The sequence below is a fragment of the Salinibacterium sp. dk2585 genome, assembly GCF_008001035.1.
GTDB lineage: Bacteria > Actinomycetota > Actinomycetes > Actinomycetales > Microbacteriaceae > Homoserinimonas.
This window is the reverse complement of record NZ_CP042856.1, coordinates 2,214,216-2,271,149: the sequence shown is the minus strand read 5'-3', so window position 1 is coordinate 2,271,149 and position 56,934 is coordinate 2,214,216. Positions and strand designations below refer to the sequence as shown.

Sequence of the window (56,934 nt, the reverse complement as noted above, 5' to 3'; positions counted from 1 at the left end):
GAGCAGCGTGAACAGCATGAGCGCGTTGTCGAGCAGCGCCGTGCGCGACATGACGATCGCGTGCCCGTCGACCGCCATGAGCCCGCCCGCGATCGTCGCGAGCAGCGGCGAACGGAACAGGATGCGCGCCACCAGCCACAGCACCGCGACTGCCAGGACGCCGACGACCGCCATGCCGATGCGCCACCCAAACGGGTCCTCGGCTCCGAAGGCACTGAGGCCGAGTGCGATGATCCACTTGCCGAGCGGCGGATGCACGACAAACGAGGCCTCATCGCTGTAGGTATCCACGTTCCCCGCCACGAAGCCCTCGTCGGCGCCCTCCGGCCAGCTGCCCTCGTAGCCGAGGTGGAGGAGCGTCCAGGCGTCCTTGACGTAGTAGGTCTCGTCGAAGACGAGCGCTCGCGGGTGGCCGAGATTCCACAGGCGCAGCACCGCGGCGAGCATCGTGACGGCCAGCAGCCACAGCCACTCGGGCAGGCGGGCGAGGCGGCGGGTCACCCGCCCACCCTATTCAACCCCGCCGAGCCTGCGAGGATGGAGCCCATGATCATCCTCGCGGCGACGCCCATCGGCAACCTCGGCGACGCCTCGCAGCGGCTGCGCGATGCCCTCGCGAGTGCCGAGGTGATCGCCGCCGAGGACACCCGCACGACCGTGCACCTTATGCGCGCGCTCGGCATCGAGAACCGGCCGCGTCTCATCCCCCTCCACGAACACAACGAGGTCGCGAAGGCTGCAGAGATCGTTGAGCTGGCCCGGGAGTCCGACGTGCTCGTGCTCTCTGACGCCGGCATGCCCGCGATCTCCGACCCCGGTTTCCCGCTCGTCGCCGCGGCAACCGCTGCGGGAGTCACCGTCACGGCGCTGCCCGGCCCCTCCGCCGTGCTGACGGCGCTCGCCGTCTCCGGTCTCCCCACCGACCGCTTCTGCTTTGAGGGCTTCCTGCCGCGCAAGGGCGGCGACCGCCGCAAGGCCTTCACGGCGCTCGCGCGCGAGGCCCGCACGATGGTGTTCTTCGAGTCGCCCAAGCGACTGGCCGACGCGCTGGCGGATGTCGCGGCCATCCTCGGCCCGGACCGCCGGGTCGTCGTCGCCCGCGAGCTCACCAAGATGTTCGAGGAGGTCAAGCGTGGCACGGCCTCCGAGCTCGCGGACTGGGCGGCCGACGGCGTCAAGGGGGAGATCGTCGTCGTCATCGAGGGCGCCGCGCCGACGGTCGCGTCGATCGATGATGGCGTCGCGCAGGTGCTTGAGCTCGTGGCATCCGGAACGAGGCTCAAGGATGCCGCGGCCGAGGTCGCCGATGCGACAGGCCTGAGCAAGCGCGAACTCTACGAAGGCGCGCTCGCCGCACGGTGACGGGTGCCGCTTAGGATTGAGGCCATGTCCTCCGGCAAGTCCTTCTACATCGCCACGCCCATCTTCTACGTCAACGACGTTCCCCACATCGGGCACGCCTACACGGAGGTGGCGGCGGATGTGCTCGCCCGCTGGCACCGCCAGAGCGGCGACGACACCTGGCTGTTGACGGGCACCGACGAGCACGGGCAGAAGATCCTGCGCACGGCCGTCGCCAACAACGTGACGCCGCGCGAGTGGGCCGACCGGCTCGTCGAGACGGCATGGAAGCCGCTGCTCGAGACGATCAACATCTCCAACGACGACTTCATCCGCACGACCGACGAGCGGCACGAGAATGGCGTGCGTATCTTCCTCGAGAAGCTCTACGACGACGGCTTCATCTACCAGGGCGAATTCGAGGGTCACTACTGCGTCGGGTGCGAGGAGTACAAGCAGCCAAGCGACCTCGTGCCGGGCACAGGTGAGTTCGAGGGGCAGCAGGTTTGCGCGATCCACACGCGCCCGGTCGAGGTGCTCAAGGAGACCAACTACTTCTTCCGCATGAGCGACTTCGAGCAGCCGCTGCTGAAGCTCTACCGCGACAACCCCGACTTCATCCAGCCGGAGAGTGTGCGCAACGAGATCATCCAGTTCGTGCAGCAGGGCCTGCGCGACCTCTCGATCTCGCGCTCGAGCTTCGACTGGGGTGTCAAGCTGCCCTGGGACGACTCGCACGTGCTCTACGTGTGGTTTGACGCGCTTCTCAACTACATCACCGCGATCGGCTACGGTGCCGACCAGGAGAACTTCGAACGGCGTTGGCCGGCCGTGCAGCTGGTCGGCAAAGACATCGCCCGCTTCCACGCCGTCATCTGGCCGGCGATGCTCATGGCGGCGGGCCTTCCCGTCTCGAAGAGGGTCTTCGGCCACGGCTGGCTCCTCGTTGGCGGCGAGAAGATGTCGAAGTCGAAGCTCACGGGCATCGCACCGAGCGACATCACCGACACCTTCGGTGCCGATGCGTTCCGCTACTACTTCATGAGCGCGATCAACTTCGGCCAGGACGGTTCCTTCTCGTGGGAGGACCTCTCCGCCCGTTACCAGGCCGAGCTCGCCAATGGTTTCGGCAACCTCGCCTCCCGCGTGATCGCGATGATCAACCGCTACTACGACGGCAGCGTGCCGCAGCCGGGCGAGTACTCGGATGCTGACCTCGCCATCCAGAAGACGCTCGCCTCGGCCGTGACCAAGGCGGATGCCGCGATGGAGCGCTTGGCGATCCACGAGGCGATCGAGGCGATCTGGAAGCTGGTCGACGATCTCAACGGCTACATCACGATCAACGAGCCGTGGGTGCTCGCCAAGAACGAGGAGACCCGCGAGCGGCTCGGCACCGTGCTCTACACGACTGCCGAGGGACTGCGCGCGCTCGCCGTGCTGCTGTCCCCAGTCATCCCGGAGGCGACCGCGAAGCTTTGGGCGGCACTCGGCTTCACGACGCCCCTCACGGAGCAGCTCATCACCGAGGCGGGCAACTGGGGCGTGCTGCAGCCGGGCGCGACCGTCGACACGCTTCCGCCGCTCTTCCCGCGCGTCGAACAGGAGCAGACATGACCTACCCCCCGCTGCCCGAGGCGCTCACGGTGGGCGTCTACGACAACCACACGCACCTCGAACACGGGGCATGGCAGCCCTCGGGGGAGCCGGAGCTGCTCGACTACCGCGAGGCGCTCGATCTCGCATCGAGCGTCGGTGTCAAGGGCGTCGTGCAGGTGGGCACGGATGTCGCGAGCTCCCGTTGGTCGGCCCAGATGGCCGCGCGGGAACCCCGGATGCTCGCCGCCGTCGCCATCCACCCGAACGACGTCCCCGAGCTCGACCGTGCGGGCACACTGGATGTGTCGCTCGCCGAGATCGAGGAACTCGCCCAGCGGCCCCGCGTGCGCGCGGTGGGGGAGACGGGACTCGACTTCTACCGCACCGACGAGGTGGGTCGCCCGGCCCAGTTCTACTCCTTCGAGGCGCACATCGAGATCGCCAAGAAGCACGACCTGGCGCTCCAGATCCATGACCGTGACGCGCATGACGAGGTCATCTCCACCCTCCTGCGCGTGGGCGCTCCCGAGCGCACGGTGTTCCACTGCTTCTCCGGTGACGCCACGATGGCGCGACTCTGTGCCGAGGAGGGCTGGTACCTCTCCTTCGCGGGCACCGTCACCTTCAAGAATGCGGCGAACCTGCGCGAGGCCCTCGAGGTCGTGCCGCGTGATCACATCCTGATCGAGACGGACTCTCCCTACCTGACGCCGACGCCGCATCGCGGGCAGACGAACGCCTCGTACATGATCCCGACGACGCTGCGCTTCATGGCCGATCACCTCGGCGTGCCAGACTCGCTGCTCGCCGCGGTCATCGCCTCCAACACGGAAGCCGTCTACGGCTCGTGGGACGACGAGCCGCTCGTGCTGGATGCCCCGAGCGAGTTCGCGCCGCACCCTCTCGCATGAGCGCCCTCCCTTTCCCAACTCAGGAGTTCTCGCTCCCAACTCAGGAGTTCTCGCTCCCAACTCAGGAGTTCTCGCCTCAGGAAGGCAGGTCCTGAATCATGAAAGCACTCCTGGGGCCGGCCGAGATCCGCGACCTCGCTGAACTCCTCGACCTGCAGCCCACCAAGAAGCTGGGCCAGAACTTCGTCATCGACGGCAACACCGTCCGCCGCATCGTTGCGGCCGCGGGGGTCACCGGTGACTCCCCGGTCGTCGAGATCGGCCCGGGCCTCGGATCGCTCACACTCGGACTCCTCGAGACGGGCGCCCCCGTCGTCGCGGTCGAGATCGATCCGCGCCTCGCCGGGCAACTGCCCAAGACGGTCGAGACGATGCAGCCGGGCGCCGATGTCACGGTCGTGCTGCACGATGCCATGACGATCATGGAGCTGCCGCGGCATCCAAAGACCCTGGTCGCGAACCTGCCGTACAACGTCTCAGTGCCCGTGCTGCTGCACTTCCTCGAGCATTTCAGGTACATCACCTCTGGACTCGTGATGGTGCAGGCCGAGGTCGGCCAGCGCCTCGCCGCAGAGCCCGGCAGCAAGGTCTACGGCAGCCCGAGCGTCAAGGCGGCCTGGTATGGCCACTGGCGCACGGCGGGCCTCGTCAGCCGCCAGGTCTTCTGGCCGGTGCCCAACGTCGACTCGATCCTCGTCGGCTTTACGGTGCGCGAGGAACCGCTCGGCACGGAGGAGGAGCGCCTCGCGACCTTCGAACTCGTCGACGCCGCATTCGGCCAGCGCCGCAAGATGCTGCGCCAGTCGCTCGCGGGCGTGCTGGGGGGCTCTGCCGCGGCATCCGCTCGTCTTGAAGCTGCCGGCATCAAGCCGACCGAGCGCGGCGAACAGCTGACGGTGCACGACTTCCTCGCAATCACACGCGCCTGACGAGTCAGGCCTTTCACGCGCGCGCAGAGCGTCGTATCGTGGCGGCATGGTTCCCATAGCGCCAAGCAGGGCCTCGGACGTCAAGATGCGCGCCGCTACGGGCAAGACGCGCAACGAATGGTTCGCGCTGCTCGATGCTGAGAACGCGGCCACCTGGTCGCACGCTGAGATCGCCGACTGGTTGCACCGCGAGCACGGCGTCGGCCAGTGGTGGACGCAGGGTGTCACGGTCGCCTACGAACAGGCACGCGGCATCCGAATCCCCGGCCAGCAATCAGACGGAACGTTCGCGGCCGGCTCGAGCAAGACCGTGGAGGGCGAATTGCGGGCCACGCTCAACCGCACCATCGCCCTCCTGAGCGACCACTACGGCCTCGCCCCGAGTGCCGTGAGCCACGAGACGGAACACCCCACCGCTCGGTGGAAACTGGGAGACGGCACCGAGGTCCTGGCGACGCTCAGTCGAGGTCCGCTCGGCTCTGTGGGGCGGTGCCGCGTGGCATTGACCCGGCTCAGGCTCGCGCCGGAACAGCTCGACGCCGAGACGCAGGAGCTCGCGGGCATCCTGTCACGGCTCGAAGGCTAGTGCGGCGAGACCGGCACGCGGGCGGCAGGGTGCAGACAGCGCGGTCCACTAGGTTGGTTGCATGAGCAGGCTGGCCCGGTCCGAGAAGGTTCACGTCCGCGCCCCCGGCAAGCTCAACGTCTACCTTCGCGTTGGCTGCCTCCTCGACGACGGCTACCACGACGTCGCGACCGCCTACCAGGCCGTCTCACTCTACGAAGACGTCAGGGCATATCCGGCGGACGACTTCTCCGTCACCTTCGGCGGCAGCATCGACACCTCTGCACTCGCGACCGACGGAAGCAACCTCGCAATCCGCGCCGCCCGCCTCCTCGCGCGCGTCGCCGACTACCGTGGGGGAGTGCGGCTCGAGATCGAGAAGAACGTGCCAGTCGCGGGTGGAATGGGCGGAGGGTCAGCGGATGCCGCGGCCACCCTCATTGCGTGCGACGCCCTCTGGGGAACCGACCTCGGCCGGGAGGAATTGCACTCGCTCGCGGCGCAACTGGGTGCCGACGTCCCCTTCGCCCTCACGGGCGGCACGGCCGTCGGCACGGGACGCGGTGACGAGCTCAGCCCGGCCCTCGCGAAGGGCCAGTTCCACTGGGTGTTCGCGCTCGCCGATTTCGGCATGAGCACCCCCGAGGTCTACCGAGAACTCGACCTGCACCGGGAGCGCCACGCCCTCGACATCTCGCCCGCATCCCCGCAGCCGACGGTTGACACGGCCGTGCTGCAGGCGCTGCGCGCGGGCGACTCAGCGATGCTCGCCGATGCCATGCACAACGACCTCCAGGCCCCCGCTCTTCACCTGGAACCGCGACTCGCGCGGGTGCTCGAGCTGGGTGAGGAGAACGGCGCCCTCGCTGGCATCGTCTCGGGCTCGGGGCCGACGATCGCGTTCCTCGCAGCCGACGTCGATTCGGCCCTCGAACTGCAGGTCGCGCTCAGCGCGGCGCGCCTCGCCGCCGTGCGGGCAACGGGTCCGGTGCACGGCGCCAGGGTGATCGCCGACTGAGCTACTGCACGGGGGTTCCTTCGAGCGAGAACTTCTGGCGGCAGAAGTCCGCGAGCGCGCGGAACTTCGGCGTCACAGGTGCATCGCGGGGCCGCGCGATCACGACGGGGTTCTCGGGGATGTCGCCCTGAATGCGGCGGTACACGAGGGGAAGCCCGTCGTAGGTGCGGTCGCCGACCGGGCGACCCATGACCAGCGCGTAGCCGAGTCCCCGGGCCACCATCGAGCGGATCGTCTCGGTGTTGGAACTCCGCCAGCGAACGTTGGGCATGAAGCCCGCCACCCGGAGTACGTCCTCAAGGTAGTGGGTGGCGGCGGGCTGTGCGAGGGCGATCGCGGTCTCCGGCTGCAGTGCGGCGAGCGGAACCTCGTCGAAGGCGGCGAGCGGATGATCAGCCGCGAGCACAACCTGCACGCGGGCTGGCGCGACCAGTTCTGCTTCGACGCCAGGCGCGAGGGCGTTGCGATACATGATGACGGCGTCGAGCTTTCCTGCCAGCAGGTGCGCCTGGAGATATGTGGAGTCGTCCTCGGTGAGCTGCACGTCGATCGCGGGATGCTCCTGGGCGAAGAACTCAATAACGCGGGGAACCATCCAGGGGGAGAGGGTCGGGAAACAGCCGATCCGGAGTTCGCCGATGAGGGCGCCCTCGTCCGTCTGGGACAGTCCCTCGATGCTCTCGGCATTCGCAAGCAGCCGTTTGGCGTGCTGGTAGGCAGCGGCCCCGGTCGGGGTCACCGTCGTGCCGTAGCCGGGTCGGCGGTACAACAGCTGCGCTTTGACGGCCCGCTCGAGCTCGCGCAGTGAAAGGGAGACAGCGCCGGCCGACGCATTCGTGTGCTTTGCGGCGGCCGACACCGATCCGGTTTCGGCCACCGCGACGAAGAACTCCAGTTGTCGGAGTGTGAAGGCTGGCATATTCAGCTCCCCTAAATAACCCGTTCGGAAGAACCCGCTTGCTTCAGTTGTACCGCAGGTTTGACGATGTCTAGAGCAGTTCACCTTCCTTCGAATGGAACATCCTTATGACTCAGAACATCGACGTTCAGACCACGCCGGCATCGTCTGCGCCGGGGCTCAGGTCGCCGCAGATGCGGCGCATCCTCGCATCGAGCTTCATCGGGAGCACGATCGAGTTCTACGACTTCCTGATCTACGTCACCGCGTCGGCCGTCGTCTTCTCACGCCTCTTCTTCACCGATCTCAACCCTGTCACCGCGACGATCGCGTCGTTCGGCACCCTTGCCGTCGGTTACCTGGCGCGGCCCATCGGCGGCATCATCTTCGGCCACCTCGGCGACCGCATCGGCCGCAAGAAGGTGCTCATCGCATCCATGCTGCTCATGGGTGGCGCGACGGTGCTCATCGGCGTCTTGCCCACGACCGACCAGGTGGGCCAGATGGCGGTCGTCATGCTCGTGGCGCTCCGGATCATCCAGGGCATCGCCGTGGGTGGCGAGTGGGGTGGTGCCGTGCTGATCGCCCTCGAAACGGCGCACCCAGACCGGCGCGGCTTCGCGGGTGCCTTCGCGAACTTCGGCGCGCCTCTGGGCTCGGTGCTGGCCGCCGGCGCCTTCTCGATCGTCTCCCTCCTGCCGGACGAACAGTTCTTCTCGTGGGGCTGGCGGCTGCCATTCCTCCTCAGTGCCGTGCTCGTGATCGTCGCCCTCTTCATCCGTCTGCGGGTGGCAGAGACGCCGCTCTTCAAGGAGCTCAAGTCGCGCGCTGCCGCACCCCGCGTGCCCCTCCTTGAGATTCTCCGCCGCCACCGCCTCGCGGTGCTCATCGGCCTCGCGGCCGTCGTCAGCCACCACACGATCTCCGGTCTCGCGAACGCGTGGGCCGTCAGTCATTCCGTATCTCTCGGCGTTGAGCAGGCGTCGATTCTCGGGGCCAAGTCGGCCACGTCGATCGGCATGCTGCTCGCGGCTATCGTCACGGCGTTTCTCTGCGACAGGATCGGCCGCAAGCCGATCATCATCGGGGGGATCCTCGCCGCCATGCTGTGGGCCGTCCCCATGATGATGCTGGTCGACACGGGCACGCTCGGTGGTTTCGTCGCCGGGGTCGGCGTCGCCGAGGTCATCCAGGGCGCCATCCTCGGGCCGCTCGCGGCGTACACCTCGGAGCTGTTCCCGACGGCCGTGCGCTACACGGGAGCGTCACTGTGCTTCCAGCTCAGCTCCACAATCGGGGCGGGGCTCTTCCCTCTCGCGGTCACCTCGTTCCTTGCCGCGACGGGCGGCAACATCTACATCGTCGGGGCCGCTTGGGTCGCGTTCCTCCTCCTGTGCCTCCTCGCCGTCATGTCTGCGAAAGACGGCCGCGGGCGTGACCTCAACCACATCGATCCGGCGCTGCACGGTTGAGCACGAACCGCACAGCGTCGACAACGCAAGCGAAAGGAACAGCAGGATGCTGACAACACGAGCCGCAGTCATCACCGACTCAGGGGCGCAATGGGAACTCATCGACCTCCAACTCGACCCGCCCGGCCCGGGGGAACTGCTGGTCGAATTCGTCGCCTCCGGGCTGTGCCAGTCGGACGAGAGCATGCGCAAGGGCACGCTCGGCGGGCAGGTGCGATACCCAATCGTCGGCGGCCACGAGGGCGCAGGCATCGTGCGCGAGGTCGGCGTCGGAGTCCAGGACATCGCGGTCGGGGACCACATCGTGTGTTCGTTCCGGCCGTCCTGCGGTCGCTGCGACTTCTGCGCCGTCGGCAAGAGCTACGTGTGCGCGCTCAGCCGCCGCACCATGCTTGGGGCGCTGCCGAGCGGAGAGTTCCGGTTCCACCGCGACGGCGTGCGGTACGGGGCATCCGCGATGCTCGGCACGTTCTCGAAGTACGCCGTTATCTCGCAGTCATCGTGTCTCGTCGTGCAGAAGGACATCCCGCTGCACACGCTCGCGGTGCTCGGCTGCGCCGTGCCCACGGGCTGGGGCGCGGCTGTGAATACGGCGCAGGTGCGCCCGGGCGATGTCGTCGTTGTCGTCGGAGCGGGCGGCGTCGGCATGAACGCGTGCCAGGGGGCCCAGATCGCGGGGGCGAGCGAAGTCATCGTGATCGACCCCGTGCAGGCGAAGCTTGAGGCGGCGGCCGCGTTCGGCGCCACCGCGGGCTACGCGAGTCTCGCGGAAGCGAGCGACGTACTGCTCTCGACGCGGCGGGGCGGTGCCGACGCGATCATCCTCACGGCGGCGGTGCCGAGCATTCCCGCCGAGGCCATCGCCCTGCTCGTGCCGGGCGGAAACCTGACGATCGCGGCCCTTGGCGACCCCGCGACCTTCCGGCTCGATGTGCCGATCGCGCCCATGGCGCTGCGGAACCTGTCGATTCGCGGCTCAGCGATTGGCTCCTCCAACTTCCGCGACACGATCCCGCGCCTGATTGAGCTCTACCGCGACGGCAAGCTCAAACTCGACGAACTCGTGACCAAGCACTACACGCTCGACGAGATCGAGCCCGGCTTTGACGATCTCGCCGCCGGTCGAAACCTCCGAGGGGTGATGCTGCACTCATGACTGACGCACTGCTGAACGCGGCCGCTTTGGGTGACCCGCTCGTCATCGAGGAGTCGCTCTGGATCGACAACACCGCCCAGAAAGCCGGCGGCGACAGCCATTCGCCCGTCGACGACTCCGGTACGGGCCGGGTGTTCGCGCTCGTGCGCGACTGCGACGGCGACGACGTGGATCGAGCGTATGCCTCGGCCGCTCGGGCGCAGGCGGACTGGGCTCGAGTGCCGGTGGAGGAACGCGTCCGCGTTGTGCGTGACGCCGTCGAGATTCTCGCGCGCAGCCCACACCTCGCGGAGACGATCACGCGCGAGGTCGGCACTGTCTGCCGGTCCGCCTCCGCGATCCAGGTAGAACTGGGCCTCGACGCCATGCGGTTCACGGCGGACTGGGCGGAGTCCACCGTGAATCACACCATGACGATCGGTGACTCGATGGTCATCCGCGAGCCGGCCGGCGTCGCGGGAGCGATCACGCCCTGGAATTACCCCATCTTCCAGGTTGCGCTCAAGGTGACACCGGCGATCGTCGCGGGCTGCTCCGTCGTGCTCAAGCCGCCGAGCGTCGCACCGCTCACGGCGTTCAGCATTGTGAGCGCCTTTGCCGAAGCGGGGCTCCCCGCCGGCGTGCTCAACCTCGTGACGGGTCCGGGCTCCCGCGTCGGGGCGCTCGTGGCGGGACATCCGACCGCTGACATCGTCTCGTTCACTGGCTCAAACGCGACGGGGCGCGCCGTCGCTATGGGGGCCGCCGCTGCGGGCACCCGAACGACAATGGAGCTCGGCGGCAAGAGTGCCGCGGTCGTGCTCGACGCCGCGCTGGCCGAGGAGGCAGCCGTCCACGCCCTCTCGAGCACCCTGTCGAACAACGGGCAGACGTGCGCCGCGCTCACGCGGCTCATCGTGCCGCGAAGCACGCTCATCCAGGTCGAGGCCAGGCTCGCCTCGGTGATCGGCTCGCAAATCGTCGCAGACCCGGGGGACCAAGCATCCACCGTTGGCCCCCTTGCCAGCCGCGCCCAGCAGCAGTCGGTGCTTCGCGCGCTCGCCGAGGCGCGGACGCAACGCGGGGTGACGGTCGTCGCGAGCGTCGATGCGCCGCTCCCCGAGCACGGTTGGTATGTGCCGCCAACGGTCCTGCGCGCCGAGCGTGAGGACCTCGGGGTCGTGCAGGAAGAACTGTTCGGTCCAGTGCTGACCGTGCAGCCCTATGACGACGGCGACATCGATGGGGCGCTCGCGCTCGCGAACGGAACCGAGTTCGGTCTGTTGGCGCGGGTATGGACGGACGACCCCGGGCTCTTCAGCTCGGCGGCTCGGGCGATACGGGCCGGTGGGGTGATTCAGAACGGAAGGCCCGCGACCTGGGACGCGCCATTCGGTGGGGTAAAGAACTCCGGGCATGGCAGAGAGCGGGGCCCCTTTGGCATCGAGGAGTACCTCGTGCCGAAATCGCTGCAGCCGCTCGCCTAGGCGACTGTCTTCCGCTGTGGCACTACCGGGCCGCCGCCCAGGCCGGGCCCGGTAGTGTCGACCCACGTGGCACATCTCTTGGGGGCAGAGTCCCTCCACCTCGAATATCCAACGCGCGTCATCTTTGACTCGGTGACGATCGGCCTCAACGAGGGCGACCGCATCGGCGTGGTTGGCCGCAATGGCGACGGCAAGTCGACCCTCATGCGCCTGCTCGCGGGCCGCATCGAGCCCGACAGTGGCCGCGTGACGGTGCGCAAGGGCACGACGATCGGCATGCTCGACCAGGCCGACGAGCTCGACGACTCGATCGTCGTGAGCGAGTCGATCGTGGGCGACAAGCAGGAGTACGAGTGGGCCTCGGATGCGCGCATCCGCGATGTCATTGACGGCCTGCTTGGCGGCATCCCGTGGGATGCGACGCTGGGCCAGCTCTCCGGTGGCCAACGCCGCCGGGTCGGCCTCGCCAAGCTGCTGGTCGGCGACTGGGACGTCGTGTTCCTCGATGAGCCCACCAACCACCTCGATGTCGAGGGCATCGCGTGGCTGGCCGAGCACCTCAAGCGCCGCTGGCCGGCGGGCCAGGGCGGCCTCATCGTCGTCACCCACGACCGGTGGTTCCTCGACGAGGTGTGTAACACCACGTGGGAGGTGCACGACCGCATCATCGAGCCCTTCGAGGGCGGTTACGCGGCGTACATCCTGCAGCGCGTCGAGCGCGACCGCATGGCATCCGTCACGGAGGCGAAGCGCCAGAACCTCATGAAGAAGGAGCTTGCCTGGCTGCGGCGCGGCGCCCCGGCCCGCACGGCGAAGCCGAAGTTCCGCATCGACGCCGCGAACGAGTTGATCGCGAACGAGCCGCCCGTGCGCGACAAGGTGAGCCTGCAGTCGATGGCGATGCAGCGACTCGGCAAGGACGTCGTCGACCTGCTCGATGTTGGGGTGCAGTTCGGCGAGAAGACCGTGCTGCGCGACATCGAGTGGCGCATTGCGCCGGGCGAGCGCACGGGCATCCTGGGCGTCAATGGTGCAGGCAAGTCGACACTGCTCGGCCTCATCGCGGGCTCGGTCGAACCGACGAGTGGACGCGTCAAGCGGGGCAAGACCGTCAAGATTTCCATCCTCGACCAGCAACTCGCGGAGCTGGCCGAAGTGCAGAACGAACCCGTGCGCACCGTCATCGGGCGCCAGAAGTCGTCCTACGTCGCGGGCGGCAAGGAGGTTACGCCGGGCCAGCTGCTTGAGCGCCTCGGATTCGACAGCGCCCAACTCAGCACCCCCATCAAAGACCTGTCGGGTGGCCAGAAGCGTCGCCTGCAGCTGCTGCTCATCCTCCTCGACGAGCCCAACGTGCTCATCCTCGACGAGCCCACCAACGACCTCGACACCGACATGCTCGCCGCCATGGAGGACCTGCTCGACTCCTTCCCCGGCACGCTGCTCGTCGTGAGCCACGACCGTTACCTCCTCGAGCGTGTGACCGACCAGCAGTACGCCGTGCTCGGCGGACACCTGCGTCACCTGCCGGGCGGCGTCGAGGAGTACCTGAAGATCCGCACGGCGGCGGATGCGGCATCCGACGCTCCCTCGGCCACCAAGGCGGCGACGGCGCCGGCGAAGAAGGCGCCCGGCCTCTCGGGCGCCGAGCTCCGCAATGCGCAGAAGGAGCTCGCCTCGGTCGAGCGCAAGCTCGAGAAGTCGGGCCAGAAGGTAGACGCAGTGCACGCCCAGATGGCGGCCCACGACCAGAACGATTACGAGGGTCTCGGCGCGCTCTCGGCGCAACTGTCGAAGCTTGAAACGGATGCCGCGGCGCTCGAGACCCGCTGGCTCGAACTCACCGAGCTCCTCGAGGGCTGATGGCGCGGTCGGCTGTCACAGTTCGTCACCTGATTCGGCGATGCTCCGCACACGGATGACACTGGATATCCCCGCTCCACTGAAAGGCACCACCCATGTCCCTCGTCAAGAAGCTCGCTGCCGTCGCTACCGCGACCGCGCTCCTCACCGGCCTCGCCGCCTGCGCCTCGTCTGATTCCGACGCGGAGCTCGGCTCCGAGTCCAACCCGGTCAAGCTTGGCGTCGTCGGCGCGAGCGACCCCTACTGGGACGCCTACCTCGAGGCGACCGAGGAGGAGGGCATCCACGTCGAGATCATCGATTTCGCTGACTACAACCAGCCGAATCCCGCCCTTTCTGCGGGTGAGCTCGACCTGAACCAGTTCCAGCACGTCATCTTCCTCGCGCAGCACAACGTGGCATCCGGCGATGACCTCGTGCCGATCGGCGCGACCGCGATCTACCCGCTCGGGCTTTACTCGCAGAAGTACGACTCGGTCGACGACATCAAGGACGGTGAGCAGGTCATCGTGCCGAACGACACGAGCAACCAGGCCCGCGCTCTCCTCGTGTTGCAGTCCGCCGGCCTCATCGACCTCAAGGACGGCGGCAGCATCTTCTCGACCCTCGCCGACATCGAGGACTCGTCTCGCGTCGAGGTCAAGGCAGCGGATGCCTCGTTCACGGCGACCTCGCTCGCCGACGTCGCGGCGGCCGTCGTCAACAACGACTTCGTGACCAAGGCGGGCATCGACCCGCTCAGCGCGATCGCGGTCGACGACCCCAGCGACCCCGCCGCGCAGGCCTACATCAACATTTTCGCGGCCCGCGCCGACGATAAGGACAACGAGCTCTTCCAGCGCCTCGTCGAGATCTACCAGTCGACGCAGGCCGTGCAGGACGGCGTGCTTGAGGTCTCGGGCGGCACGGCCATCCTCGTCGACACTCCGGCGTCCGAGCTCGAGGATGCCCTCGCCAAGGTCGAGGCCGACGTCGAGGCCAACGAGTAGCCTTTATGCAGTAGCCGGCGGCGGATGCTTCTCGGAGCATCCGCCGCCGTACTGATTCCCCGTATGACGAAAGCAGCCCCCATGCCGATCGTGAGACTCAGCGAGGTCTCAAAGTCGTACCCGGCTTCCAAGCGCGGTGCGGCGCCGCTCCTCGCGGTCGACAACGTCAGCCTCGACATCGAGGCGGGCGACATCTTCGGCATCATCGGCTACTCGGGCGCGGGCAAGAGCACGCTTGTGCGGCTCATCAACGCGCTCGAGCCGGTTACGAGCGGCACGGTCGAGGTCGACGGCCGGGTGATCAGCGGGCTGCGCGAGCGCCAGCTGCACGATGTGCGTCGCGGCATCGGCATGATCTTCCAGCAGTTCAACCTCTTCAACTCGCGCACGGTCGCCGGCAACGTCGAATACCCGCTCCAGGTGGCCGGGATGCCCGCCGCTGAGCGCAAGGCACGGGTCACCGAGATGCTCGAGTTCGTCGGGCTCGCCGACAAGGCACGCAGCTACCCCGACCAGCTCTCGGGCGGCCAGAAGCAGCGCGTCGGCATCGCGCGCGCCTTGGCGACGAGCCCCAAGATCCTTCTCGCCGACGAAGCGACGAGCGCGCTCGACCCCGAGACGACAACTGAGGTGCTCGCGCTCCTCAAGAAGGTCAATCGGGAGCTCGGCATCACCATCGTGCTCATCACGCACGAAATGGAGGTCATCAAGGCGGTGGCCAATCGTGTCGCCGTCATGGACTCCGGCCGCGTCATCGAGCAGGGCAGCGTCTTCGACGTCTTCTCCGACCCGCAGACGGATGCCGCCAAGCGCTTCGTCTCGACCGTCATCCGCGCGGTCCCAGAGCGGGAGGCGCTCGAGCAGCTGCGGCTCAAGCATCCGGGTCGCATCGTGACGGTGTCTTTCGCGGACGGCGGGGTGAGCCAGTCGGAGGTGTTCCTCGAGTTCGCGAACCATGGCGTGACCTTCGAGCTCGTCTACGGCGGGGTCAACGAGATCCAGGGTCGCACCTTCGGGCACCTGACGCTCGCGCTCAAGGGTGACCGCATTGACGCGGCGCTTGCGGCGATCGAGCAGACCGTCACCGTGACGGAGGTGCGCTGATGGATGCGCTGATCAACCTGCTCCCAGAATTGCTCGACGCGACCTTCGAGACGCTCTACATCGTCGCCCTGTGCATGCTCTTCGGCGGTCTGGGGGGTCTCATCGTCGGGCTCGGCCTCTACGTGACCCGCGCCGGCGGTCTCCTGCCGAACCGCGTCGTCAACACGGTGCTGAACGTGCTCGTCAACACCTTCCGCCCGATCCCGTTCATCATCTTCCTCGCGGCCGTGCAGCCGCTCGCCCGCGCGGTCGTTGGCACTGGAATCGGCGACCCCGCCATCATTTTCTCGATTGCCCTCGCCGCTGTCTTCGGCATCAGCCGCATCGTCGAGCAGAACCTGCTGACGGTGCAGCCGGGCGTGATCGAGGCGGCGCGTTCGGTCGGCGCGGGGCCGTGGCGGATCATCCGCACCCTCCTGCTGCCCGAGGCGCTCGGGCCGCTCATCCTGGGCTACGCCTTCGTCTTCGTCGCGATCGTCGACATGACGGCCGTCGCCGGCTTCATCGGCGGCGGTGGGCTGGGCAACTTCGCGATCCTCTACGGCTACCGCCAGTTCGAGCCGGTTGTCACCTGGGCGGCAGTGATTGTCATCATCCTGATCGTGCAGCTCGTGCAGTTCTTCGCCAACTGGCTCGCCCGTCGCGTGCTGCGCCGCTGACGCCGGCCCCGCGCCCACACCGCCGAGGCCGTTTGGTGCCAAGCAAGTGGCGTCAGGGCATACTCGGGACATGACACCCAGGTTCACGGATGCGCGGCTCGAGCAGTTTCGCGAGCAGTTGCTTGCCGAGCGCGAGTCCACCCTGCGCCTCATGGCGGGACTCGGCGAAGACATCCGCCGCATCGTTGACGCCCGTCAGGACTCCAATGTCGACGACGAGCACGACCCTGAGGGCTCGACGATCGCGTTCGAGCGCTCCCAGTCCGACGCGTTGCTGCGGCAGTCGCGGTCTCGCCTTGCGGAGACGGATGCCGCGCTCCTCCGCCTGGGTGCCCCTGGCTTCGGCGTGTGCGAGTCGTGCGGCCGTGACATCCCGGAGGCCCGCCTCGAGGCGCGCCCGTGGGCGACGCTCTGCGTGGACTGCGCCTCGCGCGCCTGACGTTCACCTACGCCCGAGCCTCCTTAACCTCAGAGCTCAGCCGGATCCCTGTGAGTGGCCAAACTTTCACCTTCATCGCTCCGGTAAGCCGAAACTTTGGCCACTGGGCCGAGAGATGAGAGATGAGAGATGAGAGATGAGAGATGAGAGATGAGAGGCGTAGGGCGGCCTGACTGTTCAGTCGAAGTCGAGGCTGAGCACCCGCAGCAGGTCGGCGAGTCGTTCGTGTTCGGCATCCGGCAGCGCGGCGAGGAGGGCCCGCTCCGATTCGAGGAGTTGCGTGATCGCCGTGTCAACGCGGGCGCGGCCTTCCCCGGTCATGGTGACGAGCACGCTGCGGCGGTCGCGCGGGTCGGCGTTGCGGGTGACGAGTCCGCGCTCGACGAGGCGGTCGATGCGGTTGGTCATGGTGCCAGAGGAGACGAGGGTCTGCTGCAGGAGCGACTTGGGGCTGAGCTGGTAGGGCTCACCTTCGCGCCGAAGGGCGGAGAGCACGTCGAATTCCCATGATTCGAGGCCGGATGCCGCGAAGGCCGTGCGGCGGGCGCGGTCGAGGTGGCGGGCGAGGCGGCCGACCCGGCTGAGCACTTGGAGCGGGGCGAAGTCGAGGTCTGGCCGTTCCCGTTGCCAGGCGTCGACGATGCGATCAACTTCGTCGAGCCGGTCGGGGTTGTCGCGTGCGGGCATGGTCCCCATTATCCCGAGCGGTGGATCTCGGCGGCTTCCTTTGGTTCTCTTCTGGCAGACTTGTCTCTCGTGTCCGCCCCTGCGTTGTGGGGTGGCACGGTCCGCCCTGGTGTAACGGCAGCACGGCAGTCTTTGGAACTGTTAGGACCAGGTTCGAATCCTGGGGGCGGAGCCAGTTGAAATCGCGGAGCGATTTCAACCGGCTCCGTGCGCGGAGCGCATCCGCCGCAGGCGGATCAGTTTTCAGCCCGGAAGGACACTCGAATACCCGAGTGCCGCAAAAGGAGCACCATGACCGACCAGTCTCTCGCCGTCATCATCCTGGCGGCCGGCCAGGGCACCCGCATGAAGTCGGCGAAGGCGAAGGTGCTGCATACCCTCGCGGGTGTGCCGCTCGTGGGCCACGTGTTGTCGACGGCGGAGGAGTTGGGCGCGGCGCACATCCTGACGGTCGTGCGCCATGAGCGGGACGCGGTCGCTGGCGAGGTGCTGCGCCGGTCCCCGAACGCGATCATCGTCGACCAGGACGAGGTGCCGGGCACCGGTCGCGCGGTTGAGGTGGCACTGGAGGCACTGCCGGCCGACTTCGAGGGTCGTGTCGTGGTGCTGAGCGCCGATGTTCCGCTCCTGGATGCAGCAACCCTGCGCTCGCTCGTGTCGGCGCACCAGCATGAGGGCAACGCGCTCACGATGCTGTCGGCGATCCTCGATGACCCCTCCGGTTTCGGCCGCATCGTCCGTTCGGCGGATGGCCTCTTCGAGGAGATCGTGGAGCACAAGGACGCCTCGTCTGAGCAGCTCGCGGTGCGCGAGGTCAACGCGGGGGTCTATGTGTTCTCGGCGGGTCCCCTGCGGGAGGCCCTCCGCCAGGTGGGCACGCAGAACGCGCAGCGCGAGAAGTACCTGACGGATGCCGCGGCCGTGATCCGGCAGTCGGGTGGCCGCATCGAGGCGGTCTCGGTGCGCGACCCGTGGCTCGTCGCTGGCATCAACGACCGGGTGCAGTTGGCGGCGGCGGCGCGGGAGCTGAATGCCCGCATCATCCGTCGCTGGCAGGTGGCTGGTGTGACGATCCTCGACCCGGCCTCGGTGTGGATCGACGCGGATGCCACGCTGGCTGAGGATGTCGAGCTGTTGCCGGGCACACAGATCCGCGGCACCACGACGATCGAGCGCGGTGCGGTTGTCGGCCCTGACACGACGCTCGTGGACTGCGAGGTCGGCGAGAACGCCGTCGTCAAGCGCACGGATGCCACGCTGGCGGTCATCGGCGCGGGCGCGAGTGTCGGCCCCTTCGCTTACCTGCGGCCGGGCACCGTCCTCGGCGCTGACGGCAAGATCGGCACCTTCGTCGAGACGAAGAACGCGAAGATCGGCGATGGCAGCAAGGTGCCGCACCTCAGCTACATTGGCGACACCGAGGTGGGTGTCGGTTCGAACGTGGGTGCCGGCACGATCACGGCCAACTACGACGGCGTCAACAAGCACCGCACGATCGTGGGTTCGCATGTGCGCACTGGTTCGCACAACGTCTTCGTCGCGCCCGTTAGGATTGGTGACGGAGCCTACACAGGCGCTGGCACGGTGGTCCGCAAGGACATTCCGGCGGGCGCGCTGGCGATCAGCGTGGCTCCGCAGCGCAACATGGCAGGTTGGGTCGGCGCCAACAGGCCGGGTTCCGAGGCGGCTGAGGCGGCCGAGGCATCCGGTGAGGCAGTCGACGAGGCCTGAGAACCACGGTCCCGTTGGGGCCACACCGGCAGAGAGCGAGCGGCATTGTCCGAGATCACCGTCAACGGACAGAAGAAGCTCGTGCTTGTCACGGGCCGCGCACACCCACAGTTGGCGGAGGACATCGCCCGCGAGCTCGACACGGAGCTCCTGCACGCCGAGACGCGCACCTTTGCGAATGGTGAGATCTACGCGCGCTACAGCGAGAGCGTGCGCGGATGCGACGCCTTCGTCATCCAGTCGCACACGACCCCGATCAATGAGTGGCTCATGGAGCAGCTCATCATGGTCGACGCGCTCAAGCGTGCCTCGGCCAAGCGCATCACGGTCGTCGCTCCCTTCTACCCTTACGCTCGCCAAGACAAGAAGGGCCGTGGCCGCGAGCCCATCTCGGCCCGTCTCGTCGCCGACCTCTTCAAGGCCGCTGGCGCCGACCGGATCATGAGCGTCGACCTGCACGCCGCACAGATCCAGGGCTTCTTCGATGGCCCCGTCGACCACCTCTTCGCGATGCCGGTGCTGCTCAAGTACTTCAAGGAGAAGCTCGACAAGGAGACGCTCACGGTCGTCTCACCCGACATGGGCCGCGTTCGCGTTGCTGACATCTGGAGCGACAAGCTGGATGCCCCCCTTGCGATCATCCACAAGCGTCGCGACCCGCGGGTCGCCAACGAGGTGTCGGTGCACGAGATCGTCGGTGAGGTCGCTGGGCGCACCTGCCTGCTCGTCGACGACCTGATCGACACGGGCGGCACGATTGCCAAGGCCGCGGAGGCGCTCAAGAAGGCCGGTGCCAAGAATGTCGTGGTGGCGGCGACGCACGCGGTGTTCTCGCACCCCGCGGCGGAGCGCCTACAGGCCGACTTCATCGACGAGGTCGTCGTGACCGACACCCTGCCGCTGACGGCCGACAAGATCTTCCCGAAGCTGACGGTCCTCCCGATCGCCCCGCTCATCGCGGGCGCCATCAATGAGGTCTTCAGCGACGGTTCGGTGACGTCGATGTTCGACGGCGCCGCATAACGTCACGCACGAGAGGGGGCGGGTCGCCGGTGGGCACCGGGCCAGTTGAGGGGCACGAGTCGGTGCCGTTCGCCGCGGAGTTCTGGGCGGCCCTGGGAGGGGCGGATGCTCTCCTTCCCGGCCTGCGGGTGACCGGCATCGGCGATCTTCCTTCAGCGTTCCGGGTTTCCGCCTTGGCCGCGGCATCCATCGGCGTTGCCGGGCTCGCTGCGACGGAACTCGCGGCACTCGTGGGGGGCGCGGAACCGAAGGTCAGCGTCAACCGCCTGCTCGCATCCGCGTGGTTCGGTTCGGCTGTGCGGCCGGCCGGGTGGTCGGTGCCGCCCGTCTGGGACCCCTTCACGCGCAACTACCGCGCGGCCCGCGGGGGCTGGGTGCGCCTGCACACCAATGCGGCGCAGCATCGCGCGGCCGCCCTCCGTGTGCTGGGTGCCGACGAGTCGAGTGATCCGGCCGACGTGCGACGTCTCGTGGGGCGGTGGGACGCCTTCGAGCTTGAGGAGGCGGTCGTTGAGGCGGGCGGAGTGTCCGCTGCAATGCGCACGCGCGAGGAGTGGCGTGCCCATCCCCAGGGCGCGGCGGTCGCGAGTGAGCCCCTCCTGCACCGCGAGGCGGGTTCAGCTGGTGCCGTCGGCGAGCACTGGCGGCCACGCGTCGAGCGACCGCTCGCGGGCCTGCGCGTGCTCGACCTCACGCGCGTGCTGGCGGGCCCCGTTGCGACCCGTTTCCTCGCGGGCCTCGGTGCCGACGTGCTGCGGGTCGACCCGCCCGACTGGGACGAGCCAGCGATCGTGCCCAACATGACGCTCGGCAAGCGCACGGCGCGGCTTGACGCCCGCACGCCGGAGGGCCTCGAGCGGCTCAAGTCCCTGCTCGCCGAGGCGGACGTGCTCGTGCACGGCTACCGTGACGGCGCCCTCGACGGACTCGGGCTCGACGCCGAGACCCGACAGCGACTTCGGCCCGGCCTCGTGGAGGCATCCCTCACGGCCTTTGGCTTCTCGGGCCCGTGGCGCCAGCGCCGCGGTTTCGACAGTGTCGTGCAGATGGCGAGCGGCATCTCGCACCGCGGCATGGTCGCCACGTGGGAGGAGCGTCCCCAGCAGCTGCCCGTGCAGGCGCTCGACCATGCCACCGGCTACCTGCTCGCGGCATCCGTGCTTCGCGGTGTCGTCGAGCTCGTGCGGAATGGTGCCGGCTCGTCGAGCCGCACCTCGCTCGCGCGGGTGGCGGAGGCGCTCGCCTCCGGCGGCGACCAGCCGACTGACGGCGTCTTCGACCAGTGGAACGGGCCCTGCACCATGATCGGCACGCAGTGGGGTGCCGCCGAACTGCTGCCCCCACCGGCCCGCTTCGACGAGATCAACTTCGGCTTCGAGCGCATCCCGCGGCCACTGGGCTCGGATGCCGCGGAGTGGGGTTCTCCGGCCTGACACGCCTCGCGCCGGTGAGTGGCCAAAGTTTCGCCCAAAGCTCGACGGGAAGCCGAGAGTTTGGCCACTCACGGAGATGGCCGAGCCCGCGGCCTAGGTATCGCGTGTGTCGACGGGCGCGACCGCGGGGCCGGGCGCGACGGGGATGAGCCCCATCGAGTCGACGTGCAGGCTGTCGCCGTTGCGGTCGGTCGCGTAGCACTCCCAGCCGATGCCGCCTGCGCCGAAGAGTTCCCAGCGTGCCTCGTAGCGCGCGGCGCCCGGCAGCATGATGGCGCCGCGGTAGGAGCAGGCACGCTCGGCGTTGTTCGCGCCGAGGCTCACGGTCGTGATGATGCCGGGGAGCACAAGCCCGAGCACCGCGAGCAGCACGACGACGCGGAGCAGCAGCATCCGTCGCCTGCTGCGGAGGGGGCGCTCCTCGTGCGGTTCGTAGCCCGCCAGTTCGGGGTGCTCGTCGTCGACCATGGGCCTACTGCGCCCGCAGCGCGTCGCCGCTGAGGCGGAATGTCGTCCACTCGTCCATGGGCTCGGCGCCGAGGTTCTTGTAGAAGCCGATGGCGGGCTCATTCCAGTCGAGCACCTGCCACTCGAGCCGGGCGTAGCCACGCTCGACGCACACGGCCGCGAGGGTCGCGAGGAGCTGCCGGCCGTAGCCGCGGCTACGGAACTCCTCGCGCACGTAGAGGTCCTCGAGGTGGATGCCGTTGACCCCCTCCCACGTGGAGAAGGTCAGGAACCAGATCGCCATGCCGGCGAGGCGTTCCTCGTCGCCGTCGACCACGTGGGCGAAGACCGTCGGATGCTCGCCGAAGAGCGCCCGACGCAGGTCATCCTCGCTCGTCTTGACGGCATCCGGCTCGCGCTCATATTCGGCGAGCTCCTGGATGAGCGCGAGCATCTCGGGGATGTCGCGCTCGAGGGCCGGGCGGGGGATGTGCGACAGCGACATGCCTAGTGGGTGTCCTCGGCCTCGATCTCGCTGCGGTCACCGCTCCACTGCGTGTGGAAGGTGCCCTCAGCGTCGATGCGCTTGTAGGTGTGGGCGCCGAAGAAGTCGCGCTGGCCCTGGATGAGGGCGGCGGGCAGGCGCTCTGCGCGCAGTCCGTCGTAGTAGGCGAGCGAGGAGGAGAACGCGGGGGACGGGATGCCGGCGTGGGCTGCGGCGATCACGACGCGGCGCCAGGAATTCTGGGCGCGGCCGATCGCCTCCGTGAAGTACGGGGCGGTGAGGAGCGAGCCGAGCCGAGGGTCCTCCAGGTAGGCCTCCGTGATGCGGCCGAGGAACTGGGCGCGGATGATGCAGCCGGCCTTCCAGATGCGCGCGATCTCGCCGAGGTCGATATCCCAGTCGTATTGGCGGGCTCCGGCGACGATCTCGTCGAACCCCTGGCTGTAGGCGACGATCTTGGAGGCGAAGAGCGCGAGGCGCACATCCTCGATGAAGGCAGCCTCGTCACTCACCTCGAAGGACTCGTCCGGCCCTGGCAGGTCGACGGCCGCGTCGCGGCTGGCGCGGCTCGAAGAGAGCGAGCGCGCGAACACGGCCTCGGCGATGCCGGAAACGGGGACGCCGAGGTCGAGCGCGGTCTGCACGGTCCAGGCACCGGTGCCCTTGGCGCCGGCCTCGTCCTTGATGACGTCGACGAGGGGCTCGCCCGTGCGAGCGTCGACCTGGCGGAGCACCTCGGCGGTGATCTCGATGAGGTAGCTCTCGAGCTCGCCTTGGTTCCACTCCTCAAAGATCTCCGCGATTTCGGAGGGCGACTTGCCCGTGCCACGGCGGATGAGGTCGTAGGCCTCGGCGATGAGCTGCATGTCCGCGTACTCGATGCCGTTGTGCACCATCTTGACGAAGTGTCCCGCGCCATCCGTGCCGACGTGCGTCACACAGGGCTCGCCGTCGGCGACCGCGGCAATGGACTTGAGGATGGGGCCGAGAGTCTCCCATGCCTCGGCGCTGCCGCCCGGCATGATCGAGGGGCCGTTGAGGGCACCCTCCTCGCCGCCTGAGATGCCGGCGCCGACGAAGTTGATGCCCGTCTCGCGCACGGTGCGCTCGCGACGGATGGTGTCGGTGAAGAGGGCGTTGCCACCGTCGACGATGATGTCACCCGGCTCGAAGACCTCGGTCAGTTCGGTGATGACGGCATCCGTCGCCGCTCCCGCCTTGACCATGATGATTGCGGTGCGCGGCTTCTGCAGCGCGGCCGCGAATTCCTTGTAGTCCACCGCGGGCACGAAGCCGGCCTCGGGGTGCTCCGTCAGCACCGCCTCCGTCTTCTCATAGGAGCGGTTGTAGATCGCCACTGTGTTTCCCTCACGGCTGGCGAGGTTGCGGGCGAGGTTCGACCCCATCACCGCCATCCCGACCACGCCGATGTTTGCCTTTGCTGCGGTGGGTTCGGCCACGCTGGTGCTCCTCAAAGTCGAGAAAGGGAATGGCTCAAGGCTACTGCGTGGCCTCACACGGGAACTAGCGTGAGAGGCGTGCCCGCGTGCAGCGCGCACTCCGCACCGGTGAAGGGAACGCAATGCAGCCACCACTCGTCGTCGTCATGGGTGTGAGCGGGTCAGGCAAGTCGGTCGTGGGGATGGGCCTCGCAGAGACGCTCGGCCTGCGGTTCCTCGACGGCGATGACCTGCACCCGCCGGCGAATGTCGAGAAGATGGCGCGCGGCATCCCCCTCGATGACGACGACCGGATGCCCTGGCTGAGGCTTGTGGGCGAGGCGCTCGCCGAGGCGGCTGAGGCAGGGCAGGGCATCGTGATGGCGTGCTCGGCACTCCGCCGCTCGTACCGCGACGGTCTCAGGGCGGCTGCGCCGCGGACGGTCTTCGTGCACCTCGACGGCTCGCGTGAACTGCTCGAGTCCCGCCTGCGCACGCGCGCCGGCCACTTCATGCCTGTCGGGCTGCTCGAGTCGCAGTTGGGCGCGCTCGAGCCACTTGCGATGGACGAGCCGGGCGCGAGGGTGTCGATCGAACCGGCTGTCGACGAGGTTGTTGCGGCCGCGGCATCCGCCGTGCGCGAGCTGCAGGACTGACTCAGACCACGCGGTTGCGCAAGGGGTCGCCCTCCAGGAGTGCCCGCACGTTGTGTTCGACGAGCGCGGCCGAGCCGAGCGGGCGACCGCCCGCGGCGTGGGGCGTGATGATGACGTTTGGTTCGTCCCACAGGGGTGACTCTGGGGGCAGCGGCTCCGTGTCGAAGACATCGAGGGCAGCACCGCCGAGCCGGCCCGCGCGGAGGGCGCGCACGAGGGCATGCTCATCGACCGTGGCGCCCCGGCCGACGTTGACGAGCCAGGCGTGATGGGGGAGCTGCCCCAGCACCTCGGCGTCGACGAGGTGCCGGGTCGCGGGGGTCGCCGGCAGGATGTCGATGAGCACGTCTGTGTGTGGCAACTCGGTGCCGAGGTCTTCCGCCGCGATGACGCGAATGCCGTCGACCGTGCGCGCCGAGCGGGCCACGCCCGTCACGCTCGCGCCGAGTGCCAAGAGATGGGGTGCCAAGGTGCGGGCGATACCGCCGAAGCCCCACAGGAGCACGCGCGCGCCCCGCAGCGTCGTGAAGCGGCCGGGGCTCGGTTCCTGCTGCATCCCGCCGATCTCGCCGGCCCAGCGCTGCTCCGCCTTGGCCTGGGCGGCGACATGCAGGCTGCGGGCCGCGGCAAGCACGAGCGCGAGCGTGTGCTCCGCCACCGGGCGGTCGTGCAGTCCCGCCGCCGAGCAGATCACCACTCCCGGCGCGAACCCTGCGGTTTCGACCACATCCGTGCCCGCAGAGAGCGCCTGCACGAGCCGGAGTCGCGGCATCCGCCCGGCCGCGTCGCGGATGTGCTCGCTCGGGTTGCCCCAGACGACGAGCACGTCGGCGTCTTCGCGGGTGATCGGCGCTGCCGCGGCGTAGCGCAGGAACTCCGCACCGGGCACGACGGGCGCCGGCTCCTGCATGGTGTCCGGCACCAGCACCAGCAGGGGGCTTGCAGTCATGCGTCTTACGCTAGACTCTCCCATTGAACTTCGGCGAGGGACCGATGGCATCTGAGTTTCGGATGCCGCGGCATCCGTTATCGACGCGGCGAGCAGGGCTTCGGTCTTTCCTCACGCAGCACTACCCGTTTCGGGTTGTGCCGATGCGTTCGAGTTGAATCCACACACGACAGCGGGCCCAGCCCGCAAGAAGGAGAATCACCATGGGTGAGAAGACCAGCCGCGCAGGACGCCCGTCCGTCGCGAGCACGACCGAGCTCTCGAACCACATCGTCGCCGAGGTGCGCGACAGCTTCGGCAAGGGCTACGCGCGCCGCCTGCGCGCCGCCGGCCAGATCCCCGCCGTGCTCTACGGCCACGGCACCAAGCCGCAGCACCTTGCTCTTCCGGGTCACGAGACCGCGCTCCTCCTGCGCAAGGCCAACGCCATTCTCGAACTCGAGATCGACGGCAAGACCCAGACCGGCCTCGTCAAGGATGTGCAGAAGGACCCGGTGCGCCAGATCATCGAGCACGTCGACCTCATCGTCATCCGCAAGGGTGAGAAGGTCGAGGTGGATGTCGCCGTCCACGTCGTCGGCGAGTCCGCTCCCGGCACCTCGGTCGACGTTGACGCGCACTCGCTGCTCGTGGAGGCTCCCGCCGTCAGCATCCCCGCCAACATCGAGGTCAGTGTCGAGGGCCTCGAAGACGGAGCCAGCATCTACGCCAAGGACGTCACGCTGCCCGAGGGCGTCACCCTCGTGGTCGACCCCGAGACCCTCGTGCTCGCGGTCAAGGGCGAGACCGAGCAGGACCTGGGCGACGAGTCCGACCAGGAGGCCGCAGCTGAGGCCTCCGCCGCAGAGTAAGGCGTGCTGACATAGCAGGCCTCTTTTCCCGCGCGACGCCGCTGGACGCCGACCCCGAGGGGGTAGGCGTCCAGCGGGGTGGCGCGTCCTGGCTTGTCGTCGGCCTCGGTAACCCGGGTGCTGACTACGCGGGAAACCGTCATAATGTGGGCCAAATGGTGTTGGCGGAGCTCGCCGATCGCCGCTCCGCGAGCTTCCGCTCCCACAAGGCCAATGCCATGGTCGCGGAGGCCCGCACGGGCATCGAGGGTCCGCGGCTCATCCTCGCCAAGCCCAACAGTTTCATGAACGTGTCGGGCGGCCCGGTCGCAGCCCTCATGCGATTCTTCAAGGTGCCTGCCGAGCGCCTCGTCGTTGTGCACGACGAACTCGACATCCCCTTCGACACTGTGCGTCTCAAGAGTGGCGGCGGCCATGGGGGCCACAACGGATTGCGTGACATCATCTCCGCGATCGGCACCCCGAACTTCCTCCGCGTAAGGGTCGGCATCGGTCGACCGCCCGGACGCCAGCCGGCCGCCGACTTCGTGCTGCGCGACTTCGGGTCGACCGAGCGCGCCGTGCTGCCGAACCTGCTGGCGGATGCCGCGGACGCCGTCGAGTCACTCGCGACAGACGGGCTCACGACAGCGCAGCAGCGCTTCCACGCCCCGCAGTAGCATCAGCGCGTGAAGTCCCCTGTCAGCGGCTCACCGTAAGCTTGTCCGGTGATCCTCCAGGGCTTGGCTACTGCGCTTTCGCGCGCCCAATCGTTCGACGACGCCCTCCAGTACGCGTCGCGTGATGCCGACTTCTCGCTCGTCGAGGGCCTCCGGGCGCCTCTCCTCGCCGGGCTGCTCTCGCGCCGCACGCCACCAGCCGCCCTGCTCGCGATCGTCGCGACGGGCCGCGAGGCCGACGCGCTGACCTCCGCCATCTCGACCAACTCGCCCTCGGCGACCGTGCTGCAGTTCCCCGCGTGGGAGACCCTTCCGCACGAGCGTCTCAGCCCCTCGACCGAGACGGTCGGCCGCCGCATCGAGGCGCTGCGCCGCATCGCCGAGTGGGACGCCGCCCGCGACCCCAAGGGCGGTTCGCTTGTGGTGGTCGCGAGCGTGCGGGCGGCGATCCAGCCGCTCGCCGACAACCTGACCTCGCTCGAGTCGCTCACGATCACGGCGAAGGGCCGGGGCTACGAGCTCGCGGAGATCCAGCGTCGCCTTGTCGACCTCGCCTATTCCCGCGTCGACATGGTCACACGGCGTGGCGAGTTCGCGGTGCGCGGCGGCATCCTCGACGTGTTCCCACCGGCGGCGGAGCATCCGCTTCGCATCGAGTTCTTCGGTGACGAGGCGGAGGAGATCCGTCAGTTCTCGGTCGCCGACCAGCGTTCGCTGCCCGATGCGGTTGAGCGCGTCGACCTGCCCCCGTGCCGCGAGCTTCTGCTCAGCGAGTCGGTGCGCCAGCGCGCCACCGAGATGCTGCACGAGTTCCCGGGACTCTCCACCATGCTTGCGAAGATCGCCGACGGCATCCCCGTCGACGGCATGGAGTCGCTCGCGCCCGCACTGCTCGAGCGCCTTGTGCCCTTCACCCACTACCTGCCCGAGGATGCCGCCGTCGCGGTCATCTCGCCTGAGCGGGTCGCGACGCGCGCGACGTCGCTCCTCGAGACCAACCGCGAGTTCCTCGATGCCGCCTGGAATGCCGCGACGGCGGGCGCCGAGGCGCCCATCGATCTCGGCGCGGGGGACTTCCTGACCCTGCGGCAGCTGCGCGATGCGGCGGGCGAGCGCCCCTGGTGGACGCTCAGTGCCTTCGACAGTGGCGCAGCCTCCTATGCGGCAGACGGCGCAGAGGGCGCGGATGCGATCAGCGAGATGGTCGAGGCGGCGGGTGACTACGTGCGCATCGAGGCGGATGCCGCGCCGAGCTTCACGGGCAACGCCGACGGCGCGATCGCGCACGTCGGCGACCGGCTGCAGCAGGGCTGGTCGGTCGTCATCACGGCGCAGGGACACGGGCTCGTGGAGCGTGCGGCCGAGGCCCTGGGCGAGCACGGGCTTGCCGCTCGTGTCGTCGACGACCTGCCGGAGGACGGCGTCTTCGAGCCGGGCGTCGCCTATGTCGTGACGGGCGCGGTCGAGGCGGGCTTCGAGGTGCCCGACATCCGTCTTGCCCTCTTCAGCGAGACCGAGTTCTTCGGTCGCGCCGTCGGCTACGAGTCGCGCCAGGTCAAGAAGCTCGCGACGAGGCGCCGCAACGTGGTCGACCCGCTGCAACTCAAGGCGGGCGACTACATCGTGCACCAGACGCACGGCATCGGGAAGTTCCTGGAGCTGGTGCGCCGCGAGGTCTCGAGCGGCGGGCGCAACGCCGTCAAGACGACGCGCGAGTTCCTGCTGATCGAATACGCCCCGTCGAAGCGCGGCTACCCGGGCGACAAGCTCTACGTGCCGACCGACCAGCTCGACCTCGTGTCGCGCTACGTGGGTGGCGAGGCTCCCCAGCTCAGCAAGATGGGCGGCAGCGACTGGGCGGCGGCGAAGGGCAAGGCACGCAAGGCCGTGCGCGATATCGCGGTCGAACTCGTCAAGCTCTACTCGGCCCGCCAGCAGAGCAAGGGCCACGCCTTCGGCCCCGACACTCCGTGGCAGCGCGAGTTCGAGGACGCCTTCCCCTTCGCCGAGACTCCCGACCAGTTGACGACGATCGATGAGATCAAGGCCGACATGGAGAAGCCGATCCCCATGGATCGCCTCGTCGCGGGCGACGTGGGCTACGGCAAGACCGAGGTCGCCGTACGTGCCGCCTTCAAGGCCGTGCAGGACGGCAAGCAGGTCGCGATGCTCGTGCCGACGACGCTGCTTGTGAAGCAGCACATGGAGACCTTCGCGGAGCGCTTCGCCGGATTCCCCATCCACCTGCGCGGCCTCAGCCGTTTCCAGAGCGACAAGGAGGCGAAGGAGGTCATCGCGGGCCTCGCGGATGGCACGGTCGATGTCGTCATCGGCACCCACCGACTCCTCTCGAAGGAGATCGCGTTCAAAGACCTGGGGCTCGTGATCGTCGATGAGGAGCAGCGCTTCGGTGTCGAGCACAAGGATGCGCTCAAGAAGCTCAAGACCAACGTCGACATCCTTGCGATGAGTGCCACGCCGATCCCGCGAACGCTCGAGATGGCCGTCACGGGCATCCGCGAGATGTCGACCCTCGCGACGCCGCCGGAAGACAGGCATCCGATTCTCACCTTCGTCGGCCCTTACAGCGAGAAGCAGGTCGCGGCGGCAATTCGGCGCGAGCTGCTGCGCGAGGGCCAGGTGTTCTTCGTGCACAACCGCGTCTCAAGCATTAACCGGGTCGCCAGCCAGCTTGCCGAACTCGTGCCCGAGGCCCGCATCGCGGTCGCCCACGGCAAGCTCGGCGAGGGCCAGCTCGAGCAGGTCATGGTCGACTTCTGGGAGCGCAAGTTCGACGTGCTCGTCTCCACGACCATCATCGAGACAGGCCTCGACGTCTCGAACGCCAATACCCTCATCATCGACCGGGCCGACAAGTACGGCCTCTCGCAGCTGCACCAGCTGCGTGGCCGGGTGGGTCGTGGCCGCGAGCGGGCCTATGCCTACTTCCTCTACGACCCCGACAAACCCCTCGGCGAGGTCGCCCACGACCGGCTCGCGACGATCGCTGCCAACAATGAGCTGGGCGCGGGCATGCAGGTCGCGCTCAAAGACCTGGAGATCCGTGGCGCGGGCAACCTCCTCGGTGGCGAGCAGTCCGGCCACATCGCCGGTGTCGGTTTCGACCTCTACCTCCGGATGATCGGCGAGGCCGTGAGCGCCTTCCGTGGTGAAGACGTGGAGGGCCCGACGGAGCTGCGCCTCGAGCTTCCCGTGGATGCTCGCATCCCGGAGGAGTACGTCGAGAGCGAGCGGCTGAGGCTCGAGGCCTACCAGAAGCTGTCGACGGCGAGTTCGCCGCAGGCGGCGTCGGATGCCATCGATGCGGTCGCCGAGGAACTGGCCGACCGCTATGGTGAGCTTCCGCCGGCTGTGCTGCAGCTCATCGCGGTGTCGCGACTGCGGCGACGCGCCCAAAAGGCCGGACTCAGCGAGGTCGTCGTCATGGGCCCCAACCTGCGCATCGCGCCCCTTGAGCTGCCCGACTCGCTCCAGGTGCGCCTGCAGCGGATGTATCCGGGTGGCCGATACTTCACCCAGAACAGCGCGGTCGTCATCCCGCTGCCGAAGGCTGGCGGCGAGGCGCTGAGCGACGACGGGCTCATCGAGTGGGTTGGGCAGCTGTTCGAACAGTTCTTGCCGAAGGAGCCTGAGCCGGCCGAAACGGCGGTCGAGTCGAAGGCCTGAGCCACTCGGGGTCGAGGCTCCGCGCTACGCCTTGCGGTGCACGCGGTACACGATCATGGGGATCGCGACGAGCGAGCGCAGGTCGATGAAGGCGTGCACGGCGATGGCGACGAGGATGCTGCCGGTGCCGACGAAGACGGCCATGAGGAGCGCGCCGATGATCGCGGAGCCGATGACGCCGGACGCGCCCTGGTAGAGGTGGAGGGCGGCGAATATCGCCGTGCTGCCCAGCACGGCCGCGGCGACGCTCCCCGTGACACCGAAGATGGCGGCCGGGAGGGCGAGCCGGAACAGCAGCTCCTCGACGACGCCCGCGTTGATCGACAGCAGCGCGCCGTACCGCAGCTCGCCCCGGTTTCGCGGGAGGAGGGCGTGGATGTCGCCGACGGTGACGACCTCGTCCTGCCCGCGAGCGAGCGGCAGCAGGGCGATCGAGGCGACGAGGAGGGCGCCGACCGCGCCGATCAGGAAGCCCTTGAGGAGACCCTCGGATGTCGCATCCCGCAGCCATTGCACGGCAGCGAGGTCCTCGATCGCCGCAAGCATGAGTGGCACCTGCTGCCATGCCAGTAGCAGCACGACCGCTGCAGCCCCGCCGTGCACGAGGAAGGACTCGATGAGCCACTTGCGCATCATCGCCTGCCTGCGCCGGGTCGTGCGGTAGCGCTTGAAGCGCGAGTACTCGCGACGGTCCTTGCGCGCCGCCCGCACCACGAGGAGGGCGAGCAGGGCGACGAGCGCGGCCGCGAGCACAATCCGGGCCAGCGGATCGTCGGGGGAGAGCATGTCCCCATTCTCGCCGCAGTGCCCCGGGCGACGGATCCCTCGGGCGACGGATGCGAGGATGGGCGCATGACTGAGACATCCGTGCCGCAGCATCCGAAGCTCGACGAACTCATCGCCCTCATGGCGAAGCTGCGTGGCCCAGGCGGGTGTCCCTGGGACGCCGAGCAGACGCACGAGTCGCTCGTGCAGTACCTCATCGAGGAGACGCACGAGTTGATCGAGGCGATCGAGGCGGGCACGCGGGAGGAGCTCATCGAGGAGCTGGGCGACGTGCTTTATCAGGTGCTCTTCCACGCGGACATCGCGGCGCACGCGGCCGAGGAGCCGTTCACGATCGAGGATGTCGCGGAGCGGAGTCGCGCAAAGATGGTCGCGCGGCATCCGCACGTCTTTGGCGATGCGCTCGCCGAGACCGCCGATGAGGTCGTGCTCGTCTGGGACGAGATGAAGGCTAAGGAGAAGGCGCACCGCACGAGCGTGCTCGACGGGATTCCGCAGGGGATGCCGTCGCTCGCACTTGCCGACAAGCTGCTTGGCCGCGCGCAGAAGGTCGGGGTACTCGATGATGCCCCCGCCGGTATCCCGGTCGAGTCGGAGGACGAGTTGGGCGGGCTGCTGCTCGCGATCGTCGCATCGGCGCGTTCGCGCGGACTCAACTCGGAGCGCGCACTGCGGGCGACGCTCCGGGGGCTACAGGCGGAGATTCGCGAGGCTGAGGCGACGGGGTAGAAGAGGGGTTGTGCCCTTCCCGACCCGAACGGGAAGGGCACCAGCCCGGCGTGTTTTTGTTGGAAATTTCACAACAGAAACAAAAGATGCGCGGGCGCTGGCCGAAGATTTACCCGATCATTCGGCCATGTCTGTGTGGCGTTGCATGCCACCGGAACTCTACAGGAAACAGCGCACGCTCGTTATGCATTACGAACGTGAAGCATGGCATGCCTGCCCTCACTTCACTGTTGGCATGCCTAACCTTCGGTGCGCTCGCGGCCATCGCGGAGTAGCGTCTCTCGCATGACGACAGCATCCTTCGACCAGCTTCTCGCCGAACAGGTCGGCCACGAGTTCGACGCGGCCCAGCAGTACATCGCGATCGCCGTCTGGTTCGATGAGCGCGACCTGCCCCAACTGGCCAAGCACTTCTACAGCCAGGCGCTCGAGGAGCGTAACCACGCCATGATGATCGTGCGCTACCGGCTCGACCGGGACATGGGCGTCGTCATCCCCGGTGTCTCCGCAGTGCAGAGCACCTTCGTCGACGAGCGCGAACCCATCGCCCTCGCCCTCGCGCAGGAGAAGCGGGTCACACAGCAGATCGAGGCCCTCTTCGCGGCCGCCCGTGCCGAGACCGACGCCCTGGGTGAGCAGTTCATGCTCTGGTTCCTCAAGGAGCAGGTCGAGGAAGTCGCGTCGATGAGCACGCTCCTCACGATCATGGAGCGCGCCGAGAACCTGTTCGACGTCGAGAACTACCTCGCGCGTGAGTCCATCGGCGACAGTGGTCACGACCCGAACGCCCCGGAAGCCGCGGGCGGAGCGGTTTAAGCGAACCCGAGTTCTTCTCGATGTAGGGTTGCGGGCATGTCCCGACGGCCGGATCCCGCCCGCAAGCCAGCCCTGCTCGAGCAGATTCTCGACTACCTGCTCGACAAGCCGCTGTCGAGCCTGTCGCTGCGGCCGCTCGCCAGCGCGCTCGGGGTGAGCACCTTCACGCTCGTCTACCATTTCGGCTCCCGCGACGAACTTCTGAGCGAGATCGTTCGCGCCATCTCGCAGCGCTCCCACCCCGTTGTCGCCGCGGCCCACGAGCGACCGGCGACGGTTGAGACCTATGTGGCGGGTCTCGAGCGTTCGTGGGAGTGGGCCGTGGAGGAGCGCAACATCAGGCTCCTGCGGCTCGAGTTCGAGGCCGCGCTGCTGGAAGCGCACGACCGCGGGCACACGCACACACGCGAGACCTTCACCGAGTGGCAGGAGCTCGGCCGCGATGTGCTGCTCGACATGGGCTTCAGGCCGGAGGAGGCCGAGGCGGAGTCGCGCCTCGCGGTTGACACCGTCATGGGGCTCCAGTACGACCTCATCGTGCACCGCGACCCCGAGGGCGCGACGCGCTCGTTCCGCCGCTTCATCGAGCAGTGCCGCGCGCGCTTGGAGGCGGCCCTGGCGCTCAGCGACCGTCGCACTGGCGAGTAGGGGCCGCCTGCCAGAATAGGAGGATGGCCTCTCCCGTCAATCCTCCCCGTGGCATGCGCGATTTCCTCCCCGCCGAGAAAGCACGGCGGGAGCGCGTGCTCGGCGTCATCCGCAACGTCTACCGTTCGCACGGCTTCGACGAGATCGAGACCCCCGTCGTGGAAGACAGTGCGCGCCTGCACTCGGGCCTGGGCGGCGACAATGAGAAACTCGCGTTCGGAATCCTCAAGCGGGGGCTCACGAGCGAGGACTTCGCCGCGGCATCCGACGCCCTCGACCTGACCGACCTCGGGCTGCGCTTCGACCTGACGGTGCCGCTCGCGCGCTTCTATGCGACGCACCGCGCCGAGCTGCCGACGGTATTCCGTGCGATCCAGATCGCGCCCGTGTGGCGCGCCGAGCGGCCGCAGAAGGGTCGCTTCCGCCAGTTCGTGCAGTGCGACATCGACATCATCGGTGAGGCTGGCCCCCTCGCGGAGATCGAGCTCATCACGGCCACGACGGCGGCGCTCGACGCCCTGGGGCTCGAGGGATGCAGCATCCGCATCAATGACCGTCGCATCCTGCTCGGCCTGCTCACGCACTGGAATGTGCCTGCCGAACTGCACGAGCGCGCTCTCATCACGATCGACAAGCTCGACAAGATCGGGCCGGAGGGTGTCGCCGCAGAACTCGCGGAGCACGGCATCGCGACCGAGGGCCTTGCGGCCGCACTCGGGGCATCCGGCTGGGACCTCCTCGACGACGCGCCCGAATGGCTCGACGCGGAGGCATACCAGGCACTCCTCGACCTTCGCGCTGCCGTGCCGAGCGCGGAGCTGGTCTTCGACCCGACCCTGGTGAGGGGGATGGGCTACTACACGGGCACGATCTTCGAGGTGGCGCACCCCTCGCTCGGCTACTCGCTGGGCGGTGGCGGTCGCTACGACGGCATGATCGGCCGTTTCCTGGGCACGGATGTCCCGGCCACCGGGTTCTCCCTCGGCTTCGAGCGCCTCGTGGATCTCGTCGACCTGCCGGCCCCCGAGGGCGCTGACGCGGTCGCACTCCTCCACGACAAGGATGCTCCGGCGAGCCAGCTCGTCGCGCTCAAGACCGCCCTCGTGGCGCAGGGACACCGCGTGCGCCTCGAGCGCCGGCCCAAGAACACGAAGGCCACCCTCGAGCGCCTCGCGACGGAGGGCTTCAGTCGCTTCGCCTTCGTCAACGCCGAGACGGATGCCGCAACCCTCGAACTCCGCCCGCTCGCCTAGCCTTCCCAATTCAGGAGTTGTCTCTCCCAACTCAGGACCTGTCTTTCACAATTCAGGACCTGTCTTTCACAATTCAGGACCTGGCGAGAAAGTTCCTGAATTGTGAAAGGGCAGCCTGAGTAGGATTGGCAGCATCCAACCCCCACACCTCTCGAAGGAGATCACCTGTGTCGTTGATCGAGGCAATCGGAGCCCGCGAAATCTTGGATTCCCGGGGCAACCCGACCGTGGAGGTGGAGGTCCTCCTGGAGGATGGCACCGTCTCGCGCGCAGCTGTTCCCTCCGGCGCCTCGACGGGTGCGTTCGAGGCCTATGAACTCCGTGACGGCGACAAGGCTCGCTACCTGGGCAAGGGCGTGCAGAACGCGGTCGACGCCGTGCTCGACGTCATCGGCCCGGAGCTCGAGGGCTTCGACGCGACCGACCAGCGCCTCATCGATGCCGCGCTGATCGAGCTCGACGGCACAGACAACAAGAAGAAGCTCGGCGCGAACGCGATCCTCGGCGTGAGCCTCGCGGTTGCGAAGGCTGCGGCCGACTCGTCTGACCTGCCGCTCTTCCGCTACCTCGGTGGACCCAATGCGCACACGCTTCCGGTTCCGATGCTCAACGTCATCAACGGTGGCTCGCACGCCGACAGCAACGTCGACATCCAGGAGTTCATGATCCTGCCCGTTGGCGCCGAGAGCTTCCGCGAGGGCTTGCGCTGGGGTGTCGAGACCTACCACGCGCTCAAGAGCATCCTGCACGGCAAGGGACTGAGCACGGGCCTTGGCGACGAGGGTGGCTTCGCGCCAAACCTCGACAGCAACCGCGACGCGCTCGACCTGCTCGTCGAGGCGATCGAGAAGGCCGGCTTCCGGGTCGGCACCGACATCGCCCTCGGCCTGGATGTCGCGGCGACCGAGTTCTTCGAGAACGGCAACTACACCTTCGAAGGCCAGACGCGTTCGGCCGCCCAGATGAGCGAGTACTACGCCGAACTCGCGGCGGCGTACCCCCTCGTCACGATCGAGGACCCGATCTCGGAGGACGACTGGGAGGGCTGGGCCCAGCTCACCGCCGAGATCGGTGACAGGGTGCAGCTCGTCGGCGACGACCTGTTCGTCACCAACCCGAGCCGTCTTGCGAAGGGCATCGAGCAGGGCGCGGCCAACTCGATCCTCGTCAAGGTGAACCAGATCGGCACGCTCACAGAGACGCTCGACGCCGTCAGCCTCGCCCACCGCAGCGGCTACACGGCCGTCATGTCTCACCGCTCGGGTGAGACGGAGGACACGACGATCGCCGACCTGGCCGTCGCGACCGACTGTGGTCAGATCAAGACGGGTGCCCCCGCCCGTTCGGAGCGTGTCGCCAAGTACAACCAGCTGCTTCGCATCGAGGAGGAGCTGGATGGCGCGGCGGTCTACGCGGGTCGTTCGGCGTTCCCCCGCTTCAAGGGCTGATTCGCCGGTTACGCTGGGGGGATGAGCACCCGAAAGCCCCGTGTGCGCCGCGTGCCTGCGGCGTTGCCAGAGCAGGGCGCGGGCGCTCACTGGCTTCGAGGCATCCGCTTCTCAGGGTTCACGGTGTTGACGCTCGGCATGCTGATCGTCTTCATCGTGGCCCTGGCGCCGTCCCTGCGCATCTTCGCTGAGCAGCAGAATGAGCGGGCCCAGTTGGCGGCGGAGGTCGAGGCGCAGCGCGAGCTCGTGAAGGACCTTGAGCAGGATGTCGCCCGCTGGGATGACCCGAGCTATGTTGAGGCGCAGGCTCGCGAGCGCCTCTACTACGTCAAGCCAGGCGAGTTCAGTTACCTCGTGATCGACGACGGACAGACTCCTGTGACGGAATCCGGCCTGCCGATCAGCGACGAGGTGCTCACGACGGAGGTCGACTGGGTCGACGCGATGCTGTCGTCCGTATTCACGGCTGCGCTGACGGATGCTCCGCCCTCCGAGATCGTTGCCCCAGAGATTCAGGAGGTCGACTGATGGCGACACCCCCGTTCGACCCGCCGAGCGCTGAGGATGTGCGCATCGTGACGCGGCAGCTCGGCCGTCCCGCGCGCGACGTGGTCGGCATCGCCGCTCGTTGCGCATGTGGTGCCCCGACGGTCGTGTCGACGCGCCCGCGTCTGGCCGACGGCACCCCCTTTCCGACGCTCTACTACTTGTGCCACCCGGCGGCGACTGCGGCGGTCTCGACACTCGAGGCCAACGGCGTCATGCCGGAGCTCGCTGCCCTCCTGGAGGGCGACATGGCGGATGCGTACCGCGCCGCGCACGAGGCCTATCTCGCCGACCGCGAGAGCATCGAGCATGTCGAGGAGATCGCGGGCATCTCGGCCGGTGGCATGCCGACCCGCGTGAAGTGCCTGCACGCGCTCGTGGGGCACTCCCTCGCAGCGGGCCCCGGCGTGAACCCGATCGGCGACCTCGCTCTCGAACGTGCCGACTGGTCTCCCGAGGTGTGCGAGTGCGCCGACTATTCAGGCGAAGAGGACGACTCAGCGACGGCGAGCGGGGTGAAGTGACGCCCCAGCGCTGGCGGGGCTCCACCATCGCTTCGGCACTCGTCGCTGCCTTCCTCCTGGCGCTGGTCTCGCCTGCGGTGTCCCCTGCCGCGGCAGACAGCATCCGTGATCGCGAGTACTGGCTCGACGACTACGGCATCACGCAGGCCTGGGCGAAGACCCGCGGCGCTGGCGTCACGGTCGCCGTGATTGACACGGGCATCGACGGCACGCACCCCGACCTCGCGGGTGCGGTCGTCGGGGGCACGGATGTCTCGGGCGTGGGTGCGCCCGATGGGCAGACGCCGGTCGGGTATTCGAGTCGCGAGCACGGCACCATGGTCGCGTCGCTCCTCGCTGGTCGCGGCACGGGCGCCGATTCGGGCGTGATCGGTGTCGCGCCCGAGTCGAACCTCCTCTCGGTGTCGGTCGGCTTCGGCGTGGGCACCGTGCCGTCCGATGACCAGATCGCGCAGGCGGTGCGCTGGTCGGTCGACAACGGCGCCGACGTCATCAACATGTCGCTCACGCGCAACACGATCGAGTGGCCCGAGAGTTGGGATGAGGCCTTCCTCTACGCGATGCAGAACGACGTCGTCGTCGTGGCGGCCGCCGGCAACCGCGGCAGCGGCACGACCCAGGTCGGGGCGCCCGCGACCATGCCGGGGGTGCTGACGGTCGCTGGCGTCGACAGGCGCGGCAATGCGAGCTTCGACGCCTCCTCGCAGGGCATCACGATCTCGGTGTCGGCGCCGAGCGAGGAACTCGTCGGGGCGACACCCGGCGGCGGGTACTCGGCGTGGGGCGGCACGAGCGGCGCCGCGCCGATCGTTGCGGGGCTCGTGGCCCTCGTGCGCTCGGCTCATCCGGGGCTCAACGCGGGCGACGTCATCAGCCGCATCACCGAGACGGCGCGGCAGGTGCCCGGCCAGCGTGACCCGAGCCCCATCTACGGGCACGGACTCCTTGACGCGGATGCCGCGGTGTCGGGTTCCGTCGCGACGGCGGGGGAGGATCCCGCCCAGCTCCTCACCGACTGGATCCGGCTCTACCGCCGGGCGGATGCGGAGCCGATCCCCACGCCCACCCCGGTGCTGCCGTCGCCGACTCCCATCGAGGAGCAGGAGGTGGCTGGCCCGGTGAGCCCTCTCGGCACGGTGCTGCCGACCCTCGACCAGCTGCGTCTCGTCGGTATCCCCGTGCTCGTGTACACGATCTTCGTCCTCGCGTTCGGCGCTGCCGGGTGGCTCGCGGCGCGCGAATTCGGGAGACTGCGCCGAAAAGAGTAGAATCGCCGTCGTGCCAAAAATCCTCATCGTCGGCGGCGGATATGCCGGTTTCTACACTGCGCTCAAGCTGGAGAAGCTTCTGCGTCGCGGTGAGGCCGAGGTCACGGTCGTAGACCCGCTCCCGTACATGACCTACCAGCCCTTCCTGCCCGAGGTGGCTGCTGGCACCGTTGAGTCGCGGCACGCCGTGGTTCCCCTGCGTCGCCACCTCAAGTCGACCAATGTGGTCGCGGCACGCGTCACGGCGATCGACCACGCGTCGAAGACCGCGACCATCACGCCCGAGGTCGGCGAGGAGTGGGCCTTCGAGTACGACATCGTCGTGGTCACGGCTGGCGCCATCACCCGCACCTTCCCCATCCCGGGCATCGCCGACAACGCGTTCGGCCTCAAGACGATCGAGGAGGCCGCGGCGATCCGCGACCGCATCGTCGGCAACTTCGAGAAGGCATCCGCCCTTCCTCCCGGCCCCGAGCGTGACCGTCTGCTCACGATCACGGTCGTCGGCGGCGGCTTCGCGGGCATCGAGGTGTTCGCAGAGCTGCGCAGCTTCGCGAGCGCGCTGCTCGCGCAGCACCCGAACCTCAGCTTTGACGACACGCACTTCCACCTCATCGAGGCGATGGATCGCATCATGCCCGAGGTCTCGCTCAAGACGAGCCACTGGGTGCTCGACAACCTCAAGAAGCGCGGAGCCGAGGTGCACCTCGAGACCCAACTCACCTCGGCGGTCGACGGTCGCATCGAGACCTCGACGGGCCAGGTGTTCGAGTCCGACACGATCATCTGGACGGCGGGCGTCATGGCGCACCCCGTGCTGCGCAACACCGACCTTCCCCTCGAGGAGCGCGGTCGCCTGCGTCTTGGTGCCGACCTGCGCGCGCGCACTGAAGACGGCGAGATCGTTACCGACGTGTGGGGCGCCGGCGACGTCAGCGCCGTCCCTGACCTCAGCGGCGGCGGTGTCGCGGGCATGTGCGTGCCGAACGCGCAGCACGCCGTGCGCCAGGGCAAGCTCCTCGCGAAGAACCTCGTCGGTCACCTGCGTGGCGATGAGCCCCGCGAGTACTTCCACAAGAACCTCGGCGCGGTCGCCGGCCTCGGCATCGGCCACGGTGTGTTCCAGTCTGGTGGCATCGCCGTCAAGGGTGGGCTGGCATGGCTCATGCACCGCGGCTACCACGGCCTCGCGATGCCCATGTGGGAGCGCAAGGCTCGCGTGTTCGGCAACTGGATTATCTCCTTCCTGTTCCGCCGCGACACCGTCGGCATCGAGATGCGCAACGCGCCTCGTGCGGTCTTCGAGGAGTACGCGGCCCGCCCCAAGGCCGCTCCGGCCCGCAAGTAGACTGCGGGGGCGGTCTTCGCCCCCATAGCCCAACCGGCAGAGGCAGTCGACTTAAAATCGATTCAGTCTGGGTTCGAATCCCAGTGGGGGCACATCTGCGGCGCGCCGGCTTCTCCACGAGACGGATGTCCCGTGGCCCGCGTCGGCGGCCGGGCGTAGCGTGGGGGACATGTGCGGACGCTTCGCGATGAACAAGGAGACCGACGACCTCATCCAGGAGTACGTCGCGAGAGGCGGCGACTTCAACGACTGGCGCCCGCGCTACAACATCGCGCCGACCGATACGGTCCCGGTCATCCGCGAGCATGAGGGTGAGCGCCTGGTCACGGGGGTGCGCTGGGGCATCGTTCCGCCCTCGTCGCCCACCTTCGGCGGCGGCAAGCCGATCATCAACGCGCGCATCGAGACGGTGACAAGCAACCGGCTCTTCGCCTCGGCCTTCGCCGAGCATTCGTGCGTCGTCCCGGCACTCGGGTATTACGAGTGGCGTGCGCTGCCGGATGGCAAGCAGCCCTATTTCATCCACCGTGAGAAGGGCGACATCGCGATGGCGGGCATCATCCGCCCCTGGCGTGATCCCAAGGGCGGGGCGGATGCTGCGTGGCAGTTGTCGATGGCGATCGTGACGCTCGACGCGCATGTCGCCCCGGGTGAGGTGCACGATCGCATGCCCGCCTTCGTGACGCGCGAGAGTATGGACGACTGGCTCGGCGGGCACCTCGATCCCTCGGAGCGGGTCGAATTGCTGCAGCTGTCGTCGCGGGATGTCGCGAACGAGCTCGCCTACTATCCCGTGTCGCGCGCGGTCAACAGCGTGCGGAACGACGGTCCCCAACTCGTGGAACCGATCGACGAGATCCCCGAGCCCTCCCTGTTCTGACGCTCGGGTCAGTCCGGCTGGCTCACGAGGAAGCGGAGGATCGCCCACGCGGCGATGAAGAGGGCCGCGATGCTCGCGGCGATGATGAGCACGATCGCGAGCGGCCAGTGGGCGTCCGCCCCGCCGAGCAGGATGCCGAATGCGAGCGAGTAGCCGACGAGGGCGATGCCAGCCCACGCCCAGGAGTGCCACTCCCACAGCACACGCCCCGGCAGTGCGCCGACAGGGAGGAGGAGCACGAGGGTCGATCCGACACCCACTAGGCAGAGGGCAGCAAAGATCTCGCTCAAGAGTGATGGCCAGAACCCCACGACCTCGCCGACGAGGGAGTGCCCGATCCAACCAATGAGGCCGAGCACCAACACGGAGCCGACCTGCAGGAGGTTGACGATGGCGCGCCCGCGTACAGGGGTGTCGAACGGCATCCGCACGCCGATGAGCGTGCCTGTGACGAAGGGTGGGGTGAGCCCGACGATGCGCGAGAGCAGGCCAGAGAAGATCGCCGCGACGAGCAGGAGGGGGCGGAAGCGAAGGCGGCCATCGATGCCCTGCCAGAGGCGCCCGAACCGCGTCGCGATCGTGACGCCCACGAGGTTCAGTACCCCGAGCGCAATCGCGACGGCCGCGGCGAGGCGCAGGTAACGTACCTCGGCCTCGACGCCGTTCGAGGCGACCATGAATGCGACCGTGACGGCGAAGGGCAGGGCCGCGGAGAGCCACGGCGACATGCCGACGGTGTGCTCATCGATGAGGGGGACAGGGTCGCGATTACGCACCGGGATCGCGGGCCGCTGGCGGAAGCGCCCGCGAAGCTCACTCGCGAGCAGCCGCGAGGGGAGGGCGATGAGGGCAATGGCCGCGAGGGCTATGAATGGGGCGCGGCTCCAGTTGCCACGATCGATGCTCTCCTGGATGCTGGGGATCCCCGCGCCGAAGTCGGTGGGCGTTCCCCAGTTGGTGAAGGCATCCGCCCCCGCGCCCTCCGCGAGTGGGGGTGCAGAGCCGAAGTCACGCGGGTCGGGATAGCTCGGCTCAGGAGGAGCGCTCGGGTCGACTGTGGCGTCAGAGGGTGAGGGCGCGGGTGACGGCGCTCCGGGAGGCGCGGGTGCTGGACGCGGAGTGGGCGAGGCGGATTCTGGTCCGAAGAGGACTCGAAGCGGTGCGCTGGGCGAGCTGTGGTTGAGAGCTGCATCCACCTGGATGGCGCGGACCTCATGAGGCATAGCCGAGAGCGCGCTCCCGCCACTGCATGACCACCGACCGTCGATCACAAGCGTGGTGCACACCGGCACGCGGTTAAGCGAGACCGTCACGGTCGCGCCTGACTCGCCGGTCCCGGCGAAGGTGGCGGGCAGGGTGATGAAGCGATGGTCTTGCGCGGGAGAGACAATGACCGGGGGCTGCGGTGGGGTGGTGTCAATCACAAGTGGACGCGAGACGGCATCCGAGTAGCTGTGAGGGGGGCCGATCGCGGCGTGCGCCTGCCTGGCCGCGACTTGATACGTCCCTGACGGCACTCGCTGTTGATTTGCCGTGACAACGCAGGACCACCCCCCTGCAGCACTCGCCGAGGCGGTGCAGCCACCTGGGTCGCCTGCGAGCGTGACGACGACGGTGGAGCCCGGCAGCGCTGTTCCGGAGACCAGCCCAGTAGTGACCCCGGAGGGATGGATCGTGGGACTGCCGAGTACATGCACGCGGATGCTCTGACTCGTCTCGCCCTGTGTGCTCGATTCCGTTGCCGTGATGAGACGGTCGGCGCCGTTGGCCAGCACCGCAGCGCACTGCCAGAGGGGACCGTCGCTTGCATCGGCTTCGACATCCGCGGTGCACGCCGGTGTGCCGTCGACCGCGACCTGCACTGTCGCCCCGATCTCGCTTCCCGTGCCTGCAACGACGATGCCGGTGCGACCCATGAAGGCCCCGTCGCTCGGCGACGTCACCGAGAACTGGCTCGCCTGACTCGCTTCAGGCGCAGCAGCGGGGTCCGCCCAGGCGGGGGCAGGGAGCAGCGCGAGCAGCGCGAGCAGCGCGCCAACCATCGCGGCAGGCACGGCGCGGCGACGCGTTGGCGGGGCCGCCGCGGGTGGAGGCGAACTTTGCAGCGTCACTCATCTCGGCTGGGGTGCCCGCGGGCGACAAGGTGCGGACAGAGCGGTCTACGCGTCAGGATACGCGAAGCGGACGGCGGTTCCATCACCCGGCGGATGTATCTCAGCACCGCGGATACCAAGGATCATCCCCCGGAAGGATGAGGTGCGCCGCGCAGCCGCCGTGTTCCGGGGCTGGGACCTTCGGTCCCACGGAGAGTGGATCTTGGAATCGCATCGACGGCGGGACCTATGTCCCTGCTCCAAAGTCCGCGGGCGGGGGAGAGTCTCAGTTGGGACCTTTCCCGTCCCGCGTACGCCGATTGGGCGTGCGCAGACACACGAAGGAACGGAGCCAAAGTATGAGCACGTCACGTGAAGACGGAGAACTGATCCCCCAGTTCGCGCGAAGGGGCGAGGCGACGATCGCCGCCCGCCATGTCATTCCGCAGGAGGAGTCCCTCCCCGACACGGCGAAGCAAATCGTGGATGACGAGACCATGTTGGATGGGAACTCCCGTCTGAACCTCGCGACGTTCGTCGGCACCTGGATGGATGAGAAAGCCAAGGAGGTGTACGAGAACGCGTTCGACAAGAACATGATCGATAAGGATGAGTATCCCCAGACGGCGGCCATCGAGGACAACTGCTGGCACATGCTGGCGAACCTCTGGAATGCCCCTGAGGCCTCCCAAAGCATCGGCACCTCGACGATAGGTTCGTCCGAGGCCTGCATGCTGGGCGGTCTCGCGTTCAAGCGTCGCTGGCAGCACGCGCGTCGCGTCGCGGGCAAGGACGCCTCGAAGCCGAACCTCGTCATGTCGTCCGCGGTGCAGGTCTGCTGGGAGAAGTTCTGCAACTACTTCGACGTTGAGGCACGCTTGGTGCCCATCAGCCTGGAGCACAAGACGCTTGACGGGCACGATCTGGAGAAATACGTCGACGAGAACACGATCGGCGTCGTCGCCATCATGGGCGTCACCTACACCGGCATGTACGAGCCGGTCGCGGAGATTGCCAAGGCACTCGACAAGATTCAGGAGAAGACCGGAATCGACGTGCCGATCCACGTGGACGGTGCCTCGGGGGCGATGATCGCCCCCTTCCTGCAGCCCGACCTCCTCTGGGACTTCCGGATCGAGCGCGTGCATTCCATTAGTACTTCGGGGCACAAGTACGGCCTCGTGTATCCGGGACTCGGCTGGGTCGTGTGGCGTCAAGCGCAGTGGCTTCCCGAGGATCTGATCTTCAAGGTGAGCTATCTGGGCGGGGAGATGCCGACATTCGCGCTGAACTTCTCGCGGCCCGGTGCGCAGGTGCTACTCCAGTACTACATGTTCCTCCGGCTCGGTTTCGAGGGGTACCGCGCGGTGCAGCAAGCCGCTCAGGATGTCGCGAAGTTCCTCTCAGACGGGATTGCCAAGATCGGCGCCTTCGATCTCTGGAACGACGGCAGCGACATCCCGGTCTTCGCGTGGTATCTGAAGGAGGGGCACACGTCGAACTGGAACCTCTACCATCTGCAGGATCGCCTGCGCATGAAGGGCTGGCTCGTGCCGGCCTACCCCATGCCCGAAAACCTCACAGACCTCACTGTGCAACGCATCGTCGTGCGCAACGGCCTGAGCATGGACCTCGCGGCCGAGCTGCTCGCCGACATCGAGACCGAGACGGCGTACCTCGATGCGCTCGAGTCGGCCATGCCCGTCGAGGGTCAGCACTCCGGCTTCCACCACTAGGAGACACGATGTCTACGGATACCTCCAAGAACAAGGATGCGACGGCTCACGCCGCCTCCAATCATCCGCTCACGTCGCGGCACGCTGTAAGTACCTACCTCGGCGTCAGCCAGCTGGCACTGCTGACCCTTGTCGTGGTCGCGAGCCTCCGCTCGCTCCCGGCTATGGCGGTGTATGGCCTCGGCAGCGTCACGCTGTACATCATTCCCGCGGTCTTCTTCCTTATCCCGACGGCACTGGTCGCGGCGGAGCTCGCGACAGGCTGGAAGGGCGGCGTCTACGTCTGGGTGCGTGAGGCGTTTGGCAACCGCTGGGGTTTCACAGCCGTGTGGCTGCAGTGGATCCAGAACGTCGTCTGGTATCCAACCCAGATCGCGTTCATCGCGGCGGCCCTCGCGTTCGTGTTCCTCGACCCCTCGCTCTCCAGCTCGGGTCTCTACACCGCGATCATCATCCTCGTGCTTTATTGGGGTTCGACCCTGGTTACGCTCCGCGGTGGCAACCTTTTCGCCAAGCTGGGCTCATGGGGCGGCATCCTGGGCACGATTCTGCCCGCTGTGCTGCTCATCATCTTCGGTTTCATTTGGCTTGGCACGGGTGAGAAGAGTGAGGTATCGCTGGATCCTTCCGCCATCATCCCTCCGTTCACCGGGATCGCCTCGATTGTGCTGATCGTCTCGAACGTGCTCGCCTATGCAGGTATGGAAGTCAATGCCGTCCACGTGAACCAGATGAAGGACCCGGGTCGCGGATATCCGCGGTCGGTGCTGCTCGCGTCGATCCTGATTCTGCTGGTGTTCATCCTGCCGACGCTCGCCATCTCGATCGCGGTCCCCGAGAAGGAACTGGGCCTCACGAACGGGATCATGCTCGCCTTCCAGGAGTACTTCGACCACTGGGGCGTGAGCTGGGCCACCGCGATCGTGTCGGCACTCATCGCCGCCGGTGCTCTGGCATCGGTCATCACGTGGATTGCCGGTCCCTCGAAGGGTCTGCTCGCCGCAGCGGAGACGGGTCTTCTGCCTCCCGCACTACAAAAGCGCAATAAGGCAGGCATCCAGTCCGGAATCCTCATGCTGCAGGGCACGATTGTCACTATCCTCGCGGCAATCTTCGTCATTGTGCCGAACGTCAGTGCGGCGTTCGTGGCGCTCATCGACATGGCGGCGGCGCTGTACCTCATCATGTACATGCTGATGTTCGCTGCAGCGATCGTGCTGCGACGCAAGGAGCCGAACGTCAAACGCACCTATAGGGTTCCTGCGATGAACCTCGTCGCCGGCGTCGGCTTTTTCGCGTGCCTCGCCGCGTTCGTGCTGGCATTTGTTCCGCCATCCGGATTCACTGCGTTTCCCTCGGCCGCCTACCCGTGGATCGTGGGGCTCGTCATTGTCGTGCTCGGTGCGCCACCTCTCGTCTTCTATGCCTTGCGCAAGCCCGGCTGGGACCGGCGCAGTGAGGCCGAGAAGGCCTCCCATGGCACCCACGATGAAGACGATGCTGCCGCCGCGGCAGGAGCTGCGCAGCCGGGATCGGGCGGTGGTGCGGAGGGCACCGGCAGTGGACGCCGTCGCAGTAGCGGGAGCAGTTAGGGGCTAGCTCCTCCGGTTGACACCGGGGCCGCCGTGCCGCGAGGGTGGGGACATGCCCGAGCCTGTCGCCCTCCCCGAGCGCTCGGCGGCCCAGTGGAGCGCCCCTGAATACTGGGAGGGGCTCACCCGAGCGACCGCCCACCTCGACCCCCCGGTGGCCGTCCTGTCGCTCCCGGCGCTCGCCGCCAACGCGCACGACCTTCGGTGCCGCGCGGGCGGCACGCGCATCCGGGTCGCCAGCAAGTCACTTCGCGTGCGCTCGGTGTTGGACTCTGTGCTCGCGCAGCCCGGCTTCGGTGGAGTGCTGGCCTACACGCTCGCCGAGGCGTTGTGGCTGGCTGCGCCGTCCGGCAGCCACCGGGCGATTGACGACATCGTCGTGGGGTACCCCACGGTCGATCGCGAGGCCATCGCGCGGCTCGCCAGCGATGAGGATGCCGCCGCCCGCGTGACCCTCATGGTCGACTCGATCGACCACCTCGAACTCATTGACAGTGTCGTACCGCCCACGGCTCGAAGCTGCGTGAGGTTGTGTCTGGAGCTCGACGCATCCTGGGACTCCCGCGCTCTCGGCCACGTCGGCACGTGGCGTTCTCCCGTGCACACGGTCGCCCAGGCTCGAGCCCTCGCCGAGGCGATCGTGGGGCGGCCCGGCTTCGCGCTGGTTGGAATGATGGCCTACGAGGGCCAGTTGGCTGGCCTGGCGGATGACTCCGGCCCTGCCGGCGGGGCGATCATCCGCTGGGCCAAGCGACGCTCGACGCTGGAGCTTGCCGAGCGGAGGGCTCTCGCCGTGGCGGCCGTTCGTGACGTGGCCGCTCTCGAGTTCGTCAACGGCGGTGGCACTGGTTCACTCGAATCCACGACGGCAGAGGTGGCGGTCACGGAGGTCGCGGCGGGCAGCGGACTCTTCGGTCCGCACCTCTTCGACCACTACCGCAGCTTCTCCCCGGCACCCGCCGCGGCCTTCGCCCTGCCGGTGGTCCGCAAGCCGCGGCCGCATCTTGCGACGCTGCTCGGAGGAGGCTGGATCGCGTCGGGCCCTCCTGGCACCGATCGATTGCCGCTTGCCATGTGGCCTGAGGGACTTCGGATGCTGCCTCGCGAGATGGCGGGCGAGGTCCAGACCCCTCTCGCGGGCCCGGGAGCGGCGCGCCTTGCGGTGGGTGACCGCGTGTGGCTGCGGCATTCGAAGGCGGGGGAACTGTCGGAGCATGTGAACGAGTACGCACTCGTTGACGGCGAGGTGGGCAATGAGGTGGTTGTCGGTACCGCGCCGACCTACCGGGGAGATGGGATGGCGTTCCTGTGAGCGGTCTCGTGTCTTACCTCGGCGAGCTCGTCCCTGAATTCGTGCTGCCCGGTCGCCGCTGGCGAAACTGGGGCCGTTCAGCATCAGCCTCACCCGCATTCCTAGCTCGTCCGCGCTCGGTCGAGGAACTGGTGGCAACGGTCGGCTTTGCACGCGACAGGAACCTCGCGGTCACCTCGGTCGGGTCGGGCCACAGTTTCTCGGCGATCGCCGCGGCTCCCGGAGTGCAGGTGGACGTCTCGGCGCTCAGCGGCCTCTATGAGGTGGATGCCGCGACTGCCCGTGCCCGTGTGGGCGCCGGCACGCGTCTCCACGATCTCGCCGAGCTGCTCGCGCCCCACGGCCTGGCGCTGGAGAACATGGGGGACATCGACCGGCAGACGGTCGCCGGTGCCATCTCGACCGGTACCCACGGCACGGGCATCCGCTTCGGTGGGCTGGCTGCGCGAATCGTCGGGGTCACGCTTGTGACGGCGGAGGGGGATGTCCTCTCGGTTGACGAGTCGAGCGAGTTGCTGCCCGCCGTGAGACTCGGCCTTGGCGCGCTCGGCGTGCTGGTCGATGTGACGATCCAGTGTGTCCCCGCGTTTCTTCTCCACGCCGTCGAGCGCCCGGAGCGCCTCGAGGTCGTGCTGGAGAACCTCGTCGACCGAATGCGTGGCGCGGACCACTTCGAGTTTTATTGGTTTCCGCACACCCGGGCGGTGCTGACGAAGACCAACACGAGGCTGCCGGCGGATGCGGCATCCGCCCCGCTCTCGTCCTTGAGCCGCTGGGTCGACGAGTCCCTGCTGTCGAACGGGGTGTTCCAGGTCACTTGCAGCCTGGGACGCGTCGTGCCCGCGGCGATCCCCTCCGTGAACAGGCTCGCAACAAAGCTCATCGGCGACCGCGAGTTCACGGATGCCTCGCACCGGGTCTTCGCCACCCAGCGCGCCGTGCGGTTTCGTGAGATGGAGTATTCGGTACCGGTTGAGGCGCTGCCCTCGGCCCTTCGACAGGTGCGCGCGCTGATCGAGGCCAGGGGTTGGCGCATATCGTTCCCCCTCGAGGTGAGGGCAACCGCGCCCGACGATTCTCTCCTGTCGACCTCGCATGGCCGCGAGAGTGGCTATATCGCCGTACACCGGTACTTTCGCGACGATCATCGCGAATACTTCGCCTCGGTGGAGTCGATTCTCTCTGCCCACGATGGGAGACCGCACTGGGGCAAGATGCACACGCAGGATGCCGCGGCCCTCGAACCCCGCTACGAGCGCTTCGCCGAGTTCCTCGCCATACGTGACCGACTTGACCCCTCCCGCACGTTCACGAATGCCTACATTCGGCGCGTTCTGGGGCCGTAGAACCCGCAGGCAGGGCTCAGGAGCGCTTCGCTATAGTTCTGCCATGGAACTCCTCATCATCTTCGGCATCATCGTCCTGCTCGTCGTGGTGGTGGGCATCTATCTCTGGGCCACCTACAACGGCCTAGTCACCCTCAATGTGCGCGTCGACGAGGCGTGGAGTGACATCACGGTGCAGCTCAAGCGACGTGCCGACCTCCTGCCGAACCTGATCGAGACGGTCAAGGGGTATGCGGCGCACGAGAAGAGCGTCTTTGAGGCGGTCACAAAGGCTCGCGCGGAGTCCCTCAGCGCGGGCAGCCCCGCCGAGGCGGCGGTCGCTGAGAACCACATGCAGTCGGCGCTCAAGAGCATCTTCGCCGTCGCCGAGGCATACCCGCAGCTCCAGGCGAGCCAGAACTACCTGCAGCTGCAGGGCGAGCTCGTCGACACTGAAGACAAGATCCAGGCTGCTCGCCGTTTCTACAACGGCGGGGTTCGCGAGCTCAACACCAAGATCAAGGTCTTCCCCAACACGCTCTTCGTGCGCGGCCTCGGCTTCACCGAGCGTGAGTTCTTCGAGGTGTCGGACTCGGCGGCCATCGCCGAGCCGCCGCGCGTCCAGTTCTGACCGCGAGCGTCGGGGGCTGAATGTATCGCGCCATAGCGAGGAACAAGCGCAACACCGTCTTCATCATCCTGCTGTTCCTCGTGCTCATCGCCGTGCTCGCCTTTGCCGCGGACCAGATCTGGGGCGGCGGCAGCTGGGGCATCTTCACCGGCACGCTCGTCGGTGCCCTGATCTATGTGGTGATCCAGTACTTCGCCTCGGGCAGCCAGGCGGTCGCACTGAGCGGCGCGCGCCCGATCGAGAAGCGTGACGACCCGCGCCTGTATCGCATCGTCGAGAACCTCTCGATCACCGAGGGGCTCCCAATGCCCAAGGTCTACGTCGTCGACGATCCTGCACCCAACGCCTTCGCGGCCGGCCGCGACCCGAAGCACGCTGTCGTCGCCGCGACGACGGGCCTGCTGGACATGATGACGGATGCCGAGCTCGAGGGCGTCATGGCGCACGAGATGGGGCACGTCAAGAACTACGACATCCGGGTCACGACAATCGTGTTCGGTCTCGTCGTCGCGATCGGCTTTATCGCCGACATGCTCATGCGCATGTCGTTCTTCGGCGGCAACCGCAACAACAACGGCGGCAACCCGATCGTGCTGATCCTGGGCATCGCCGCCATGATCTTGGCCCCGCTCGCGGCGACCATGGTGCAGGCGGCCGTCTCACGTGAACGTGAATACCTCGCGGATGCGACGGGTGCCATGACCACGCGGCATCCGGAGGCCCTTGCGAGTGCCCTTGCAAAACTGGCGGAGTACGGGCGGCCAATGAAGCGTCAGAACACCTCTATGGCGCACATGTGGTTGAGCGATCCGACCAAACCGGGCATCGTGGACCGGATGTTCTCTACGCATCCGCCCATCGAGAAGCGCATCGCCCGCCTCCGCACGATCGGCAGCGGCTTCTAGGCGCCCGCGCGCTCGATCACCAGCGCGGTGAGGTCCTCGGCGGTCGCCCTCGCCCCTCGCGGCACGGCGCCGGCTTCGGATCCGTACGCCGTGACTTCATACCAGTCATCCCCGATGATCACGTCGACAATGCAGCGCGTGTCAACTTCACCGCACCGGATGAATGCCGCGGGCCCGTCTGCGTCCAGCGGCTCAGGAGGCGATGGGAGCTTCGCCACCCGGATCGCGGAACGGGCGATATCTGCTCCGTCGGGTAGTAGCGCGGCCCTCGCCCCGAAGACTGGGTTGGACTGCTCGTCCACAGCGGTGTAACCGCACTGGCGGAAGGATGCTTCTCGCATGGCGTTACCCCAAAGGCTCCATCCTCCGCCTCCTAATTGCTCAAACGGGGCGTTCGACCCGGTGATGGCTCGAACGTCATATTCTGGGAAGGCATCGGTGCAGAGGTCGGAGTAGGGCGGCCCGTCAACGACCACGTGCTCAGGGGGAGTCAACCAGGCAGTCAGGTCAGCGATGGCCGCGAGACGCGCCATAAGCGTATCTCCAGTACCTCCGCCGAACGCGCCAGCGCTGGTCCAGTAGCCGTTCGTATAGTCCTCGATGACACAGCCGAATTCGTCGCAGTACTGCTCTCTGTTGGAGCTCGCGTAACCCATGTCGGTGTAGTACTGCCAGCCATCTTCCGTGGCGGGGACGACGATGACATATACCCCGACGTGGCCATGTCCCGACGAGAGCACGAGTGGGCTCGACGGGACGTCATCCGACCACTCGCAGATGAGCCCGCCGAGCACAAGGATCGGGGCATACCGTGACATGGACTCGGAGACTGCTGCCGACGAGGCGAGAGGATTACGTTCTGTGACCGGGGTTCCCAAGAGCGCGGAAAAGCTTTCAGCAGTGCCGAGGTCGTCACAGGCCAGATCGACACGATCGAATGGCGGCGGGGTGCTGGACGGGGTCGGTGTTGGCTCGGCGGCCGCCGGTGCGGGTGCCGAGGTGATCGGCGTCGGCGTTCCACATGCCGCGAGCGCCACAACGGCGAGGACGGATGCCACAACAATGGCGAGCTGGCGGCTTGGGTGAGTCATGCTCTGATTCTGAGGCTCGCCGAGATTGAGGAGTCGCCTGCGCCTGGAGTGTTATGAAATCGTGCGCACGCGAAGCTCGGCGGCGAGCGCTGGGGCGAGCGTGCCGCGATCGACGACCTCGACCTCGCCGAGGCCCTGCCATGCGGCGGTCTGCTGCAGCAGGGGAGCGAGCCGTGCCGCCGTCTCGGCGGGCGCATCCGCCTCCTGCCACGCGGACTGCACGCGCAGGATGCCGGCCTTGCGGTCGCTCTTGAGGTCGACCCTGCCGACGATGTCGTCGTCGAGCAGTATCGGCAGGGAGTAGTAGCCGTAGACCCGCTTTGGTTCGGGGGTGTAGATCTCGATGCGGTAATGGAAGTTGAAGAGGCGCTCCGCTCTCGGGCGAAACCAGACGACGGGGTCGAAGGGCGAGAGGAGGCCCGTGGTCTGGATGCGCCGCGGCACCGTTGCCTCGCGATGCTTCCAGGCGGGGAGCGCCTTGGTGCCGCGAGTCCAGCCCTCGACCCTGACGGGCTCGAGCACCCCCTCGTCTTCCAAGCTGCGGATGGCGGCACTCGCCTCGGCGGTCGACATGCGGAAATAGTCGGCGAGGTCGGCCGCGGTGCCGACGCCGTGGGCGCGAGCCCCGATCTCGATGAGCTGGCGCTGGGCCTCCGAGCGCTCGACGGTCGTGTCGAGGATGTGTCGGGGCATGACCTGCTCGGGCAGCGCATAGCGGCGCTCGAATCGGGTGCGGCCAGCGCTCACGACGTCGCCCCAGGCGAAGAGGTACTCGAGGCCGCGCTTGACATCCGACCAGCCCCACCACGGCCCACGCCGACGGTTCGCGTCGTGCTCGATCGCGCTCGCCGCGAGCGGCCCCTTCTCTGCGAGCTCATCGCGAAGCCAGGCGAGCATTGCCCGGTTGCTGCGCGCCCAGTGCTCGGGGTCGCCCAGCGCCTTTGCACGACGGTCATCCATGCGCCAGCGCAGGAGCGGCCAGCTCTCGAGAGGGATCACGGCAGCCTCGTGGGCCCAGTACTCCGTGTGCCCACCCGCCGGCTCGAAGGTGAGCCGGTCGAGCTGCGTCTTGTCATACGCCCCGAGCCGCGAGAAGGCGGGAAGGTAGTGGCTGCGCTCGAAGACGTTCACGGAGTCGAGCTGCAACAGGCCGAGACTCCGCACGAGGCCACGAAGTCGACGGATGCCACCGCCCTCGCCGAGTCGCGCCCCGAAGCCCTGCGCGCCAAGAGCCAGGCGGCGCGCCTGCGCCGCTGAAAGGTGGGTTGTTCGAAGGCCCGTGTCTGCCATGATCTCCGACACTAACCCCGCCCACCGACACCGCGCGATCCGCTTGTATGCGTCCTTCGGAATACAGGGGGGCGGTGGGGCCTTGCGCGTCTAGACTTGCCGGGTGATCTTCGGTCGGAGCAAGTCCTCTCCCTCCGTGCCGCCGCGCGCCCGCGAAGACGAGTTGGTGCCGCGCGGCATGCGTGTCGCCGGCGCTTGGTCGTGGCGCATCCTCGCGATCGCGGCGGTCGTCGCTCTCCTGGTCTTCCTCATCATGGAGCTTCGCATCATCGTTGTGCCGCTCATGATCGCGATCCTCATCAGCGCGCTGCTCGTTCCCTTCTCGCAGTTCCTGCAGCGGCACCGTTGGCCCCGCTGGCTCGCAATCATCACCGCCCTCGTCGGCCTCGTGACCTGTGTCGGTGGTCTCGTCGTGCTCATCGTCCTGGAGGTGCGCGCGGGGCTGCCCCAACTCCAGGTGCAGTCGCTCGAGGCGTGGGAAGAGTTCAAGGACTTCCTGCTCGCATCCCCCCTGCACCTCACTGAAGCGCAGATCACGGAGTACGCGGCGGAGATCTGGACCAGCGTGCAGCGCGACAGCGAAGTGCTTGTGAGCGGCGCGATGTCGATCGGCTCGACCGCGGGCCACTTCGTCGCGGGACTCTTCCTCGTGATCTTCGCGACGATCATCATTGTCGTCGACGGGCGCACGATCTGGCGCTGGTTCGTGCGGATCTTCCCCGTGGCCGCTCGCCCCGCGATCGATGGCTCGGGTCGTGCGGGGTGGGGCACGCTCACGCAGTTCGTCAAGGTGCAGATCTTCGTCGCAGCGATCGATGCGATCGGCATCGGCCTCGGAGCCTTCATCCTCCAGTTGCCGCTCGTCGTGCCGATCGCAGTCGCGGTCTTCCTCGGCGCCTTCGTGCCGATCATCGGGGCCGTGCTCACGGGTGCCCTCGCGGTCTTCATCGCCCTCGTCTTCAAGGACATCGTCGTCGCGCTCATCATGCTCGGCATCGTGCTCGTGGTGCAGCAGGTCGAGAGCCACGTGCTGCAGCCGCTCATCATGGGCAACGCGGTCAAGATTCATCCGCTCGCGGTCGTGCTCGCCGTCGCCGGAGGAAGCTTCCTCGCGGGCATCCCCGGCGCGCTCTTCGCGGTGCCCGTCGTTGCGACGCTCAACGTCATGGTCGGGTACATCGCGCGCCAGCGGTGGAAGGAGCCGGGTGGCGTCTCCCTTGCGGAGGAGGGGGGCAGGGAGACCAGCCCCTCACGACGATCGGTGACTCGGCGGAAGGAGCCAGGCAATGACTGACACGACAGCAGCGACGGCGACCACCGAGGCGCGCGCCATTCCCGGCCCGACACTCGCGGAGTTCGAGGCGGCCTGCGAGCGCGTGAGCAAGGTCGCGCAGGTCACCCCCATGGAGAGCTCGCGCTACCTCTCGGATCTCGTCGGCGCCCCCGTGCACCTCAAGTGCGAGTCGCTGCAGCGCACGGGTTCCTACAAGATCCGGGGGGCCTACAATCGGCTCTCGCAGCTCTCGCCCGAGGAGCGTGCGCGCGGCGTCGTGGCCGCCTCGGCCGGCAATCACGCGCAGGGCGTTGCCTTCGCGGCCCGCGAGCTCGGCATCGCCGCGACGATCTTCATGCCGGTCGGCGTGGCGCTGCCGAAGCTGCAGGCGACACGCAGCTACGGCGCCGAGGTCGTGCTGCGCGGGCACACGGTCGAGGAGCCGCTGCGCGCCGCCGCCGCCTTCGCGGCGTCGACTGGCGCCGTGCTGATCCCGCCCTTCGACCACCACGATGTCGTGGCGGGCCAGGGCACGCTCGCATTCGAGATGCTCGAGCAGGTGCCCGAGCTTGAGACCGTCATCGTGCCCATCGGCGGCGGAGGGCTCGCGGCCGGTGTCGCGAGCGCCCTCCACCAGAAGCTCGCGACCCTCGGGCGGCCCGTGCGGGTCATCGGCGTGCAGGCCGCGAATGCCGCCCCGTACCCGGGCTCGATCGCAGCCGGTTGCCCCACGCCGGTCATCGTCGCCCCCACGATCGCCGACGGAATCGCCGTCGCAACGCCCGGTGTGCTCAACTTCGACATCATCCGCGAGACCGTCGATGAGATCGTCACGGTGACGGATGACGACATCGCCCGCGCCCTGCTGGTGCTGCTTGAGCGCGCCAAGCTGGTAGTTGAGCCTGCCGGTGCCGCCGCGGTCGCGGCGATCCTCACGGGCAAAGTCAAGAACACCGGTGTGACGGTCGCGATCCTCAGCGGCGGCAACATCGACCCGCAGGTCATGGAGCGTGTAATCTCACGCGGCCTCGTGGCATCCGATCGCTACCTCAAGCTGCGACTCCTGCTGCCCGACCGTCCCGGACAGTTGGCCCGCATCGCCGAGCTCATCAGCGAGGCCAACGCCAACGTCGTCGAGGTGCTGCACACGCGACACAACCGCAACGCACTCATGGGCGAGGTCGAGATCGAGTTGAGCATCGAGACGCGAGGTCCCGAGCATGTGCAGCGCGTGCTCGAGCGTCTGCGCGAAGCCGGCTACGACCCGCGCATCGACTTCTGAGGTCTCAGGTCGTCCTGAATCACGAACGCTACGGCTGGTAGGGCTCGACCTTCTTGATCTCGACCGAGATCTCGCGGCCGTTCGGCGCCGTGTAGGAGGTCTTGTCGCCGACCTTGAGGCCCATGATGGCCTCGCCGAGCGGGCTGCCCTCGCTGTAGACATCGAGCTCGATGTCGGCCTCGTCGTCGACGATCTCGCGGCTGCCGAGAAGGAAGACCTCTTCATCACCCATGACGAGCGCCGTCACGACGCTGCCGGAGGCGACGATGCCGGCCTCGGCGGGCTCGCCGACCTTGGCGTGGCGCAGGAGTTCCGTGAGCACGCGAATGCGCGCCTCGATCTTGCCCTGCTCCTCCTTGGCAGCGTGGTAGCCGCCGTTCTCCTTGAGGTCGCCCTCTTCGCGTGCCGCCTCGATGCGCTTCGCGATCTCCGAGCGGCCCTCGCCCGAGAGATGTTCGAGTTCGGCCTTGCGCCGGTCGTATGCCTCTTGCGTCAGCCAAGTTTCCGTGATCTGCCCGGACATGGTGTACTCCCTCAACACGAAGGGGCCGCTCGCCAGGGAAGGAGGTGCGGCCCGTATGTATGCGGATCTTTTGATCGACTCGCATAAACGAATGAGATCGGCCAACCGGCCGATCTCGTCTGAGGCGATACTACGTCAGCCAGCAGCGGTAGATCAAGCCTGTGACGCCCTGATCCACCGTGCGCACCTCGTCGGTGAAGGTTCGTGTGTAGCGTTCGGATGCCGGCAGGTCGACGATCTTCCAGCCCACGATCGCATGCTTGTCGTTCTGCACCTCGAGGGCACACGAGACTTCGGAACCCGCCGGTGCACTGACCTCGTAGGTGATGACGACGCTGCGATCCGCCCGGATGTCTGAGCCGAGCATCCTGGACTGGAGTGAAGCCGCCGTGCCGTCGAAGGCAGCCCACGCGACCCACGCCACGAAGACAAGTGCGACGGCGATCGCGCTGGCCCACGCGAGCAGTCTCTGGCGGGCGCGGCGCTGTGGGGTGCGGCCGTAGCGAGCGTCGAGAGCGGCTGCATCCGTGGCTGTCGCGAAGTTCTCGCCCGCCTGGTCTACGCCTGTCACTGTCTCCCCTTACGCTTGTCTTCAAGACTATTCGCATTGAAGGAGCACCGTGACCAGGCGACTCTTGGCCGTGCATGCCCACCCCGACGATGAGTCGAGCAAGGGTGCTGCGACCGCGGCCTACTACCTCGCGCAGGGCGCAGAGGTCATGGTCGTGAGTTGCACGGGCGGTGAGCGCGGTGACGTGCTCTACGAGGGCCTCGACCCGCGCGCGATGGCCGATCGCGACATGGGTGGGTTTCGCCGCTACGAGATGGCGAAGGCGCAGGAGGTGCTTGGTGTCCAGCACCGCTGGCTCGGCTACATGGACTCCGGCCTGCCCGCCGAGGGTGAGCTCCTGCCAGCGAACTCCTTCGCGACGATCCCCGTCGAGCACTCCGGGGCCCCGCTCGTCAGCATTATCCGTGAGTTCCAGCCGCAGGTCGTTGTGACCTATGACGAGAACGGCGGCTACCCGCATCCGGACCACATCAAGACGCACGACGTGACGATGTTCGCGGTCGAGGCGGCGGCGGATGCCGAGCGCTATCCAGAGGCGGGGGAGCCCTGGCAGGTGCAGAAGGTCTACTACGACCGCGGCTTCAATCC

53 protein-coding genes and 2 tRNA genes (2 of these 55 running past the window's edge) are annotated in these 56,934 nt (G+C 67.7%); 42 read left to right on the top strand and 13 right to left on the bottom strand.

Annotated features, from left to right (window positions below; genetic code table 11):
• Positions 1-501 carry the beginning of a dolichyl-phosphate-mannose--protein mannosyltransferase gene (locus FVA74_RS10665; protein ID WP_147722290.1) on the bottom strand. Its footprint begins 1,017 nt before the window's first position, so 501 of the gene's 1,518 nt are visible here — the first part of the coding sequence; it begins with the start codon at positions 499-501; the stop codon falls past the left edge of the window.
• Positions 502-546: 45 nt separating this feature from the next.
• On the opposite strand from FVA74_RS10665, the gene rsmI reads away from it, so the two are divergent.
• From rsmI to FVA74_RS10635, 6 genes are all read left to right on the top strand, one after another.
• Positions 547-1,362, top strand: a complete 816-nt coding sequence (rsmI, locus tag FVA74_RS10660; RefSeq protein WP_147723189.1) for a 16S rRNA (cytidine(1402)-2'-O)-methyltransferase — start codon at positions 547-549, stop codon at positions 1,360-1,362.
• A 24-nt stretch (positions 1,363-1,386) separates the two neighbouring features.
• Positions 1,387-2,958: a methionine--tRNA ligase gene (gene metG, locus FVA74_RS10655; protein WP_147722288.1), complete on the top strand. Its 1,572-nt coding sequence runs from the start codon at positions 1,387-1,389 to the stop codon at positions 2,956-2,958.
• The gene (locus tag FVA74_RS10650) at positions 2,955-3,851 is read left to right on the top strand and encodes a TatD family hydrolase (RefSeq protein WP_147722286.1); all 897 of its coding nucleotides are present in this window, start codon (positions 2,955-2,957) and stop codon (positions 3,849-3,851) included. The genes metG and FVA74_RS10650 overlap by 4 nt, the downstream gene beginning before the upstream one ends.
• 98 nt (positions 3,852-3,949) lie before the next feature.
• Positions 3,950-4,780 (top strand): 16S rRNA (adenine(1518)-N(6)/adenine(1519)-N(6))-dimethyltransferase RsmA, encoded by an 831-nt coding sequence (rsmA, locus tag FVA74_RS10645; RefSeq protein ID WP_147722284.1) that lies wholly within the window; start codon positions 3,950-3,952, stop codon positions 4,778-4,780.
• A 46-nt stretch (positions 4,781-4,826) separates the two neighbouring features.
• Entirely contained in the window at positions 4,827-5,366 is a 540-nt protein-coding gene (locus FVA74_RS10640) for a DUF4287 domain-containing protein (protein WP_147722282.1), read from the top strand.
• A gap of 61 nt (positions 5,367-5,427) precedes the next feature.
• The gene (locus tag FVA74_RS10635) at positions 5,428-6,363 is read left to right on the top strand and encodes a 4-(cytidine 5'-diphospho)-2-C-methyl-D-erythritol kinase (protein ID WP_147722280.1); all 936 of its coding nucleotides are present in this window, start codon (positions 5,428-5,430) and stop codon (positions 6,361-6,363) included.
• Position 6,364: 1 nt separating this feature from the next.
• Here the strand turns inward: FVA74_RS10635 and FVA74_RS10630 are convergent, their stop codons facing one another.
• Entirely contained in the window at positions 6,365-7,282 is a 918-nt protein-coding gene (locus FVA74_RS10630) for a LysR family transcriptional regulator (protein ID WP_147722278.1), read from the bottom strand.
• A gap of 107 nt (positions 7,283-7,389) precedes the next feature.
• Here FVA74_RS10630 and FVA74_RS10625 point away from each other — a divergent pair, with 107 nt between their 5' ends.
• The 8 genes from FVA74_RS10625 (at position 7,390) to FVA74_RS10590 (ending at position 16,409) form a co-directional block, all read left to right on the top strand.
• Positions 7,390-8,733 (top strand): MFS transporter, encoded by a 1,344-nt coding sequence (locus FVA74_RS10625; protein WP_147722276.1) that lies wholly within the window; start codon positions 7,390-7,392, stop codon positions 8,731-8,733.
• 46 nt (positions 8,734-8,779) lie between these two features.
• Entirely contained in the window at positions 8,780-9,889 is a 1,110-nt protein-coding gene (locus tag FVA74_RS10620) for an alcohol dehydrogenase catalytic domain-containing protein (protein WP_147722274.1), read from the top strand.
• The gene (locus tag FVA74_RS10615; protein ID WP_147722272.1) at positions 9,886-11,355 is read left to right on the top strand and encodes an aldehyde dehydrogenase family protein; all 1,470 of its coding nucleotides are present in this window, start codon (positions 9,886-9,888) and stop codon (positions 11,353-11,355) included. Before FVA74_RS10620 ends, FVA74_RS10615 begins: the two co-directional genes overlap by 4 nt.
• A 66-nt stretch (positions 11,356-11,421) precedes the next feature.
• Entirely contained in the window at positions 11,422-13,218 is a 1,797-nt protein-coding gene (locus FVA74_RS10610; RefSeq protein WP_147722269.1) for an ABC-F family ATP-binding cassette domain-containing protein, read from the top strand.
• A gap of 95 nt (positions 13,219-13,313) precedes the next feature.
• Positions 13,314-14,207 (top strand): MetQ/NlpA family ABC transporter substrate-binding protein, encoded by an 894-nt coding sequence (locus FVA74_RS10605; protein WP_147722267.1) that lies wholly within the window; start codon positions 13,314-13,316, stop codon positions 14,205-14,207.
• 81 nt (positions 14,208-14,288) lie between these two features.
• The gene (locus FVA74_RS10600) at positions 14,289-15,311 is read left to right on the top strand and encodes a methionine ABC transporter ATP-binding protein (RefSeq protein ID WP_147722265.1); all 1,023 of its coding nucleotides are present in this window, start codon (positions 14,289-14,291) and stop codon (positions 15,309-15,311) included.
• Positions 15,311-15,970 (top strand): methionine ABC transporter permease, encoded by a 660-nt coding sequence (locus tag FVA74_RS10595; RefSeq protein ID WP_147722263.1) that lies wholly within the window; start codon positions 15,311-15,313, stop codon positions 15,968-15,970. Before FVA74_RS10600 ends, FVA74_RS10595 begins: the two co-directional genes overlap by 1 nt.
• Before the next feature lie 70 nt (positions 15,971-16,040).
• Positions 16,041-16,409 (top strand): TraR/DksA family transcriptional regulator, encoded by a 369-nt coding sequence (locus FVA74_RS10590; protein WP_147722261.1) that lies wholly within the window; start codon positions 16,041-16,043, stop codon positions 16,407-16,409.
• Positions 16,410-16,586: 177 nt separating this feature from the next.
• On the opposite strand, the gene FVA74_RS10585 is transcribed toward FVA74_RS10590, so the two are convergent.
• The gene (locus tag FVA74_RS10585) at positions 16,587-17,096 is read right to left on the bottom strand and encodes a MarR family winged helix-turn-helix transcriptional regulator (RefSeq protein ID WP_147722259.1); all 510 of its coding nucleotides are present in this window, start codon (positions 17,094-17,096) and stop codon (positions 16,587-16,589) included.
• A 100-nt stretch (positions 17,097-17,196) separates the two neighbouring features.
• Here FVA74_RS10585 and FVA74_RS10580 point away from each other — a divergent pair.
• From FVA74_RS10580 to FVA74_RS10565, 4 genes are all read left to right on the top strand, one after another.
• Positions 17,197-17,271 (top strand) — tRNA-Gln (locus FVA74_RS10580).
• Between the two features lie 116 nt (positions 17,272-17,387).
• Positions 17,388-18,827, top strand: coding sequence for a bifunctional UDP-N-acetylglucosamine diphosphorylase/glucosamine-1-phosphate N-acetyltransferase GlmU (gene glmU, locus FVA74_RS10575; RefSeq protein WP_147722257.1), 1,440 nt, complete (start codon positions 17,388-17,390; stop codon positions 18,825-18,827).
• Positions 18,828-18,872: 45 nt separating this feature from the next.
• On the top strand, positions 18,873-19,850 hold the full coding sequence (locus FVA74_RS10570) for a ribose-phosphate diphosphokinase (protein ID WP_147722255.1): 978 nt from the start codon (positions 18,873-18,875) through the stop codon (positions 19,848-19,850).
• Between the two features lie 29 nt (positions 19,851-19,879).
• A complete protein-coding gene (locus FVA74_RS10565; protein ID WP_206022630.1) occupies positions 19,880-21,283 on the top strand; it encodes a CoA transferase in 1,404 nt (467 codons plus the stop codon).
• A 93-nt stretch (positions 21,284-21,376) separates the two neighbouring features.
• Here the strand turns inward: FVA74_RS10565 and FVA74_RS10560 are convergent, their stop codons facing one another.
• Genes FVA74_RS10560 through gndA form a run of 3 tightly spaced genes read right to left on the bottom strand, consistent with a single transcriptional unit; the run spans position 21,377 to position 23,695 of the window.
• Complete coding sequence (locus FVA74_RS10560; protein ID WP_147722253.1) at positions 21,377-21,751, bottom strand: hypothetical protein; 375 nt, start codon at positions 21,749-21,751, stop codon at positions 21,377-21,379.
• 4 nt (positions 21,752-21,755) lie between these two features.
• Positions 21,756-22,235, bottom strand: a complete 480-nt coding sequence (locus FVA74_RS10555; protein ID WP_206022629.1) for a GNAT family N-acetyltransferase — start codon at positions 22,233-22,235, stop codon at positions 21,756-21,758.
• A gap of 2 nt (positions 22,236-22,237) precedes the next feature.
• Positions 22,238-23,695, bottom strand: coding sequence for an NADP-dependent phosphogluconate dehydrogenase (gene gndA, locus FVA74_RS10550; RefSeq protein ID WP_255471438.1), 1,458 nt, complete (start codon positions 23,693-23,695; stop codon positions 22,238-22,240).
• A gap of 122 nt (positions 23,696-23,817) precedes the next feature.
• On the opposite strand from gndA, the gene FVA74_RS10545 reads away from it, so the two are divergent.
• Positions 23,818-24,330, top strand: coding sequence for a gluconokinase (locus FVA74_RS10545; protein ID WP_147722249.1), 513 nt, complete (start codon positions 23,818-23,820; stop codon positions 24,328-24,330).
• 1 nt (position 24,331) lies between these two features.
• Here the strand turns inward: FVA74_RS10545 and FVA74_RS10540 are convergent, their stop codons facing one another.
• Positions 24,332-25,279 carry an NAD(P)-dependent oxidoreductase gene (locus FVA74_RS10540; protein WP_147722247.1) on the bottom strand — a complete coding sequence of 316 codons (948 nt, stop codon included), beginning with the start codon at positions 25,277-25,279 and terminating at the stop codon, positions 24,332-24,334.
• Between the two features lie 203 nt (positions 25,280-25,482).
• On the opposite strand from FVA74_RS10540, the gene FVA74_RS10535 reads away from it, so the two are divergent.
• From FVA74_RS10535 to mfd, 3 genes are read left to right on the top strand one after another with little or no spacing between them, the layout of a single operon-like run.
• Complete coding sequence (locus FVA74_RS10535; RefSeq protein ID WP_147722245.1) at positions 25,483-26,130, top strand: 50S ribosomal protein L25/general stress protein Ctc; 648 nt, start codon at positions 25,483-25,485, stop codon at positions 26,128-26,130.
• 41 nt (positions 26,131-26,171) lie between these two features.
• Positions 26,172-26,789 carry an aminoacyl-tRNA hydrolase gene (gene pth, locus FVA74_RS10530; protein WP_147722243.1) on the top strand — a complete coding sequence of 206 codons (618 nt, stop codon included), beginning with the start codon at positions 26,172-26,174 and terminating at the stop codon, positions 26,787-26,789.
• Positions 26,790-26,837: 48 nt separating this feature from the next.
• Positions 26,838-30,476 (top strand): transcription-repair coupling factor, encoded by a 3,639-nt coding sequence (mfd, locus tag FVA74_RS10525; protein WP_147722240.1) that lies wholly within the window; start codon positions 26,838-26,840, stop codon positions 30,474-30,476.
• A gap of 24 nt (positions 30,477-30,500) precedes the next feature.
• Here the strand turns inward: mfd and FVA74_RS10520 are convergent, their stop codons facing one another.
• A complete protein-coding gene (locus FVA74_RS10520) occupies positions 30,501-31,262 on the bottom strand; it encodes a CPBP family intramembrane glutamic endopeptidase (protein ID WP_168220110.1) in 762 nt (253 codons plus the stop codon).
• A 66-nt stretch (positions 31,263-31,328) separates the two neighbouring features.
• On the opposite strand from FVA74_RS10520, the gene FVA74_RS10515 reads away from it, so the two are divergent.
• From FVA74_RS10515 to FVA74_RS10465, 11 genes are all read left to right on the top strand, one after another.
• The gene (locus FVA74_RS10515; protein WP_147722235.1) at positions 31,329-31,991 is read left to right on the top strand and encodes a MazG family protein; all 663 of its coding nucleotides are present in this window, start codon (positions 31,329-31,331) and stop codon (positions 31,989-31,991) included.
• A gap of 285 nt (positions 31,992-32,276) precedes the next feature.
• Positions 32,277-32,807, top strand: a complete 531-nt coding sequence (locus FVA74_RS10510) for a ferritin (protein WP_147722233.1) — start codon at positions 32,277-32,279, stop codon at positions 32,805-32,807.
• Positions 32,808-32,843: 36 nt separating this feature from the next.
• Positions 32,844-33,455, top strand: coding sequence for a TetR/AcrR family transcriptional regulator (locus FVA74_RS10505; RefSeq protein WP_147722231.1), 612 nt, complete (start codon positions 32,844-32,846; stop codon positions 33,453-33,455).
• A 23-nt stretch (positions 33,456-33,478) separates the two neighbouring features.
• Complete coding sequence (gene hisS, locus FVA74_RS10500; protein WP_147722229.1) at positions 33,479-34,708, top strand: histidine--tRNA ligase; 1,230 nt, start codon at positions 33,479-33,481, stop codon at positions 34,706-34,708.
• Between the two features lie 167 nt (positions 34,709-34,875).
• Complete coding sequence (gene eno / locus FVA74_RS10495) at positions 34,876-36,156, top strand: phosphopyruvate hydratase (protein ID WP_147722228.1); 1,281 nt, start codon at positions 34,876-34,878, stop codon at positions 36,154-36,156.
• Positions 36,157-36,177: 21 nt separating this feature from the next.
• The gene (locus FVA74_RS10490) at positions 36,178-36,684 is read left to right on the top strand and encodes a septum formation initiator family protein (RefSeq protein WP_147722226.1); all 507 of its coding nucleotides are present in this window, start codon (positions 36,178-36,180) and stop codon (positions 36,682-36,684) included.
• Complete coding sequence (locus FVA74_RS10485) at positions 36,684-37,226, top strand: DUF501 domain-containing protein (RefSeq protein ID WP_147722224.1); 543 nt, start codon at positions 36,684-36,686, stop codon at positions 37,224-37,226. The genes FVA74_RS10490 and FVA74_RS10485 overlap by 1 nt, the downstream gene beginning before the upstream one ends.
• Positions 37,223-38,494, top strand: coding sequence for a S8 family serine peptidase (locus tag FVA74_RS10480; RefSeq protein ID WP_147722222.1), 1,272 nt, complete (start codon positions 37,223-37,225; stop codon positions 38,492-38,494). Before FVA74_RS10485 ends, FVA74_RS10480 begins: the two co-directional genes overlap by 4 nt.
• A gap of 10 nt (positions 38,495-38,504) precedes the next feature.
• Positions 38,505-39,842 (top strand): NAD(P)/FAD-dependent oxidoreductase, encoded by a 1,338-nt coding sequence (locus FVA74_RS10475; RefSeq protein WP_147722220.1) that lies wholly within the window; start codon positions 38,505-38,507, stop codon positions 39,840-39,842.
• Positions 39,843-39,860: 18 nt separating this feature from the next.
• Positions 39,861-39,934: transfer RNA gene (locus FVA74_RS10470), tRNA-Leu, on the top strand.
• Positions 39,935-40,011: 77 nt separating this feature from the next.
• Positions 40,012-40,722, top strand: a complete 711-nt coding sequence (locus FVA74_RS10465; protein WP_147722218.1) for an SOS response-associated peptidase — start codon at positions 40,012-40,014, stop codon at positions 40,720-40,722.
• 8 nt (positions 40,723-40,730) lie between these two features.
• Here FVA74_RS10465 and FVA74_RS10460 read toward each other — a convergent pair whose 3' ends face one another.
• Positions 40,731-42,764: a hypothetical protein gene (locus FVA74_RS10460; RefSeq protein ID WP_147722216.1), complete on the bottom strand. Its 2,034-nt coding sequence runs from the start codon at positions 42,762-42,764 to the stop codon at positions 40,731-40,733.
• A 410-nt stretch (positions 42,765-43,174) separates the two neighbouring features.
• On the opposite strand from FVA74_RS10460, the gene FVA74_RS10455 reads away from it, so the two are divergent.
• From FVA74_RS10455 to FVA74_RS10430, 6 genes are read left to right on the top strand one after another with little or no spacing between them, the layout of a single operon-like run.
• Entirely contained in the window at positions 43,175-44,551 is a 1,377-nt protein-coding gene (locus FVA74_RS10455) for a glutamate decarboxylase (protein WP_147722214.1), read from the top strand.
• 8 nt (positions 44,552-44,559) lie between these two features.
• A complete protein-coding gene (locus FVA74_RS10450; RefSeq protein ID WP_147722212.1) occupies positions 44,560-46,143 on the top strand; it encodes an amino acid permease in 1,584 nt (527 codons plus the stop codon).
• A gap of 52 nt (positions 46,144-46,195) precedes the next feature.
• A complete protein-coding gene (locus FVA74_RS10445; RefSeq protein ID WP_147722210.1) occupies positions 46,196-47,455 on the top strand; it encodes an alanine racemase in 1,260 nt (419 codons plus the stop codon).
• A complete protein-coding gene (locus FVA74_RS10440; RefSeq protein ID WP_240792216.1) occupies positions 47,452-48,801 on the top strand; it encodes a D-arabinono-1,4-lactone oxidase in 1,350 nt (449 codons plus the stop codon). Before FVA74_RS10445 ends, FVA74_RS10440 begins: the two co-directional genes overlap by 4 nt.
• Before the next feature lie 43 nt (positions 48,802-48,844).
• Entirely contained in the window at positions 48,845-49,411 is a 567-nt protein-coding gene (locus FVA74_RS10435; RefSeq protein ID WP_147722208.1) for a LemA family protein, read from the top strand.
• A 20-nt stretch (positions 49,412-49,431) separates the two neighbouring features.
• Positions 49,432-50,316, top strand: coding sequence for a M48 family metalloprotease (locus tag FVA74_RS10430; RefSeq protein ID WP_147722206.1), 885 nt, complete (start codon positions 49,432-49,434; stop codon positions 50,314-50,316).
• Here the strand turns inward: FVA74_RS10430 and FVA74_RS10425 are convergent.
• Together FVA74_RS10425 and FVA74_RS10420 are read right to left on the bottom strand one after the other, a co-directional pair.
• Positions 50,313-51,134 carry a hypothetical protein gene (locus FVA74_RS10425; RefSeq protein ID WP_147722205.1) on the bottom strand — a complete coding sequence of 274 codons (822 nt, stop codon included), beginning with the start codon at positions 51,132-51,134 and terminating at the stop codon, positions 50,313-50,315. The two genes, FVA74_RS10430 and FVA74_RS10425, sit on opposite strands and share 4 nt — an antisense overlap.
• A gap of 324 nt (positions 51,135-51,458) precedes the next feature.
• Entirely contained in the window at positions 51,459-52,697 is a 1,239-nt protein-coding gene (locus FVA74_RS10420) for a winged helix-turn-helix domain-containing protein (protein WP_147722203.1), read from the bottom strand.
• Between the two features lie 103 nt (positions 52,698-52,800).
• Here FVA74_RS10420 and FVA74_RS10415 point away from each other — a divergent pair, with 103 nt between their 5' ends.
• On the top strand, positions 52,801-53,991 hold the full coding sequence (locus FVA74_RS10415; RefSeq protein ID WP_240792215.1) for an AI-2E family transporter: 1,191 nt from the start codon (positions 52,801-52,803) through the stop codon (positions 53,989-53,991).
• Positions 53,984-55,252, top strand: a complete 1,269-nt coding sequence (ilvA, locus tag FVA74_RS10410) for a threonine ammonia-lyase (protein WP_147722201.1) — start codon at positions 53,984-53,986, stop codon at positions 55,250-55,252. The genes FVA74_RS10415 and ilvA overlap by 8 nt, the downstream gene beginning before the upstream one ends.
• Before the next feature lie 28 nt (positions 55,253-55,280).
• Here the strand turns inward: ilvA and greA are convergent, their stop codons facing one another.
• Entirely contained in the window at positions 55,281-55,775 is a 495-nt protein-coding gene (gene greA, locus FVA74_RS10405; RefSeq protein WP_147722199.1) for a transcription elongation factor GreA, read from the bottom strand.
• A 130-nt stretch (positions 55,776-55,905) separates the two neighbouring features.
• Positions 55,906-56,346 (bottom strand): DUF4307 domain-containing protein, encoded by a 441-nt coding sequence (locus FVA74_RS10400; RefSeq protein WP_147722197.1) that lies wholly within the window; start codon positions 56,344-56,346, stop codon positions 55,906-55,908.
• A gap of 49 nt (positions 56,347-56,395) precedes the next feature.
• Here FVA74_RS10400 and mca point away from each other — a divergent pair, with 49 nt between their 5' ends.
• Positions 56,396-56,934 carry the 5' portion of a mycothiol conjugate amidase Mca gene (mca, locus tag FVA74_RS10395; RefSeq protein WP_147722195.1) on the top strand. It continues 358 nt past the right edge of the window, so the window shows 539 of its 897 coding nt (coding positions 1-539); the start codon lies at positions 56,396-56,398; its stop codon lies beyond the right edge, outside the window.

Bases quoted from the DNA above. Each gene is read 5' to 3' on its own strand.
- rsmI (WP_147723189.1), top strand. From the start codon at position 547: ATGATCATCCTCGCGGCGACGCCCATCGGCAACCTCGGCGACGCCTCG.
- metG (WP_147722288.1), top strand. From the start codon at position 1,387: ATGTCCTCCGGCAAGTCCTTCTACATCGCCACGCCCATCTTCTACGTC.
- FVA74_RS10650 (WP_147722286.1), top strand. From the start codon at position 2,955: ATGACCTACCCCCCGCTGCCCGAGGCGCTCACGGTGGGCGTCTACGAC.
- rsmA (WP_147722284.1), top strand. From the start codon at position 3,950: ATGAAAGCACTCCTGGGGCCGGCCGAGATCCGCGACCTCGCTGAACTC.
- FVA74_RS10640 (WP_147722282.1), top strand. From the start codon at position 4,827: ATGGTTCCCATAGCGCCAAGCAGGGCCTCGGACGTCAAGATGCGCGCC.
- FVA74_RS10635 (WP_147722280.1), top strand. From the start codon at position 5,428: ATGAGCAGGCTGGCCCGGTCCGAGAAGGTTCACGTCCGCGCCCCCGGC.
- FVA74_RS10630 (WP_147722278.1), bottom strand. From the start codon at position 7,282: ATGCCAGCCTTCACACTCCGACAACTGGAGTTCTTCGTCGCGGTGGCC.
- FVA74_RS10625 (WP_147722276.1), top strand. From the start codon at position 7,390: ATGACTCAGAACATCGACGTTCAGACCACGCCGGCATCGTCTGCGCCG.
- FVA74_RS10620 (WP_147722274.1), top strand. From the start codon at position 8,780: ATGCTGACAACACGAGCCGCAGTCATCACCGACTCAGGGGCGCAATGG.
- FVA74_RS10615 (WP_147722272.1), top strand. From the start codon at position 9,886: ATGACTGACGCACTGCTGAACGCGGCCGCTTTGGGTGACCCGCTCGTC.
- FVA74_RS10605 (WP_147722267.1), top strand. From the start codon at position 13,314: ATGTCCCTCGTCAAGAAGCTCGCTGCCGTCGCTACCGCGACCGCGCTC.
- FVA74_RS10600 (WP_147722265.1), top strand. From the start codon at position 14,289: ATGCCGATCGTGAGACTCAGCGAGGTCTCAAAGTCGTACCCGGCTTCC.
- FVA74_RS10595 (WP_147722263.1), top strand. From the start codon at position 15,311: ATGGATGCGCTGATCAACCTGCTCCCAGAATTGCTCGACGCGACCTTC.
- FVA74_RS10590 (WP_147722261.1), top strand. From the start codon at position 16,041: ATGACACCCAGGTTCACGGATGCGCGGCTCGAGCAGTTTCGCGAGCAG.
- FVA74_RS10585 (WP_147722259.1), bottom strand. From the start codon at position 17,096: ATGCCCGCACGCGACAACCCCGACCGGCTCGACGAAGTTGATCGCATC.
- glmU (WP_147722257.1), top strand. From the start codon at position 17,388: ATGACCGACCAGTCTCTCGCCGTCATCATCCTGGCGGCCGGCCAGGGC.
- FVA74_RS10560 (WP_147722253.1), bottom strand. From the start codon at position 21,751: ATGGTCGACGACGAGCACCCCGAACTGGCGGGCTACGAACCGCACGAG.
- FVA74_RS10555 (WP_206022629.1), bottom strand. From the start codon at position 22,235: ATGTCGCTGTCGCACATCCCCCGCCCGGCCCTCGAGCGCGACATCCCC.
- FVA74_RS10545 (WP_147722249.1), top strand. From the start codon at position 23,818: ATGCAGCCACCACTCGTCGTCGTCATGGGTGTGAGCGGGTCAGGCAAG.
- FVA74_RS10540 (WP_147722247.1), bottom strand. From the start codon at position 25,279: ATGACTGCAAGCCCCCTGCTGGTGCTGGTGCCGGACACCATGCAGGAG.
- FVA74_RS10535 (WP_147722245.1), top strand. From the start codon at position 25,483: ATGGGTGAGAAGACCAGCCGCGCAGGACGCCCGTCCGTCGCGAGCACG.
- FVA74_RS10520 (WP_168220110.1), bottom strand. From the start codon at position 31,262: ATGCTCTCCCCCGACGATCCGCTGGCCCGGATTGTGCTCGCGGCCGCG.
- FVA74_RS10515 (WP_147722235.1), top strand. From the start codon at position 31,329: ATGACTGAGACATCCGTGCCGCAGCATCCGAAGCTCGACGAACTCATC.
- FVA74_RS10510 (WP_147722233.1), top strand. From the start codon at position 32,277: ATGACGACAGCATCCTTCGACCAGCTTCTCGCCGAACAGGTCGGCCAC.
- FVA74_RS10505 (WP_147722231.1), top strand. From the start codon at position 32,844: ATGTCCCGACGGCCGGATCCCGCCCGCAAGCCAGCCCTGCTCGAGCAG.
- hisS (WP_147722229.1), top strand. From the start codon at position 33,479: ATGGCCTCTCCCGTCAATCCTCCCCGTGGCATGCGCGATTTCCTCCCC.
- FVA74_RS10490 (WP_147722226.1), top strand. From the start codon at position 36,178: ATGAGCACCCGAAAGCCCCGTGTGCGCCGCGTGCCTGCGGCGTTGCCA.
- FVA74_RS10485 (WP_147722224.1), top strand. From the start codon at position 36,684: ATGGCGACACCCCCGTTCGACCCGCCGAGCGCTGAGGATGTGCGCATC.
- FVA74_RS10465 (WP_147722218.1), top strand. From the start codon at position 40,012: ATGTGCGGACGCTTCGCGATGAACAAGGAGACCGACGACCTCATCCAG.
- FVA74_RS10460 (WP_147722216.1), bottom strand. From the start codon at position 42,764: ATGGTTGGCGCGCTGCTCGCGCTGCTCGCGCTGCTCCCTGCCCCCGCC.
- FVA74_RS10455 (WP_147722214.1), top strand. From the start codon at position 43,175: ATGAGCACGTCACGTGAAGACGGAGAACTGATCCCCCAGTTCGCGCGA.
- FVA74_RS10450 (WP_147722212.1), top strand. From the start codon at position 44,560: ATGTCTACGGATACCTCCAAGAACAAGGATGCGACGGCTCACGCCGCC.
- FVA74_RS10445 (WP_147722210.1), top strand. From the start codon at position 46,196: ATGCCCGAGCCTGTCGCCCTCCCCGAGCGCTCGGCGGCCCAGTGGAGC.
- FVA74_RS10435 (WP_147722208.1), top strand. From the start codon at position 48,845: ATGGAACTCCTCATCATCTTCGGCATCATCGTCCTGCTCGTCGTGGTG.
- FVA74_RS10430 (WP_147722206.1), top strand. From the start codon at position 49,432: ATGTATCGCGCCATAGCGAGGAACAAGCGCAACACCGTCTTCATCATC.
- FVA74_RS10425 (WP_147722205.1), bottom strand. From the start codon at position 51,134: ATGTCACGGTATGCCCCGATCCTTGTGCTCGGCGGGCTCATCTGCGAG.
- FVA74_RS10420 (WP_147722203.1), bottom strand. From the start codon at position 52,697: ATGGCAGACACGGGCCTTCGAACAACCCACCTTTCAGCGGCGCAGGCG.
- ilvA (WP_147722201.1), top strand. From the start codon at position 53,984: ATGACTGACACGACAGCAGCGACGGCGACCACCGAGGCGCGCGCCATT.
- greA (WP_147722199.1), bottom strand. From the start codon at position 55,775: ATGTCCGGGCAGATCACGGAAACTTGGCTGACGCAAGAGGCATACGAC.